This window comes from Vibrio sp. PID17_43, from assembly GCF_002608565.1.
In the GTDB taxonomy this organism is placed as follows: Bacteria; Pseudomonadota; Gammaproteobacteria; order Enterobacterales; family Vibrionaceae; genus Vibrio.
In genome coordinates, this window is the sequence record NZ_LIXM01000023.1 from 1 (window position 1) to 56,870 (window position 56,870).

Annotated in this window: 58 protein-coding genes, 2 pseudogenes, 1 riboswitch and 1 other annotated feature (1 of these 62 running past the window's edge); of the genes and pseudogenes, 38 read left to right on the forward strand and 22 right to left on the reverse strand. The window is 45.0% G+C overall.

Annotated features, from left to right (window positions below; translation table 11 throughout):
• A partial coding sequence (locus AK965_RS20550) for a hypothetical protein (protein ID WP_216360619.1) occupies window positions 1–202 on the forward strand: 202 nt, incomplete at its 5' end.
• A gap of 82 nt (window positions 203–284) precedes the next feature.
• Window positions 285–649 (forward strand): annotated as a pseudogene (locus tag AK965_RS15855) (winged helix-turn-helix transcriptional regulator).
• Window positions 650–731: 82 nt separating this feature from the next.
• On the opposite strand, the gene AK965_RS15860 reads toward AK965_RS15855, so the two are convergent.
• The 4 genes and pseudogenes from AK965_RS15860 to AK965_RS15875 all read right to left on the reverse strand — a co-directional run bounded on the left by AK965_RS15860 (window position 732) and on the right by AK965_RS15875 (window position 3,552).
• Entirely contained in the window at window positions 732–1,271 is a 540-nt protein-coding gene (locus AK965_RS15860; protein WP_099080521.1) for a redoxin domain-containing protein, read from the reverse strand.
• A gap of 413 nt (window positions 1,272–1,684) precedes the next feature.
• Window positions 1,685–1,825: pseudogene (locus tag AK965_RS20745) on the reverse strand (IS6 family transposase); the annotation flags it as partial.
• A gap of 69 nt (window positions 1,826–1,894) precedes the next feature.
• A complete protein-coding gene (locus AK965_RS15870) occupies window positions 1,895–2,665 on the reverse strand; it encodes a tRNA isopentenyl-2-thiomethyl-A-37 hydroxylase MiaE (protein WP_099080523.1) in 771 nt (256 codons plus the stop codon).
• 122 nt (window positions 2,666–2,787) lie between these two features.
• Entirely contained in the window at window positions 2,788–3,552 is a 765-nt protein-coding gene (locus AK965_RS15875) for a DNA repair protein (RefSeq protein ID WP_099080524.1), read from the reverse strand.
• Window positions 3,553–3,896: 344 nt separating this feature from the next.
• On the opposite strand from AK965_RS15875, the gene cysB reads away from it, so the two are divergent.
• Together cysB and AK965_RS15885 are read left to right on the forward strand one after the other, a co-directional pair.
• Window positions 3,897–4,871, forward strand: coding sequence for an HTH-type transcriptional regulator CysB (gene cysB, locus AK965_RS15880; RefSeq protein WP_099080525.1), 975 nt, complete (start codon window positions 3,897–3,899; stop codon window positions 4,869–4,871).
• Between the two features lie 57 nt (window positions 4,872–4,928).
• Window positions 4,929–6,131 carry a methyltransferase gene (locus AK965_RS15885; protein WP_099080526.1) on the forward strand — a complete coding sequence of 401 codons (1,203 nt, stop codon included), beginning with the start codon at window positions 4,929–4,931 and terminating at the stop codon, window positions 6,129–6,131.
• A gap of 86 nt (window positions 6,132–6,217) precedes the next feature.
• Here the strand turns inward: AK965_RS15885 and ald are convergent, their stop codons facing one another.
• The gene (gene ald, locus AK965_RS15890; RefSeq protein WP_099080527.1) at window positions 6,218–7,342 is read right to left on the reverse strand and encodes an alanine dehydrogenase; all 1,125 of its coding nucleotides are present in this window, start codon (window positions 7,340–7,342) and stop codon (window positions 6,218–6,220) included.
• 156 nt (window positions 7,343–7,498) lie between these two features.
• Between ald and lrp the strand changes: the two genes are divergently transcribed.
• The 6 genes from lrp to AK965_RS15920 all read left to right on the forward strand — a co-directional run bounded on the left by lrp (window position 7,499) and on the right by AK965_RS15920 (window position 15,200).
• Window positions 7,499–7,993, forward strand: coding sequence for a leucine-responsive transcriptional regulator Lrp (gene lrp, locus AK965_RS15895; RefSeq protein ID WP_099080528.1), 495 nt, complete (start codon window positions 7,499–7,501; stop codon window positions 7,991–7,993).
• A 153-nt stretch (window positions 7,994–8,146) separates the two neighbouring features.
• A complete protein-coding gene (locus AK965_RS15900; protein WP_099080529.1) occupies window positions 8,147–11,278 on the forward strand; it encodes a DNA translocase FtsK 4TM domain-containing protein in 3,132 nt (1,043 codons plus the stop codon).
• A gap of 75 nt (window positions 11,279–11,353) precedes the next feature.
• Window positions 11,354–11,980, forward strand: coding sequence for an outer membrane lipoprotein chaperone LolA (gene lolA / locus AK965_RS15905; protein ID WP_099080530.1), 627 nt, complete (start codon window positions 11,354–11,356; stop codon window positions 11,978–11,980).
• Window positions 11,981–13,336, forward strand: a complete 1,356-nt coding sequence (locus tag AK965_RS15910; RefSeq protein WP_301182230.1) for a replication-associated recombination protein A — start codon at window positions 11,981–11,983, stop codon at window positions 13,334–13,336.
• 90 nt (window positions 13,337–13,426) lie between these two features.
• Window positions 13,427–14,734, forward strand: coding sequence for a serine--tRNA ligase (serS, locus tag AK965_RS15915; protein ID WP_099080531.1), 1,308 nt, complete (start codon window positions 13,427–13,429; stop codon window positions 14,732–14,734).
• Between the two features lie 199 nt (window positions 14,735–14,933).
• Complete coding sequence (locus AK965_RS15920; protein WP_099080532.1) at window positions 14,934–15,200, forward strand: DksA/TraR family C4-type zinc finger protein; 267 nt, start codon at window positions 14,934–14,936, stop codon at window positions 15,198–15,200.
• 124 nt (window positions 15,201–15,324) lie between these two features.
• Here AK965_RS15920 and bioA read toward each other — a convergent pair whose 3' ends face one another.
• Entirely contained in the window at window positions 15,325–16,602 is a 1,278-nt protein-coding gene (bioA, locus tag AK965_RS15925; RefSeq protein WP_099080533.1) for an adenosylmethionine--8-amino-7-oxononanoate transaminase, read from the reverse strand.
• 128 nt (window positions 16,603–16,730) lie between these two features.
• Here bioA and bioB point away from each other — a divergent pair, with 128 nt between their 5' ends.
• Genes bioB through bioD form a run of 4 tightly spaced genes read left to right on the forward strand, consistent with a single transcriptional unit; the run spans window position 16,731 to window position 20,407 of the window.
• Window positions 16,731–17,783 (forward strand): biotin synthase BioB, encoded by a 1,053-nt coding sequence (gene bioB, locus AK965_RS15930; RefSeq protein ID WP_099080534.1) that lies wholly within the window; start codon window positions 16,731–16,733, stop codon window positions 17,781–17,783.
• On the forward strand, window positions 17,770–18,921 hold the full coding sequence (gene bioF, locus AK965_RS15935; protein ID WP_099080535.1) for an 8-amino-7-oxononanoate synthase: 1,152 nt from the start codon (window positions 17,770–17,772) through the stop codon (window positions 18,919–18,921). Before bioB ends, bioF begins: the two co-directional genes overlap by 14 nt.
• The gene (bioC, locus tag AK965_RS15940) at window positions 18,921–19,727 is read left to right on the forward strand and encodes a malonyl-ACP O-methyltransferase BioC (protein ID WP_099080536.1); all 807 of its coding nucleotides are present in this window, start codon (window positions 18,921–18,923) and stop codon (window positions 19,725–19,727) included. Before bioF ends, bioC begins: the two co-directional genes overlap by 1 nt.
• Window positions 19,724–20,407 carry a dethiobiotin synthase gene (bioD, locus tag AK965_RS15945; protein WP_172438173.1) on the forward strand — a complete coding sequence of 228 codons (684 nt, stop codon included), beginning with the start codon at window positions 19,724–19,726 and terminating at the stop codon, window positions 20,405–20,407. Before bioC ends, bioD begins: the two co-directional genes overlap by 4 nt.
• A 96-nt stretch (window positions 20,408–20,503) precedes the next feature.
• On the opposite strand, the gene AK965_RS15950 is transcribed toward bioD, so the two are convergent.
• The gene (locus AK965_RS15950; protein WP_099080538.1) at window positions 20,504–20,671 is read right to left on the reverse strand and encodes a hypothetical protein; all 168 of its coding nucleotides are present in this window, start codon (window positions 20,669–20,671) and stop codon (window positions 20,504–20,506) included.
• A gap of 305 nt (window positions 20,672–20,976) precedes the next feature.
• Here AK965_RS15950 and htpX point away from each other — a divergent pair, with 305 nt between their 5' ends.
• The 9 genes from htpX to AK965_RS15995 all read left to right on the forward strand — a co-directional run bounded on the left by htpX (window position 20,977) and on the right by AK965_RS15995 (window position 28,141).
• A complete protein-coding gene (gene htpX / locus AK965_RS15955) occupies window positions 20,977–21,846 on the forward strand; it encodes a protease HtpX (RefSeq protein ID WP_099080539.1) in 870 nt (289 codons plus the stop codon).
• A gap of 152 nt (window positions 21,847–21,998) precedes the next feature.
• Window positions 21,999–22,418, forward strand: coding sequence for a nuclear transport factor 2 family protein (locus AK965_RS15960; protein WP_099080540.1), 420 nt, complete (start codon window positions 21,999–22,001; stop codon window positions 22,416–22,418).
• Window positions 22,415–23,140 (forward strand): SDR family oxidoreductase, encoded by a 726-nt coding sequence (locus AK965_RS15965; RefSeq protein WP_099080541.1) that lies wholly within the window; start codon window positions 22,415–22,417, stop codon window positions 23,138–23,140. The genes AK965_RS15960 and AK965_RS15965 overlap by 4 nt, the downstream gene beginning before the upstream one ends.
• 12 nt (window positions 23,141–23,152) lie before the next feature.
• Complete coding sequence (locus AK965_RS15970; protein ID WP_099080542.1) at window positions 23,153–24,463, forward strand: NAD(P)/FAD-dependent oxidoreductase; 1,311 nt, start codon at window positions 23,153–23,155, stop codon at window positions 24,461–24,463.
• Window position 24,464: 1 nt separating this feature from the next.
• Window positions 24,465–25,283, forward strand: a complete 819-nt coding sequence (locus AK965_RS15975; RefSeq protein WP_172438174.1) for a DUF1365 domain-containing protein — start codon at window positions 24,465–24,467, stop codon at window positions 25,281–25,283.
• Window positions 25,277–26,533: a cyclopropane-fatty-acyl-phospholipid synthase family protein gene (locus AK965_RS15980; RefSeq protein ID WP_099080544.1), complete on the forward strand. Its 1,257-nt coding sequence runs from the start codon at window positions 25,277–25,279 to the stop codon at window positions 26,531–26,533. The genes AK965_RS15975 and AK965_RS15980 overlap by 7 nt, the downstream gene beginning before the upstream one ends.
• Window positions 26,534–26,539: 6 nt before the next feature.
• A complete protein-coding gene (locus AK965_RS15985) occupies window positions 26,540–27,055 on the forward strand; it encodes a DUF2878 domain-containing protein (protein ID WP_099080545.1) in 516 nt (171 codons plus the stop codon).
• A complete protein-coding gene (locus AK965_RS15990; protein ID WP_172438175.1) occupies window positions 27,012–27,605 on the forward strand; it encodes a chalcone isomerase family protein in 594 nt (197 codons plus the stop codon). The genes AK965_RS15985 and AK965_RS15990 overlap by 44 nt, the downstream gene beginning before the upstream one ends.
• Before the next feature lie 17 nt (window positions 27,606–27,622).
• Window positions 27,623–28,141 (forward strand): DUF3833 domain-containing protein, encoded by a 519-nt coding sequence (locus AK965_RS15995; protein ID WP_099080592.1) that lies wholly within the window; start codon window positions 27,623–27,625, stop codon window positions 28,139–28,141.
• Window positions 28,142–28,388: 247 nt separating this feature from the next.
• Here the strand turns inward: AK965_RS15995 and purB are convergent, their stop codons facing one another.
• The 3 genes from purB to mnmA form a co-directional block, all read right to left on the reverse strand.
• Entirely contained in the window at window positions 28,389–29,759 is a 1,371-nt protein-coding gene (gene purB / locus AK965_RS16000) for an adenylosuccinate lyase (RefSeq protein WP_099080546.1), read from the reverse strand.
• A gap of 154 nt (window positions 29,760–29,913) precedes the next feature.
• Window positions 29,914–30,531 carry a high frequency lysogenization protein HflD gene (gene hflD / locus AK965_RS16005; RefSeq protein ID WP_099080547.1) on the reverse strand — a complete coding sequence of 206 codons (618 nt, stop codon included), beginning with the start codon at window positions 30,529–30,531 and terminating at the stop codon, window positions 29,914–29,916.
• Window positions 30,532–30,541: 10 nt separating this feature from the next.
• Entirely contained in the window at window positions 30,542–31,666 is a 1,125-nt protein-coding gene (mnmA, locus tag AK965_RS16010; protein WP_099080548.1) for a tRNA 2-thiouridine(34) synthase MnmA, read from the reverse strand.
• A 188-nt stretch (window positions 31,667–31,854) separates the two neighbouring features.
• On the opposite strand from mnmA, the gene AK965_RS16015 reads away from it, so the two are divergent.
• Window positions 31,855–32,124 (forward strand): hypothetical protein, encoded by a 270-nt coding sequence (locus AK965_RS16015; RefSeq protein ID WP_099080549.1) that lies wholly within the window; start codon window positions 31,855–31,857, stop codon window positions 32,122–32,124.
• Between the two features lie 117 nt (window positions 32,125–32,241).
• Window positions 32,242–33,546 (forward strand): inosine/guanosine kinase, encoded by a 1,305-nt coding sequence (locus AK965_RS16020; RefSeq protein WP_099080550.1) that lies wholly within the window; start codon window positions 32,242–32,244, stop codon window positions 33,544–33,546.
• 151 nt (window positions 33,547–33,697) lie between these two features.
• On the opposite strand, the gene AK965_RS16025 is transcribed toward AK965_RS16020, so the two are convergent.
• Complete coding sequence (locus AK965_RS16025; protein WP_099080551.1) at window positions 33,698–34,105, reverse strand: H-NS family nucleoid-associated regulatory protein; 408 nt, start codon at window positions 34,103–34,105, stop codon at window positions 33,698–33,700.
• Window positions 34,106–34,699: 594 nt separating this feature from the next.
• A riboswitch (Lysine riboswitch) is annotated at window positions 34,700–34,880 on the forward strand.
• Between the two features lie 109 nt (window positions 34,881–34,989).
• Here AK965_RS16025 and tet(35) point away from each other — a divergent pair.
• Window positions 34,990–36,591: a tetracycline efflux Na+/H+ antiporter family transporter Tet(35) gene (gene tet(35), locus AK965_RS16035; RefSeq protein ID WP_099080553.1), complete on the forward strand. Its 1,602-nt coding sequence runs from the start codon at window positions 34,990–34,992 to the stop codon at window positions 36,589–36,591.
• A 197-nt stretch (window positions 36,592–36,788) separates the two neighbouring features.
• Here tet(35) and AK965_RS16040 read toward each other — a convergent pair whose 3' ends face one another.
• Window positions 36,789–37,742 (reverse strand): sigma-54-dependent Fis family transcriptional regulator, encoded by a 954-nt coding sequence (locus AK965_RS16040; protein ID WP_099080554.1) that lies wholly within the window; start codon window positions 37,740–37,742, stop codon window positions 36,789–36,791.
• 360 nt (window positions 37,743–38,102) lie between these two features.
• Window positions 38,103–38,241 (forward strand) — a sequence feature (His leader region).
• A 51-nt stretch (window positions 38,242–38,292) separates the two neighbouring features.
• Here AK965_RS16040 and hisG point away from each other — a divergent pair.
• From hisG to hisIE, 8 genes are all read left to right on the forward strand, one after another.
• Entirely contained in the window at window positions 38,293–39,189 is an 897-nt protein-coding gene (gene hisG, locus AK965_RS16045; protein WP_099080555.1) for an ATP phosphoribosyltransferase, read from the forward strand.
• Window positions 39,190–39,194: 5 nt separating this feature from the next.
• Complete coding sequence (hisD, locus tag AK965_RS16050; protein WP_099080556.1) at window positions 39,195–40,505, forward strand: histidinol dehydrogenase; 1,311 nt, start codon at window positions 39,195–39,197, stop codon at window positions 40,503–40,505.
• Window positions 40,506–40,517: 12 nt separating this feature from the next.
• Window positions 40,518–41,558 carry a histidinol-phosphate transaminase gene (hisC, locus tag AK965_RS16055; RefSeq protein WP_099080557.1) on the forward strand — a complete coding sequence of 347 codons (1,041 nt, stop codon included), beginning with the start codon at window positions 40,518–40,520 and terminating at the stop codon, window positions 41,556–41,558.
• A 67-nt stretch (window positions 41,559–41,625) separates the two neighbouring features.
• Entirely contained in the window at window positions 41,626–42,699 is a 1,074-nt protein-coding gene (gene hisB / locus AK965_RS16060; RefSeq protein ID WP_099080558.1) for a bifunctional histidinol-phosphatase/imidazoleglycerol-phosphate dehydratase HisB, read from the forward strand.
• 26 nt (window positions 42,700–42,725) lie between these two features.
• Window positions 42,726–43,340 carry an imidazole glycerol phosphate synthase subunit HisH gene (hisH, locus tag AK965_RS16065; protein WP_099080559.1) on the forward strand — a complete coding sequence of 205 codons (615 nt, stop codon included), beginning with the start codon at window positions 42,726–42,728 and terminating at the stop codon, window positions 43,338–43,340.
• Between the two features lie 12 nt (window positions 43,341–43,352).
• A complete protein-coding gene (hisA, locus tag AK965_RS16070; RefSeq protein ID WP_099080560.1) occupies window positions 43,353–44,090 on the forward strand; it encodes a 1-(5-phosphoribosyl)-5-[(5-phosphoribosylamino)methylideneamino]imidazole-4-carboxamide isomerase in 738 nt (245 codons plus the stop codon).
• Entirely contained in the window at window positions 44,072–44,845 is a 774-nt protein-coding gene (gene hisF / locus AK965_RS16075; RefSeq protein WP_099080561.1) for an imidazole glycerol phosphate synthase subunit HisF, read from the forward strand. The genes hisA and hisF overlap by 19 nt, the downstream gene beginning before the upstream one ends.
• Window positions 44,842–45,477: a bifunctional phosphoribosyl-AMP cyclohydrolase/phosphoribosyl-ATP diphosphatase HisIE gene (gene hisIE / locus AK965_RS16080; RefSeq protein WP_099080562.1), complete on the forward strand. Its 636-nt coding sequence runs from the start codon at window positions 44,842–44,844 to the stop codon at window positions 45,475–45,477. Before hisF ends, hisIE begins: the two co-directional genes overlap by 4 nt.
• A 367-nt stretch (window positions 45,478–45,844) precedes the next feature.
• Here hisIE and AK965_RS16085 read toward each other — a convergent pair whose 3' ends face one another.
• From AK965_RS16085 to AK965_RS16100, 4 genes are all read right to left on the reverse strand, one after another.
• The gene (locus tag AK965_RS16085) at window positions 45,845–46,348 is read right to left on the reverse strand and encodes a YchJ family protein (RefSeq protein ID WP_099080563.1); all 504 of its coding nucleotides are present in this window, start codon (window positions 46,346–46,348) and stop codon (window positions 45,845–45,847) included.
• 87 nt (window positions 46,349–46,435) lie between these two features.
• Window positions 46,436–47,650: an EAL and HDOD domain-containing protein gene (locus AK965_RS16090; protein ID WP_099080564.1), complete on the reverse strand. Its 1,215-nt coding sequence runs from the start codon at window positions 47,648–47,650 to the stop codon at window positions 46,436–46,438.
• Window positions 47,651–47,749: 99 nt separating this feature from the next.
• Complete coding sequence (gene lpxH, locus AK965_RS16095) at window positions 47,750–48,487, reverse strand: UDP-2,3-diacylglucosamine diphosphatase (RefSeq protein WP_099080565.1); 738 nt, start codon at window positions 48,485–48,487, stop codon at window positions 47,750–47,752.
• A gap of 60 nt (window positions 48,488–48,547) precedes the next feature.
• The gene (locus tag AK965_RS16100; RefSeq protein WP_099080566.1) at window positions 48,548–49,042 is read right to left on the reverse strand and encodes a peptidylprolyl isomerase; all 495 of its coding nucleotides are present in this window, start codon (window positions 49,040–49,042) and stop codon (window positions 48,548–48,550) included.
• Between the two features lie 204 nt (window positions 49,043–49,246).
• Here AK965_RS16100 and cysS point away from each other — a divergent pair, with 204 nt between their 5' ends.
• Together cysS and AK965_RS16110 are read left to right on the forward strand one after the other, a co-directional pair.
• Window positions 49,247–50,629 (forward strand): cysteine--tRNA ligase, encoded by a 1,383-nt coding sequence (gene cysS / locus AK965_RS16105; RefSeq protein WP_099080567.1) that lies wholly within the window; start codon window positions 49,247–49,249, stop codon window positions 50,627–50,629.
• Between the two features lie 87 nt (window positions 50,630–50,716).
• On the forward strand, window positions 50,717–51,295 hold the full coding sequence (locus tag AK965_RS16110; RefSeq protein WP_099080568.1) for a thymidine kinase: 579 nt from the start codon (window positions 50,717–50,719) through the stop codon (window positions 51,293–51,295).
• A gap of 74 nt (window positions 51,296–51,369) precedes the next feature.
• On the opposite strand, the gene AK965_RS16115 is transcribed toward AK965_RS16110, so the two are convergent.
• From AK965_RS16115 to AK965_RS16125, 3 genes are read right to left on the reverse strand one after another with little or no spacing between them, the layout of a single operon-like run.
• Entirely contained in the window at window positions 51,370–52,008 is a 639-nt protein-coding gene (locus tag AK965_RS16115) for a YdcF family protein (protein WP_099080569.1), read from the reverse strand.
• Entirely contained in the window at window positions 52,005–52,832 is an 828-nt protein-coding gene (locus tag AK965_RS16120; RefSeq protein ID WP_099080570.1) for an NAD(P)H-binding protein, read from the reverse strand. Before AK965_RS16120 ends, AK965_RS16115 begins: the two co-directional genes overlap by 4 nt.
• A 22-nt stretch (window positions 52,833–52,854) precedes the next feature.
• Window positions 52,855–53,733 carry a LysR family transcriptional regulator gene (locus AK965_RS16125; RefSeq protein ID WP_099080571.1) on the reverse strand — a complete coding sequence of 293 codons (879 nt, stop codon included), beginning with the start codon at window positions 53,731–53,733 and terminating at the stop codon, window positions 52,855–52,857.
• An 89-nt stretch (window positions 53,734–53,822) separates the two neighbouring features.
• Here AK965_RS16125 and AK965_RS16130 point away from each other — a divergent pair, with 89 nt between their 5' ends.
• Entirely contained in the window at window positions 53,823–54,245 is a 423-nt protein-coding gene (locus tag AK965_RS16130) for a PACE efflux transporter (RefSeq protein ID WP_099080572.1), read from the forward strand.
• Window positions 54,246–54,320: 75 nt separating this feature from the next.
• Here the strand turns inward: AK965_RS16130 and AK965_RS16135 are convergent, their stop codons facing one another.
• The gene (locus AK965_RS16135; protein ID WP_099080573.1) at window positions 54,321–54,554 is read right to left on the reverse strand and encodes a TIGR02647 family protein; all 234 of its coding nucleotides are present in this window, start codon (window positions 54,552–54,554) and stop codon (window positions 54,321–54,323) included.
• A 298-nt stretch (window positions 54,555–54,852) separates the two neighbouring features.
• On the opposite strand from AK965_RS16135, the gene focA reads away from it, so the two are divergent.
• Window positions 54,853–55,713, forward strand: coding sequence for a formate transporter FocA (gene focA / locus AK965_RS16140; RefSeq protein WP_099080593.1), 861 nt, complete (start codon window positions 54,853–54,855; stop codon window positions 55,711–55,713).
• A 45-nt stretch (window positions 55,714–55,758) separates the two neighbouring features.
• On the opposite strand, the gene AK965_RS20515 is transcribed toward focA, so the two are convergent.
• Both AK965_RS20515 and AK965_RS16150 read right to left on the reverse strand, forming a co-directional pair.
• A complete protein-coding gene (locus AK965_RS20515; protein WP_099080574.1) occupies window positions 55,759–55,896 on the reverse strand; it encodes a hypothetical protein in 138 nt (45 codons plus the stop codon).
• A gap of 255 nt (window positions 55,897–56,151) precedes the next feature.
• Window positions 56,152–56,870: the 3' portion of an ABC transporter permease gene (locus AK965_RS16150; RefSeq protein WP_099080575.1), read on the reverse strand. Its footprint extends 76 nt past the window's final position; 719 of the gene's 795 nt are visible here — the last part of the coding sequence; its start codon lies off the right edge, out of view; its stop codon occupies window positions 56,152–56,154.

Sequence of the window (56,870 nt, forward strand, 5' to 3'; positions counted from 1 at the left end):
CAGCGGTTCTAGAAAGTCTATCTGGAAACAAGAGTTAATAACGTGGGTGGGTCAGTTTTACTTCGGCGATAACGTCGATAAGTGGATCAAATTTAAACTGGCGTTGACATCTTTAGCTAGAAGGTATGATTTTTCTGGATTTAAACAACAAGCGATTAAGCCACCTAGCAAGTTCAACATGAACCCATGTAAGCTACGATGACGTAGAGCGTAAATTTAATAGCGGTGGTTCAATGACACTAAATGAAACCGAAGCGACCTAGTTTCCTAATTGGCGAGGTTGTATGAAAGCAAAAATTGAAGTTGACCTAAAAGGGCGCAAGAGCGTAGTTGATGCCTGTACCGAGCCTTGTGCGATAGAAAAAGGTATGAGGATTTTGGGTTCAAAATGGAAGGGCTCAATTATCTATCATCTGAAAGATGGTCCAGTGAGATTCAATGACCTTTCAAGAATGTTGGGCGGTGCAAGCAAGAAGATGGCGACCAGCGTTTAAAAGAACTAGAAAGTGAAAAAATGGTAATACATTGTGTGCTCAATGGAAAACCACTGGTAGTCAGTAACGACCTCACCGAGTTTGGGCACAGTGCGTTAACGATTCTTGATGAGTTGAGAAAATGGTCTGAAAGCAACAATGTCCAGCTTAAATAGTGTGAGCAACATCCATCAATTCCCCTCTGTAACGTAACAAGGCAACCAAAACGGTTGCCTTGTTGTCTTTCGAACTGGAGGTTCAGTAGTCTAGCGTGCCACGGATAGGGTAGTGGTTCTCTGGGTTACGAATCCATGCCAAACCTCGGGTCAGTGCACCGAGTTCTGGTCTTACAAATGGGTTATTGGATAGGTCAACCACGTGTAAGTTGCCGTGTTCATTGACGACAAACAACCCCGGCTCTGCAAAGTTATGGTCGGTTTCGGCTTCAGAGCGTGGTAGAGAAATATAAAGCCCTAACGTCTTCATTTGTTGCTCAGTAAGACCATAGGCGATTGGAAAGCTGATATCGAGTTTTTCCAGATGCTGCTCTAATTGCTGTTTTGAATCGCCAGAGACCGCCAAAATATCAACGCCTGAATCACTAAATGCTTGTTTATAGTTCTCAACTTCATTCAGGTATTTAGTGCAGAGTGGGCAATGCTTACCACGATAGACAAACACCGCTTGCCATGTTGCATCACCTTGAGGCTGGCCTAGCTTGACTTTGGTTCCATCCAGCTTTGTTGCCTCTAATGTAGGGAACGTATCACCCGCTTTGAGTTTTTGTGAGTATGTCATCTCGGCTCCTAGGATTGAAGTCACAACTGATTAGAAAAAAGATAGGATACTAAAAAACAAGTTGCAACCAGTATGCTTTTAGTAACCTAGCTTTGTAATCAAATACTTTTTCACTGAGAGAGAAGAAGGGTTTTGCACAATTTAAAGGTGCTTTGAACAAGCTTAACCAAGGCATCTCGGCATTGAATTTGGCATCGCTCTTGGTCATGCGTTCAAGCCGCTTATCCAGTCTACTTGTGATAAATAGTGTGAAACCGTTACATGATTAGAACAAAAGCCAAAACCTACTAGTCTTCATTCGCCTGAGCCATTAAATCAGTTAAGATCAGTTGGTAACCTTCTACTGGATGTCCGCCAGAAACATAATGTTCTCTGTTGAACATCACCGTTGGCACACTAGATACGCCCATTAATTTAGTAACCCACCAGTTAATGGTGGTATGGCCCACCATCACTCCGTGCTCAAGTTGTATCTCTTCAATCTCTCGATATCTGAGCTTGTAAGCGAGATAGTAACGAATAGCTTCAGAGGGAAAATGGCAGCCTTTAAACATTAAAATACAGAGTGTTAGTGAGTTTTGGACGAAATCCAACCTAAATCACCGTTATTTTCGATAGTTCCCTTAAATCGGAATGCCGCTATGGAACTTGAAATCATGGTCTGGCGTGGCGATCAGATCCGCCTCTATGCGGCCAAAATAAGCCACCCGTTCGCTGATGTCTTTCCCTGCGATTTGCTCTGCCAGAATCAAGTAGTCTTGGTAGTGACGGGCTTCTGAACGCAGCAACGAAACATAGAACTTGGCGATGTCTTCATCCATATGTGGTGCAAGCTTCGCAAAGCGCTCACAAGAACGCGCTTCAATATACGCACCGATGATGAGCTTATCGATTAAGGTGTCTGGCTCATGGGTTTTCATGTGCGAGATTAATCCCTTCGCATAGCGACTTGCTGGGATGTTTTTGTATTCTACGCCGCGACTATCCATGATTTCTAATACTTGATAAAAATGGTGCAACTCTTCTTTTATCAGCAATACCATTTTATCAATCAGATCTTGGCTGTATGGTGAATCTGATTTGGCGATGATGGCCTTGGAAATATTGCTCTTACCTTTTAATGTCTCTAGCGATCCTGTTTTACGGTAAGCAAAGTCTTCGTATGGTTTGAACCAATCGAGTAGGGTGTGTGAGCTGGCTTTGTCGACTGCGTACTTACGGATTAAGAACATGGCGGACTGGCCCGCTTTGAGTTCACACAGTAGGTGGTCTAATAAAATGGTTTGAAGGTTTTCAGGCTTCTTTGCTTCCTCAACCCATTCATCTGGGGTGCTGCATTGCAAAAATCGGTTAATTGGAGCAAGAAGATCCTGATAGGCATCGAGATTAATCATTTTTATTTCTGGTACTTTACATTATAAATGGGTTTATCCAACTCAGGTCTTAGATTGAAAGAAAAGTAGGATAGAAAAAAGGCTGCAAAAGCAGCCTTTTCATCGGAAACTAGTGGAGGATATTACCACTTTTTCTTTTCGCCGAAGAGCACATCCATATCATTGTCACGTTCTTTATCGACAATCTGCTGCTTTTCCGCGTTGCTTTTATCTTGGCGTTTTTTGTCTAAATCGCCTAGCAGTTCTTCAAGCTTTTGTTTTGCTTTAATTGAGTAAGCGTCACTCTTGGTGCTTAGCGCATCAATCCCTTTTCGGAGCAATTGCAGAGCCGTACCAGGTTGGCCGCGAGCGATTGAGTCATTAGCCCGCTTAATCACGTTCTCAATGTTGATGCGAATTTGTATGGTTTCTAGGCGTGCATTTTCAGTAACGTAAGTCTGCGTATCAAGGCGACCTTTATTGTGTTCATTACGGATAGTGTCTCGCAAGCGCTTAACCAACTTAAGCATTACGATGGCTTGTTTATCACTACTTGGTAATTTGAAAGTGGTACTTTCACCGCCTTGGTCATTATCCTGAAGTTGCTCAATTTGTTGTTTCATATTGCTCACGCGCTGAACCAATTGTTTATTCCTTGGGTCGAGATCTCGCATGTTTTCTAGCGCGTCTAAAATGCGGTTATTGAGACACAGCAGTAGCTCCTTGCTAAAAGGAATATGGTGGGCGTGACTAATAAGTTCTTCAGTACCGTCAATCAGTGCTACATAGCGAGCGGATTCCTGTCGTTTCGCGGTCTCTACTTTTACCTTGTGCTGCAACATAATATTATAGCCAAGGATCAAAACCAATAGGATGGCTACCAAAGCGATTATTAAACCAATATTCATATCTTTGTGTCTGCTTGTTACTTTACGGCTAGCGTTGAAGAATACATGATTCTTATCATGCTCGGCACCATATTTATTTGATTATTTAGTCTTAAACACGTTTTGTTGCGCAAAGAGCGAAAAAAGGTCACCAGATTGATGCAAACGGATGACCAAAAGGCGCGTATGTGGTTAATGAGCTCGTCCAATAGCATTGAGCTATAAGTTAGAAATTACTGTTCATTTAGTTTCGAAAACGTTATAACTTATCATTATATCGGTGAGTGTTTTGATGTGTGTTGTTGTACACCTAACTTCACGGTAAATATGACGTTTTATCTCGACAACATGAGTAAGGGATTACGATGAAGCTGCAACAACTGAAGTATATCGTTGAGGTTGTAAATCATAACTTGAATGTATCGGCCACGGCAGAAAGTCTTTATACGTCCCAACCAGGGATCAGTAAGCAAGTTCGCTTGCTAGAAGATGAGTTAGGCATTCAAGTTTTTGAGCGAAGTGGCAAGCACTTAACTCAGGTAACGCCTGCAGGTGAAGAGATTATCCGAATCTCTCAAGAGGTCCTGGCACGAGTGGAAAGCATTAAAGCAGTAGCGGGAGAGCATACTCATCCAGAGATGGGGACGCTGAATATTTCTACCACGCATACTCAAGCGCGTTATGCTCTGCCAGATGTGATTAAGGGTTTTACAGCGCGTTACCCGAAAGTGTCTCTGCATATGCATCAAGGTACACCATCACAAATGTCTGAAGCGATTGCAAAGGGCACGGCCAATTTTGCCATTGCGACAGAAGCTCTCCACCTTTATCAAGATGCAATCATGCTGCCTTGTTATCACTGGAATCGTTCCATCGTGGTACCAAAAGATCATCCGTTAGCGAAAAAGGATACGATAACGATTCATGATTTGGCGGGCTATTCGTTAGTGACATATGTCTTCGGTTTTACTGGCCGATCTGAGCTAGATACGGCGTTTAATCGTGAAGGGCTAACACCACGCGTGGTATTCACGGCGACCGATGCTGATGTGATAAAAACATACGTTCGTATGGGTATTGGTGTTGGCGTGATTGCGAGCATGGCGGTCGATGAAGAGCAAGATAGCGATTTGGTTGCAATCGATGCAAGCCACTTGTTCGGTGCAAGTACAACCAGTATTGGCTTCCGCCGAGGCACTTTCCTTCGCTCTTACATGTTCGATTTTATGGAACGTTTTGCGCCGCACCTAACTCGTCCTGTGGTAGAGCAAGCGATCTCGTTAAAGTCCAACTCTGAAATTGAAGAGATGTTTAAAGACATCGAGCTTCCAGTCAGATAACGCTTCATTCATGTATTGATTCCCTCTACAATCCGGTTCTCAGTGTAGGGGGGAACTATGAAAACGCAATTTCAATTCATTAATAACTGCTTAATCGAAAACCAATCGTTATGGCGATTTGAGCCGTTTAAATGTAGTTTGCGTTCATCATTACCTTGGCAAGAAAAGCACCCAGAGCTTTGCCAATGGTTGGACTGTCTTTCCCCTTCTCAAATTGAACAGCTTAAAGCTGAACCAGAACAGGTTTTCGCTGAGATCAGTGCGTTTCTGCCCGGTATCCAGTCGCTTTCTAAATACGCCAATCTTGAAGTGATGTCTTTAAACGGGCTCGAACTTCAGCGGGGGCTAGAGAGTGGGATCCCAGGCCGTAAGTTGGAGCAAATCAGCGCGATGGGTGAGGCGGCGATTCAACACCATCACGGTGAAGAGTGGTTGGAATGGTGCTCCGGTAAAGGCTATTTAGGCCGAATCTTAACAACACAAACTAACCAGCCGGTGACAAGTTTTGAGTTTCAACAAGCGCTCTGTGAATCTGGGCAGCAAGCCGCCGATGAGCAGCAATGGAAGATGACCTTTATTCAAGGTGATGCGTTTGATGCCAAAGCAAAAGCAGTGTTCAAGCCCACCCAACACGCAGTCGCTTTGCATGCCTGTGGTGATCTTCATGTCCGTTTAATGCAATACGGCTGCGAACGCGGTGTGGCAGCAATGACGATTTCACCGTGTTGCTATCATCTGATTCAAGAAGCGCAATACCAGCCGTTATCAGAGCTGGGTAAAGCATCTTCACTTACGCTTTCTAAGCAAGAACTACGTATTCCTTTACAACAAACAGTAACGGGTGGTGAACGCGTGCGTCGTCATCGCCAGCAGGAAATGGTGTTTAGACTTGGTTTTGATTTAATTACTCGTCAATGGCTTGGCTTAGAGGGCTACCAACCAGTGCCGAGTATTCGTAAGTCTCAGTTAAGTGATGGTTTCGAATCTTTATGTCGTTGGGCTGCGAAGCAAAAAGGGATCGAGTTCAATCAAGCAATCGATTTTGAGGAGGTTGAAAAGCTAGCTGAACAACGCTTCTGGCAGATGGAGCGAATGAGTTTGGTTCAGTTAGTGTTTCAACGACCGCTAGAAGTTTGGCTTGCTTTGGACAAAGCACTTTATCTTGAAGAACGTGGTTATCGTGTCAGGTTGGCAGAATTTTGCGCTAAATCGATCACGCCTCGAAATATTTTAATTTCATCTTATAAGGTTTTTGCATAACTAATAGCTAAATGCTCTATATAAAAAACCCATCCTAAGATGGGCTTTTGTAAACAAAACGTGACATTTTATGAGCTATTTTGTCATTAGTTGAACATTGCAATCCCTAGTGCAGGCTCAACGTATTCTAGATCGAAGCTCTCAGCCACTTCTTTACAAGTCACTTTACCGTGGATAACGTTTAAACCTTCCAAGAAGCCTTTGTCGTCAAGGAGGGCTTCACGGTAACCCTTATTCGCTAGCTTCACGATGTAAGGCAGTGTTGCATTATTCAGGGCGAATGTTGAAGTGCGAGCAACCGCACCTGGCATGTTCGCCACACAGTAGTGTACTACTTCGTCAACCACGTAAGTTGGTTCTGCGTGAGTGGTTGCATGTGACGTTTCGAAACAACCACCTTGGTCGATTGCGACGTCAACCACTGCTGCGCCTGGCTTCATTTTCGCGATGTGCGCTTTTGTTACCAGTTTAGGTGCTGCGGCGCCAGGGATAAGGACTGCGCCAATCACGAGATCGGCTTCCAGAACGTGCTTCTCGATCGCGTCTTCAGTAGAATAAACCACTTTAGCTCGGCCTTGGAATTCCTCGTCAAGTTTACGTAGCGTATCAACGTTTCGGTCTAGGATGGTAACATCTGCACGAAGGCCGACTGCCATACGAGCGGCGTTCGCGCCAACGACGCCTCCGCCAATAACAACGACTTTCGCAGGCTCAACACCAGGGACGCCACCTAATAGTAAACCACGGCCACCGTGTGATTTTTCTAATGTTTGCGCGCCAGCTTGGATAGACATCCGACCTGCCACTTCTGACATTGGTGCCAACAGTGGCAAACGACCCATATTATCTGTTACAGTCTCATATGCTATACAGACAGCTTTGCTCTTGATTAGCTCATCAGTTTGTGGAAAATCTGGTGCAAGGTGTAAATAAGTAAATAAAATCTGTCCTTCGCGGAGCATTGCTCTTTCGACAGCTTGAGGTTCTTTTACTTTTACGATCATGTCTGCTTGCGCGAAGACGTCAGCAGCAGTAGGGAGAATGGATGCACCTACAGCGATGTAATCATCGTCTGAAAAACCGATGCCGGCACCAGCATTGGTCTCAACAAAAACTTGGTGACCATGTGAGATAAGTTCTCTCACGCTAGCTGGGATCATGCCCACTCGGTATTCGTGGTTTTTGATTTCCTTTGGTACGCCAATGATCATCCTGTATCCTCTTCATAAAATGGTTGTATTAACTGTTTGTAGGGTGTTATTGTCGAATTAACAACTAGTATAGTTGCATATTTGTAAAATTTGGCACCAAATATTAAAAAGTTGTAGTATATTTATTTGCAAGGAAGTAAAAAGGTGGAATAAAAAATGGCAGACAACTATAAAAAGCCGTCCAAGGAACTAGACCGTATCGACCGCAATATCTTAAATGAGTTGCAGAAAGATGGTCGTATTTCAAATGTTGAGCTTTCTAAGCGTGTAGGACTTTCTCCAACGCCGTGTTTGGAGCGTGTGCGTCGCTTAGAGCGTCAAGGCTATATCACAGGGTACACTGCGCTACTTAACCCGCAGTTTCTTGATGCATCACTATTAGTATTCGTAGAGATTACGCTTAACCGTGGTGCGCCAGATGTATTCGAACAGTTTAATGCGGCTGTTCAAAAACTAGACGACATTCAAGAGTGTCATCTTGTGTCAGGTGATTTCGACTATCTTCTTAAAACCCGTGTATCAGATATGGGGGCTTACCGCCGACTATTAGGTGATACGTTGCTGCGTTTACCAGGTGTTAATGACACACGTACTTACGTAGTAATGGAAGAAGTGAAGCAATCTAACCAGCTTGTGATCAAAACTCGTTAATTTATTGCAAAGAAAGCGGAATATCCTTCCGCTTTCGCTATAGAGTAATTGGGTTTTTCTCTTTGATATGGTTAAATCAATTTACCGAGCGGCTTAGTGCCGCTCGGCATGTTTTTATTTATTCCTAATTCATTTCCATACTCAAGTTGATTTATGTTCAAAGAGAACGAAAAGAAAGTCGAAACCATCATCAAAACAAGTGAAGAGCCTCAGACTTCACGTTTAAATGGCTTCCAACGTTTAAAAGAGTGCTGCTTTATCGTTGGCGTTCTTAGCTCGGTATTGCTTGCCGTCGCACTATTCACTTTTAGCCCAGCCGATCCGTCTTGGTCTCAAACTGCTTGGGGCGGTGAAATTGATAACGCTGGTGGTCTGTTCGGCGCTTGGCTTGCCGACACACTCTTTTTTACCTTCGGTTCACTCGCATACCCATTACCTTTTCTGTTAACCGCAGGGGCTTGGGTCATTTGCCGTAAGCGTGGCGAGGACGAACCTATTGACTTAATGCTGTGGGGCACTCGTCTACTAGGTTTAGTTATCCTTATTCTTACCAGTTGTGGTCTTGCTGATATCAACTTTGACGACATTTGGTACTTCTCGTCTGGTGGCGTTGTTGGTGACGTTCTCACCAGTCTAGCGCTACCTACACTGAATGTGCTGGGTACGACGCTTGTGCTTCTTTTCCTATGGGGAGCAGGTTTTACTTTGTTTACAGGTATCTCTTGGTTGAGCATTGTTGAGTGGTTAGGTGACAGTGCACTGGCTTTAGTTGGTGTGGTTGCAAACAAAGTTCGCGGTACAGAGCAAGAGACACTTGAGCCTCAACTGGACTCATTTGCAGAAGATAAAGTCCCAACTCAGCATGTGGCTGAGCCGTCTGAAGATGAGACTTTGCCACATCTGACGGCGTATGACGTTGAAGAAGAGAAAGACGTGGTTCCGACTCATGAGTACCCAATTTATATGCCTCAAGCGATCGCAGAACAAGTGACACCGCAACCTATCAATGCGGTAACTATCGAGAACGTTGACCCAATGGTCGAACGTACTAAGCAGCTTAATGTTACGATTGAAGAGCTAGAAGCTGCAGCTCAGCAAGCAGATGACTGGGCGGAAGATGGTCAGCCAGTCACTGTGCCTCAAGAGCTCGTCGCTAAACCGGTTGAAATCCCAACACCAGAATTTGTTGCGTCTGCTTTAGCTCAAGATGATAACGCTGTGCAAGCGCAGCAAACTGTTCAGCAAGATCCGGTCTCTCAACCAGAGCCGTTCGCTCAACCAGAATATTCGGAGGTAGGACAGTTTGATAACGAACCGAACTACGCTGAGTACTCGCAATTTGAAGCTGAACAAGCACAGCAGCCTCAAGTTGGTCAAATTTATGCGGAACAACGTCAGCATGAAGAACCTGTGATTGATTCGGATACGCTAGACAATATCATCGAGCAAACTGAACCGAGCCAGCATATTGAGCCAATCATCTCCAATTTTGATGTTGTGGATGAAGAAGATGAGTATGTGGTGCCACAAGTGGTTCAACAACTTCAACCGGCTCAAGTTGAACCTCAGCCTCAATATCAGCATGCGGAATCAATACAGGCTGCTCCTTCATCGCAAGTTACGGCGACATTTGAACCGGCACCGGTGGCGAGTGATACGGAAATAGAAGCAGCGGAAGAAGGCGATCAAGACGCTGTGGCTTTCCAGAATTTGGTCGCTAGCGCACAAGCAAAAGTGGTCGCACAGCAAAACCCATTCTTAGTGCAGCAAGAACATAACTTGCCTGTGCCGACTGAGCCTCTCCCAACGCTGGAGCTTTTGTATCATCCTGAAAAGCGTGAGAATTTCATTGACCGCGAAGCGCTCGAGCAAGTCGCTCGTTTAGTGGAAACTAAGCTAGCAGATTACAAAATTAAAGCCGATGTGGTGGGTATCTATCCCGGACCAGTGATCACTCGATTCGAGCTTGATTTGGCTCCGGGCGTAAAAGTAAGTCGCATTTCTGGTCTGTCTATGGACTTGGCACGTGCGTTGTCTGCCATGGCAGTACGTGTTGTAGAAGTGATTCCCGGTAAACCTTATGTTGGCCTAGAGTTGCCAAACATGAGCCGTCAAACGGTTTACCTGTCAGACGTAATCAGCAGCCCGCAGTTTGAACAAGCGACGTCACCTACGACAGTGGTGCTAGGTCAAGACATCGCAGGTGAAGCGGTGATCGCCGATATTGCTAAAATGCCGCACGTGCTGGTGGCCGGTACAACGGGCTCCGGTAAGTCTGTGGGTGTAAACGTGATGATCTTGAGTATGCTTTATAAGGCATCACCGGAAGATCTCCGTTTTATCATGATTGACCCGAAAATGTTGGAACTTTCGATTTACGAAGGTATTCCTCATCTTCTGGCTGAAGTCGTTACCGACATGAAAGATGCGTCCAATGCTCTACGCTGGTGTGTGGGTGAGATGGAACGTCGTTACAAACTGATGTCGGCACTTGGCGTACGTAACGTGAAAGGCTTCAACGAGAAACTGAAAATGGCAGCAGAAGCGGGTCACCCAATCCATGACCCATTCTGGCAAGAAGGCGACAGCATGGACACTGAGCCCCCGTTGCTAGAAAAACTGCCATACATTGTCGTAGTTGTCGATGAATTTGCTGACCTAATGATGGTCGTGGGTAAGAAGGTTGAAGAACTGATCGCGCGCTTGGCTCAAAAAGCGCGTGCGGCAGGTATTCACCTGATCCTTGCGACGCAGCGCCCATCGGTTGATGTTATTACCGGCTTGATCAAAGCGAACATCCCAACACGTGTGGCATTCACCGTCTCTACTAAGACGGACTCGCGTACTATCCTTGACCAAGGTGGTGCAGAATCGCTATTGGGGATGGGTGATATGCTTTATCTGCCACCGGGTTCAAGTCATACCACACGTGTTCATGGTGCGTTTGCATCAGATGATGATGTTCATGCGGTGGTCAATAACTGGAAAGCACGTGGTAAGCCAAACTATATCGATGAGATCATCAGCGGCGATCAAGGTCCTGAAGCGTTGCTCCCTGGTGAACAGATGGAATCAGACGAAGAAGTGGACCCGCTGTTCGATCAAGTTGTCGAGCATGTGGTGCAGTCTCGTCGTGGTTCGGTATCGGGCGTACAACGTCGATTCAAGATTGGTTACAACCGAGCGGCACGTATTGTCGAGCAGCTTGAAGCGCAAGGTATTGTAAGTGCGCCTGGTCACAATGGTAACCGCGAGGTCTTAGCACCGGCGCCACCAAAAGATTAATGAACTTGTTTTACTCACCTCAGTCCAATTGAGGTGAGTCACTTTAGGTCTTTGACCCATTTGATAGGTATCTGAATGAAAAAACAACTTTCAGCGAAAATGTTCTCAGCACTTGTTTTTAGCTTTTCTCTCTTTACTACTGCATACGCCGCATCTCCAAAAGACGAATTGAGCAAACGCCTTGCGATGAATGAAGGGTTCAAAGCCGATTTTTCACAACAAGTGATCAGCCCAGACGGTGAAACGATAATGGAAGGGGAAGGAACCGTTGAAATTTCTCGTCCGAGCCTGTTCCGTTGGAGTACGACATTTCCGGATGAGAACTTGTTGGTTTCTGATGGTAAAACGCTTTGGTACTACAGTCCTTTCATTGAGCAAGTCAGTATTTATGATCAAGAGCAAGCCACCGAACAAACCCCGTTTGTGCTGTTAACCCGTAATCGTGCAAGTGATTGGGGTAATTATAAAATTTTTCAGAAGGGCGATCAGTTTACGCTTATTCCTACCGCAATCGACTCTACTCAGGGCCAATTCCAGATTAATATTGATATTAAAGGTGTGGTAAAAGGCTTTAATGTGATTGAGCAAGATGGTCAAAAAGGCTTGTTTGAGTTTAACAATGTGAAGCTGGGTAAACCAAAAGCAAACAGATTTACATTCACGATTCCAGAGGGTGTGGAAGTGGATGACCAAAGGAATTAATTGGTAGTGAGCAATTACACATTAGATTTCTCGGGGGACGAAGATTTTCGTCCCCTTGCTGCTCGTATGAGACCGGAAACCATTGATCAGTACATCGGTCAGCAGCATATTTTAGGTCCTGGGAAGCCACTGCGCCGTGCGCTAGAGGCCGGCCATATTCACTCAATGATTCTTTGGGGGCCTCCGGGTACCGGGAAAACGACGTTAGCAGAAGTGGCTGCAAACTATGCCAATGCTGAGGTCGAGCGTGTTTCTGCGGTGACATCGGGGGTGAAAGAGATCCGTGCCGCTATCGAGAAAGCGCGTGAGAATAAAATGGCGGGGCGTCGCACTATCTTGTTTGTGGATGAGGTACATCGCTTCAACAAGTCTCAGCAAGACGCTTTCTTACCGCATATTGAGGACGGTACGGTTACCTTTATTGGCGCGACAACAGAGAACCCATCTTTTGAGTTGAATAACGCATTGCTGTCACGAGCACGTGTGTACAAGTTAACTTCTCTCGACAAAGGTGAAATCTCACTCGCTTTGAATCAAGCGATCAACGACAAAGACCGTGGTCTAGGTAAAACGCCCGCACACTTTGCCGATAATGTATTAGATCGCTTAGCCGAGTTGGTAAACGGTGATGCACGTATGTCACTTAACTACCTTGAGCTACTCTACGATATGGCAGAGGATAACGATCAAGGTGAAAAAGCGATCACTCTCAAGCTGCTTGCAGAAGTAGCAGGGGAGAAGGTTTCTCGCTTCGACAACAAAGGTGATATTTGGTACGACTTAATCTCTGCTGTGCACAAATCGATCCGTGGCTCTAACCCAGATGCGGCACTGTATTGGTCTGCACGCATGATAGCAGCTGGCTGTGACCCGCTTTACATCGCAAGGCGCTTGCTTGCCATCGCATCGGAAGATGTGGGCAATGCAGATCCACGCGCAATGCAAGTGGCGCTATCCGCTTGGGATTGCTTCACTCGCGTTGGCCCAGCAGAGGGTGAACGTGCGATTGCTCAAGCGATTGTCTACCTAGCGTGCGCACCTAAGAGTAATGCGGTGTACGTGGCGTGGAAACAAGCGCTCACTGATGCTCACAATTTACCGGAATATGAAGTACCGCATCACCTGAGAAATGCACCAACGAGCTTGATGAAAGATATGGGCTATGGAGCAGAATATCGTTATGCACATGATGAGCCAGGTGCGTATGCAGCTGGAGAGCAATATCTGCCGCCTGAAATGGGCGATCGTAAGTACTATCAGCCGACAAATCGTGGTCTAGAGACCAAAATTGGCGAAAAGTTGGATTACTTGGCTACTTTAGACGCAAATAGCCTACAAAAGCGCTATGAAAAGTAGGCTTTTTTGGATACATTTATTCGATAGATTTTAAAACGTGTCTGTTCGGAAACGGCGCGTGATTTCACAACAAAAAGCATAGGATTAACAATGCTGGATTCTAAATTACTTCGTACAGAGCTGGATGAAACAGCTGCTAAACTGGCGCGTCGCGGCTTTAAGCTAGACGTAGATACTATTCGTAAACTTGAAGAACAACGTAAGTCCATTCAAGTAGAAGTAGAAAATTTACAATCCACGCGTAACTCCATCTCCAAGCAAATCGGCCAAAAAATGGCGGCTGGCGACAAAGAAGGCGCAGAAGAGATCAAGAAACAAATCGGTACGCTAGGTAGCGATCTTGATGCGAAGAAAGTGGAACTTGAGCAAGTGATGGCTCAACTAGACGATTTCACGCTTTCTGTTCCAAACATTCCAGCGGATGAAGTGCCGGATGGTAAAGATGAGAACGACAACGTAGAAATCTCTCGTTGGGGTGAACCTAAATCTTACGACTTCGAACTGAAAGACCACGTTGACCTAGGCGAAATGGGTGACGGTCTAGACTTCGCAAGCGCAGTTAAGATCACCGGTGCACGTTTCATCGTGATGAAAGGCCAATTCGCGCGTCTACACCGTGCAATCGCTCAATTCATGCTAGATCTTCACACCGAAGAACACGGTTACACAGAAATGTACGTACCTTACCTAGTCAACTCTGACAGCCTATTCGGTACTGGTCAGCTTCCTAAGTTCGGTAAAGACCTTTTCCACACAGAACCTCTAGCGGAAAAAGTAAACGACGAAGAGCCACGTAAACTGTCTCTTATCCCTACGGCAGAAGTGCCAGTAACGAACCTAGTTCGTGACACGATTTCTGACGAAGCGGATCTACCACTTAAGATGACTGCTCACACACCATGTTTCCGTTCAGAAGCTGGTTCTTACGGTCGTGATACTCGTGGCCTGATTCGTATGCACCAATTCGACAAAGTTGAACTAGTACAAATCACTAAGCCAGAAGATTCAATGAACGCGCTAGAAGAGCTAACAGGTCACGCTGAGAAAGTTCTACAACTTCTAGAGCTTCCTTACCGTAAAGTGGTTCTATGTACAGGTGACATGGGCTTCGGCGCACGTAAAACTTACGACCTAGAAGTGTGGGTTCCTGCTCAAGAAACTTACCGCGAAATCTCTTCATGTTCTAACATGTGGGACTTCCAAGCTCGTCGCATGCAAGCGCGTTTCCGTCGTAAAGGCGAGAAGAAACCTGAGCTTGTACACACGCTAAACGGTTCTGGTCTAGCAGTAGGTCGTACCATGGTTGCTATTCTAGAAAACAACCAAGAAGCAGACGGCCGCATTGCAATCCCTACAGTACTTCAGAAGTACATGGGCGGCGCAACGCACATCGGTTAATTCATTAACCACTAAAACACCAAAACCCAGCTTTTTAAGCTGGGTTTTTTGTTATCTCCATGGCGTGAAAGTTCTAACTTTTACCCAGGCGTAATAGTGTTTTTAAATTCGTGTGGATTATCGACTCATCTGTAAGCGATATAATCATCCACCTTACCACGGTAAGTAGATTTTCTCATTCAAGTAACGAGGAGGGCTTATGGCCGTAGGGTGGGCAAATGACGACAGTGTCAGCCAACAAATTCAAAACACAATAGACGACGAAATATCGAGAGTGCGTGGCAATATCACTCATGGTGAAAGCGCACATTATTGCGATGAGTGTGGGAATGAGATTCCTGACGCTCGTCGCATTGCAATGAAAGGTGTTCGTTTGTGTATTGAGTGTCAATCAACACTAGAGTTATTGTCACAACGCCAATCGCTGTTCAATCGGCGTGCGAGTAAAGATAGCCAATTACGTTAATCTTATTTCGCTTTGGCATTGCTCTTGTGAGCACAATGCTTATTAAAAAAAGCGGTTTGAGTGGCATGCCCAAACCGTTCTTGCTTTCTCTTTTACAACAGTGCTTGAATTTACTAAGAACGTGTTAAGCGAAGCAATCTTCACGTTGCAGCGCGCCATCAATCGCCTTAACTAACTTTTCAATATCTTCTGGCTTGCTAATAAATGGCGGCATCATATAAATCAACTTGCCAAATGGACGAATCCACACGCCTTGCTCAACAAACAGAGCTTGGATTATTTCCATATTCACTGGGCGATGAGTTTCAACCACACCAATTGCACCGAGCCAGCGCGTATTCTTAACTAAATCGTATTGTTCTAACTTCGGTAATAACTCAGAAAACAGCATTTCAATTTGTTTTGTTTGGTGTTTCCATTCGCCTTGTTCTATGAGCTCTAAACTTGCTGTCGCTACGGCGCAAGCGAGTGGGTTACCCATAAAGGTTGGACCATGCATGAAGCAACCAGCCTTGCCACCGCAAACGGTATCTGCGACGTGTTTACTTGTTAGGGTAGCAGAGAGGGTCATGTAGCCGCCTGTTAGTGCTTTACCGACACACAGAATGTCTGGTTGAATGTCAGCGTGCTCACAAGCAAACAACAGACCTGTACGGCCAAACCCAGTGGCGATTTCATCAGCAATCAGCAGGAGATTGTATTTATCACAAAGTGTACGCACGCCTTTTAAGAACTCTGGGTGATAGATGCGCATTCCGCCAGCGCCTTGCACGATAGGCTCAAGGATCACCGCTGCGAGCTCTTGATGGTGCTGTGAGATCTTTTGTTCAAAATCGGCCAAGTCTTCCGGCTTCCACTCATCCCAATAACCGCATGTTGGTGACTCTGCAAAAATATGCTCTGGCAAAAAGCCCTTGTAGAGGGAATGCATCGAGTTATCTGGATCGGTGACCGACATCGCAGCAAAGGTATCGCCGTGATAACCGTGTCGCAAAGTCAGAAACTTCGGCCTGCGTTCGCCTTTAGCATGCCAGTATTGCAGCGCCATTTTCAAGCTTACCTCTACCGCAACAGAGCCAGAGTCAGCAAGAAAGACATGCTCAAGATTACTTGGTGAAAGGGCCAATAGCTTCTTACACAAACTGATAGCTGGCTGGTGGGTAATCCCGCCAAACATTACATGCGACACCTGGTCGATTTGCTGGTGCGCGGCTTGATTTAAGTGCGGGTGGTTATAGCCGTGGATCGTCGACCACCAAGAAGACATGCCATCGACAAGCTCTGTTCCATCTTCCAATTTAATGTGTACACCATTTGCTGATGCTACTGGGTAGCAGGTCAGAGGTGTCAGTGTAGAAGTATAAGGATGCCAGATATGCTGGCGGTCGAAGGCGAGGTCCATGTGCAATTCCAATAATGTTTAGTTTAAATTATAAACAGATGTAAACTATGTTGTTTTGTGTTGTGTTGACAGTTTATCGAGACTCAGTAGACTGTCAACACAACAACAAAGCGATTAAAGGAATACACGTGGAAGTTCGTCATAACTGGACACATGCTGAAGTGCGCGACCTCATGGAAAAACCATTCATGGATCTTCTTTTCGAAGCTCAGCTTGTTCACCGTCAATACCAACAAACTAACCATGTTCAGGTCAGCACATTGCTGTCAATTAAGACGGGGGCGTGCCCAGAAGATTGTAAGTACTGTCCTCAAAGTGCTAGATATGCTACGGACATTGAAAAAGAGCGATTGATGGAAGTCGAGCGTGTACTTGATGCCGCACAAAAAGCGAAAAATGCGGGCTCAACGCGATTCTGCATGGGCGCAGCGTGGAAGAACCCGAAAGAGCGCGACATGCCTCATTTGACCGACATGATCAAAGGTGTGAAAGGCATGGGGCTAGAAACGTGTATGACTTTGGGTATGTTGACACCTGAGCAAGCAAAGCTACTGGCGAATGCGGGTTTGGACTACTACAACCATAACCTTGATACCTCTCCTGAGTTTTACGGCAATATCATTACCACACGTACTTACCAAGACCGTTTAGATACCTTGTCTCATGTTCGTGATGCTGGCATGAAGATCTGTTCCGGTGGCATCATTGGCATGGGTGAAAGCGCCAATGACCGTGCGGGTTTGTTGGTTGAATTGGCTAACTTACCAGTACACCCTGAAAGTGTGCCAATCAACATGCTGGTCAAGGTTAAGGGCACACCACTGGAAGAAGTGGACGATGTCGAGCCATTCGATTTTATTCGCTTGATTGCGATTGCGCGAATCATGATGCCTCAATCGGCGGTTCGTTTATCGGCCGGGCGTGAAAACATGAACGAGCAGATGCAAGCGCTGTGCTTTATGGCAGGGGCAAACTCGGTGTTCTACGGTTGCAAATTGTTAACCACACCAAACCCTTCTGAAGACAAAGATATGATGCTGTTTAATAAGCTGGGCATTAATCGTCAAGAAGTGTCGCAGAAACCGGATGAAATCGAAGAAAATGAACTGCTTGATCGCGTGGTAGAGCGTGTTGCAGCTCGTCCGACGAAAGATGACCTTTTCTACGATGCCAGTGTTTAAGTCTCGTATCAAATTAGCCCTAACTCAACGCAAGGAGCAGGGGCTCAATCGCTCAATGAACGTCGTTTTTGCCGGTAACCAATCTATTTTGGAGCACGAAGGTAAGCGTTATATCAACTTCTCAAGTAACGATTATCTGGGTTTGGCCAATGACCAAGCGCTTGTTCGTGCGTGGCAACAAGGCTTGAGCGTATACGGTAGCGGCAGTGGTGCGTCTCCGATGGTCACGGGTTTTAGTGCGGCGCACAGTAATTTAGAAGCTGCGTTGACTGAGTGGTTGGGCTACGAGAGAGCAATCCTATTTGGCTCTGGGTTCAGTGCCAACCAAGCGCTGCTGTTCACCCTGCTAGAAAAATCAGACGTATTAATTCAAGACCGTTTGAACCATGCTTCTTTGATGGAAGCGGGGGCGTTATCCTCAGCCAAAATGAAACGCTTTAAGCACAACGATATCGAACACCTGAAATCGCTTATCAATAGAGAAGATAATCATCTTGTCGTGACGGAAGGGGTGTTCAGTATGGATGGTGACTGTTCACCGCTTAAAGATATTGAGGCGATAACCCGAGCTAATCACGCTTGGTTAGCGGTCGATGATGCCCATGGTATCGGTGTTCTTGGTGAATCTGGTGGGGGGGCCTGTGAGCTTAGCCAAGTTAAACCGGAGTTATTGGTGATCACTTTTGGTAAGGCATTTGGCATGTCTGGTGCCGCTATTTTATGTGATCAAGCCACTGGCGATTACCTCACACAGTTTGCAAAACATCATGTCTACTCGACGGCGATGCCTCCCGCTCAAGCTTATGCACTAACGCATGCGGTTTCTATCGTTCAAGAGCAATCTTGGCGACGTGAAAAACTCGCAGAGCTAAGTGAAGTTTATCGAGATAGTCTCAAAAATCTCGCTGGTTTCGTAGAAACACAAACCTCGATAAAGCCGTTTGTGCTTGGTGGTTCAGAGTTGGCTTTGCGGGTAGCAAGCGATTGTCGTCAAAACGGCATTTGGGTTACGGCAATTCGTCCACCAACCGTACCAAAAGGGACGTCTCGTCTTCGTATTACGCTCACTGCCAATCACACCAATGAGCAAGTTAAAACGCTTTCAATGGCATTGAAGCAAGCATTAGGAGCACAGTAATGGAGTATGCGGAAAACATCGTATTGGATTGTGCTTTTCAAGATAAAGATGCGATTGCTTCATCTTTTGGCAAAGCAGCCAGTACCTACGATAAGCACGCTGCATTTCAGCGAGATGTAGGCCATCGCTTATTGGAGAAGCTGCCACTTGATCTTGCGAATAAGCGTATTTTGGATCTTGGATGTGGTACCGGCTATTTTTCCGAATTACTTCAGCAGCGTGGTGCAGAAGTCGTCTGTGCGGATATCTCTCAAGCTATGTTGCATAAAGCTCATGAGCGGTGTGGCGATAAACGCATGAGTTACGTTTTGGCGGATGCAGAGCATCTTCCTTTTGATGATAGTAGCTTTGATTATGTTTTTTCTAGTTTGGCGCTGCAGTGGTGTTCAGACTTGAGCGACCCATTAAGCGAAATTCGTCGTGTAGTAAAAGCGGGCGGGAAAGGGTGTTTCTCCACCTTGGTTGATGGCTCACTTGATGAATTGCGCCAATCGTGGTCAAAAATTGACACATATCAACACGTGAATCAGTTTATTACCCTCAATCAGGTAAAAGTTGCGTTAGCGCAATCTTGTTGTCACAGCCATCAACTAAACTTGACCTCTATCACAGTTTGGTACGATTCGGCATTTTCTGTCATGCGTGATCTCAAAGGTATTGGTGCAAATCATGTTAGCGGTCGCTCACATGGCCTAACGAGCCGTCGCACTCTATTGCAAGTTGAGCGTGCGTACCAAGCATTCAAAAACGATCACGGTCTTCTACCTGCAAGTTATCAGGTTTGTTTTGGAGTCATACATATATGATTGATGCATTTTTTATTGCTGGTACGGATACGGATGTAGGCAAAACGGTAGCGTCAAAAGCGATTCTGCAAGCATTGGCGGCAAAAGAGCTTAACACCATTGGTTATAAACCAGTGGCATCAGGAAGCGATAAAACAGAGCAAGGGTTACGCAATTCAGATGCACTGCATTTGCAAAAAGCAGCCACGTTAGATATTGCTTACGAAGATGTAAACCCTTACGCCTTAGAGTTGCCAGCGTCTCCGCACATCGCTGCAAAGCATGAAAATGTTGTGATTGAATACCAAGTGCTCAGTGAAAAGCTTGCTCAACACAAAGAACAATCAGACATTGTGTTAGTTGAGGGGGCAGGTGGCTGGCGTGTTCCTGTCTCGGACACAGACAGTTTGTCTACCTGGGTACAACAAGAGCAACTGCCAGTCGTACTTGTTGTGGGCATTAAGCTTGGCTGTCTGAGCCATGCACTGTTGACGGCTGAAATTATAAAAGCAGATGGCCTCAACTTAGTTGGCTGGGTAGCTAACCGAGTAAACCCAGGCACGGAACACTACGCTGAAATCATCGACATGCTTGAAGACCGTTTGGATGCACCTAAGCTAGGTGAAATCCCATACATTCCAAGTGCAAAGCGCCAAGATCTTGGTAAGTATATCAACGTTGAACCTTTGCTTAACGCGTAAGTTTGAGACTCGATTCATCCAAATCAGAAAGCTAAACCAAAAGGGCTGCACTATGCAGCCCTTTTTTCATGTAAAACTTTGTGTCTAAAAACGTGGCTATTTTTCTTGGCTAAGGCCCATTAATGCTTGTTGAGTTTCCGCAACACGATTTGTCATTTGCACATCGGTTGAAATGCCAAGTTGTTGTTTAGCCTCATCTTCTGAGATACCCAGATGACAGCGCAATAAATCAATAGCCATTTGATAGTTGTTAGTTTCTACCATGATTTTTCCCTCAAGACATGGAAGTGTAGAGCTGCGTGAATGTCAGTAAAGCAGGCTCCGTTTCGTTCATCTATCCTGAATCTAGCACGATAGAGCTAACGCACAATAAGACTAAAGTCTAAACTTTGGTTAAGGCGCTGTTTTTAGGCTGATTAAATTTTAAGATTAGTTCATTCTAGAAAACAAATGTTGCAATTTATTGCTTAACCTTGTTTTTATCGCGGATAGACTATATCTATAACGCAACGAAGCTCAAACCCAGTGGATTTGGCTTTTACGACTATAAGCTTCCTTGGAGAAAAGTAATGAAGCGAATTATGTTATTCCTAGCAACTAACCTAGCGGTCGTGCTAGTACTTAGTGTTGTTCTGAATATTGTTTACGCTGTAACTGGAATGCAGCCGGGCAGCTTGTCTGGTCTACTTATCATGGCCGCTGTATTTGGTTTTGGTGGCGCACTAATTTCATTGATGATGTCTAAGGGCATGGCGCTACGTTCCGTCGGTGGAATGGTTATCGAAAGCCCACGAAATGAGACGGAGCATTGGTTACTGGAAACGGTTGGCCGTCAGTCACAGCAAGCGGGTATTGGTATGCCAACTGTTGCAATCTACGATTCGCCAGACATTAACGCATTCGCAACGGGCGCAAAACGTGATGATTCTTTAGTTGCAGTGTCTACCGGTCTTCTACATAACATGACTCGTGATGAAGCAGAAGCGGTACTGGCGCATGAGGTCAGCCATATTGCGAATGGTGATATGGTAACCATGACTCTGATGCAAGGTGTTGTGAACACCTTCGTGATCTTTTTATCTCGCTTTATCGCAAACATTGTTGCATCAAATGATGATGAAGAAGGTCAAGGTACAAACATGATGGTGTACTTTGGTGTGTCTATGGTGCTTGAGTTGGTATTCGGCTTCTTGGCGAGCTTTATTACCATGTGGTACAGCCGTCATCGTGAATTTCACGCAGATGCAGGCGCAGCGAGCCTCGTTGGTAAAGAGAAAATGATCGCGGCTCTAGAGCGTTTGAAAATGAGTCAAGAGTCGAAGCTAGATGGCTCTATGATGGCGTTTGGTATTAATGGTAAGCAATCTCTTACTGAATTACTAATGAGCCACCCACCGCTTGATAAACGTATCACAGCGTTACGCAGCCAACAGTACTAATTATTAATCTTCTGAAAAGGCTTGGTTTTTAACCAAGCTTTTTTTTTGTCTTTTGATCGACAAGACATTTAACAGCGTACAACTTTGCGTTAATCAACCACCTTGTACATATTATATTTTGTACAGCTGTTGAGATGAAAGGGAGTCATGAAATGGATATTCAGTCAGTTGGCAACATTTATCAGAAATTGAGCAAAGCAAATTTGTATTTGCTTGAAGGGGTTTACCACCAGGACGTGGTTTTTGAAGACGCCGCTCATCGATTAGAAGGTTGGCCTGCGTTATCTGATTACTTCCAATCTTTGTATTCCAATGTCATTCGTTGTGATTTTGTTGTTCACGACCACCAACAAGTCGGGGAAACGGGTTTCCTCACATGGACGATGGACTTACAACACCCAAAACTTCAAAAAGGTGCGCCTATTTCGGTGAATGGCGTCTCACACCTTAAATTCTGTGAAGGGCGGGTTATTTACCACCGAGATTATTTCGACTTGGGTGAGATGTTGTATGAAAATTTACCGTTACTTGGAGCGGTGATTAAAACTATTAAACAGAGGTTGGGGCAATGACGAGAACAGTACTGATTACTGGAGCCACATCAGGCATTGGCAAGCAACTTGCTATCGATTATGCCCAGACTGGGTGGCAGGTCATTGCTTGCGGTAGAAATCAATCAGTTCTATCAGAGCTCGAAGCTACATCTCAAAACATTGCTACTCTGAAGTTCGATGTGACGGACTATGAACAAACTCAACTAGCTTTTCGCTCACTGCCGTTTACTCCAGATACTTGGATATTCAACGCAGGTGATTGTGAGTATATGAACGACGGTGTCGTAGATGCGAAACTCATGGCGCGTATCATGAGCGTTAATGTCGTAGGTGTTGCCAACTGTGTTGAGGCGTGCCAGTCGCAGTTCGAACGAGGGCACCGTGTCGTTATGGTGGGCTCCATTGCCTCTGAAGTCGCATTACCAAGAGCAGAAGCCTATGGTGCATCAAAAGCGGCTGTCAGTTATTTCGCGCGTACTCTAGCCGTTGATTTGAAGCCGAAAGGTATCAAAGTTGTCACTGTGTTTCCCGGCTTCGTCGAGACCCCTCTTACTGATAAAAATACGTTTGATATGCCTATGATCGTTTCGGTTAATCGGGCGTCTGACGCTATCCGAAAACAACTGGATGCGGGCAAAAGTCATATTTATTTTCCAGCGAGATTCACCGGCATTTTGCGCTTTATCTCGTTGTTTCCCTATAGCTGGCAAGCTAGGCTCACAGCAAAACTCGTATCATAAGAAGGAAGAGGCATGAACACTGTAGGAAGAAAGAAAATCGCCATCATTGGGACTGGGATCTCTGGTCTCACTTGCGGCTATTACTTGCACAAAGAGCATGACGTTACGTTGTTTGAATGCACCGATTACATCGGTGGACATACCGCGACCGTCGATGTCAGCCTGGATGATAGAGATTACGCCATTGATACGGGTTTTATCGTTTATAACGACCGCACTTATCCAAACTTCATCAAGATGATGAACGAACTCGGTGTTGAAGGTATTCCAACCCAAATGAGCTTCAGCGTCAGAAATAATGGTAATGGTCTGGAATATAACGGTCACACTCTATCAACTTTATTTGCGCAAAAGCGTAACTGGCTGAACCCCAAATTCTATCGCTTTATATTCGAGATCCTCCGCTTCAACAAATTGGCGAAAAGCTTCGCGTACGAGCAATCAACAAATTTACAAACACTTGGAGAGTTTCTTGACGAGCACAACTTTAGTGCGTTCTTTACCGATAACTACATTCTGCCGATGGGCGCAGCAATTTGGTCTTCAACGTTGGCCGATATGCGAGCGTTTCCGCTCATGTTCTTCTTACGTTTCTTCCTAAACCACGGTTTGTTAGATATCACTAACCGCCCACAGTGGTATGTGATCAAAGGTGGTTCACGATCTTACATAACACCATTAACAGCGGGTTTTGCCGATAGCATTCATCTGAATAGCCCTGTTGATAAAGTCGTTCGCAGTGAAAACGGCGTCGGTGTTCAGGTTCATGGTGAAATGCATTGGTTTGATGATGTTATCTTCGCTTGTCACAGTGACCAAGCAATGCGAATACTTGATGACATTTCTTCAGCAGAACAAGACATTTTGGGGGATATGACGTACCAAGCGAACGAAGTGGTTTTACATACCGACACTAATTTGTTGCCAAAACATCGGGCTGCATGGGCGTCATGGAACTATTTGCTAGATGGTAGTGAGGACGACCAGCAGCGATTACCTTCTTTGACCTATAACATGAATATTCTGCAACACGTTAAATCTGAGCATACTTTTTGTGTCACCTTGAATAGCACTGAACAGATAGATCCAAACAAGGTTTTGCGGGCATTCACTTACCATCATCCAGTGTTTACTACAGAGTCGATTGCGGCCCAACAACGAAAAAACGAAGTGCAAGGCGTTAAGAACACTTGGTTTTGTGGCGCTTATTGGTACAACGGATTTCATGAAGACGGCGTGCGTAGTGCAATTGATGCGGTAGAGAGTATAGAAGCAAAATATCGTGATCAAAACATGATTCCATTTGAGAAAGGTGCGGCGTGATATGGATAGCGAGATGAACAGTAGGCTGTTTATTGGCAATGTTCGTCATCGCCGATTTGTACCTGTCAACCATGAGCTGAACTATTCTCTATTTATGCCAGCGATTGATGTTGATGAGCTGGAAGACTTAGAAAAAAAGGTTTGGGGTTTTGGTTCCCGTTGGTGGCACTGGGCGCGTTTCAAGCGTAGTGATTACATTGGTGAAGGTAGTATTAAAGCAGCGGTACAAAACAAGGTAGAAGAACTGACTGGCATCCGTTGCTCTGGCAAAGTTGTGGCCGTTTGCCACTTGCGTTATTTCGGGCTCTATTTCAGCCCGGTGAATTTCTACTACGTTTATGATGAGCAAGGCGAATGGCAATATCTATTAGCCGAGGTGAGTAATACACCTTGGAATGAATGCCATTATTACGCAGTCGCGGCGGATGAAAATGACGAACAGTATGGTTGGAAACAAGATAAAGCTTTTCATGTGTCGCCATTTAATCCAATTGACCAGCGCTACCATTGGAAGATCAAGCCCTTGACCGACAAACTTAATATTCATCTGGAGTGTCACAAAGGTGAAAAGCATTTCGATGCGACGATGGCAATGAAAGCCAAGCCGCTTTCCAGCAAAAGCTTACTTAAATGCTTGATCGTCACACCGAGCCAAACGGTAAAAGTCATGGTTGGTATTTATTGGCACGCTCTAAAGCTTTGGATTAAAGGTGCGCCGTTTTACTCACACCCTAAATACGCTCAACCTAAAAAAAACGAACCTGAGCACGTGAGTGAACACAAAAAAAATAATAAACACAAGGAGAACTCAGCATGTTAAACACTACTTCAATGGCAATGCCTCGTGAATTGTCGACGACCCAGAAAGCGGCGCGTGGAGTTCTTTTTCAGTGTCTACAGAAAATGGAAATCGGCTGCTTAACCGTAATTGAAAGCTTCAAGACAGAAACCACTGAGCGCAGTGAGCGATTTGCCACTTCAAATGTTGATGATAAAGGTAAGCCAGTCGTTGCGACGATTGAGGTGAAGCATCCAGGCTTTTATTCACGTATTTTGCAAGGCGGCAGCATCGCAGCAGGTGAAGCTTACATGGATGGCTGGTGGGATAGCCCAGATTTGACAGCACTTATGAAGTTAATGGCGCTGAATCTACGTGCGTTAGACAAACTTGAAGAGCAGGGCAGTTGGCTGACGAGGCTATTGTATAAGTTCAGTCACTGGGGAAATCGTAACTCTCAAGAGAATTCGCGTAAGAATATCCATGCCCATTATGATTTAGGAAATAATCTTTATGAAGCATTTCTTGATACCAACATGTTGTATTCATCAGCGCTGTATAACCAAGAGAATGATTCTTTAGAACAGGCACAAGTTAACAAAATGGATCGTCTGTGTCAGCAACTCGAACTCAAACCTAGCGATCACGTTATCGAGATTGGCACCGGCTGGGGTGCTATGGCAATTTATATGGCCGAGCAGTACGGTTGTCATGTTACTACGACCACGATATCAGAAGAGCAGCACGCTTACGCTGAACAGAAGATCAGAGAGCGTGGCTTAGAAGATAAAGTCACTTTGCTTAAAGAGGACTATCGCAATTTAACGGGAACCTATGACAAGCTGGTTTCTATTGAGATGATAGAAGCGGTGGGCAAACAATTCCTGCCTTCGTACATTAAGGTGTGTGAGTCTTTGTTGAAGTCCGGTGGTTTGATGGCGATTCAAGCGATTACCATTGCGGATCAGCGTTACGAGTATTACAGCAACAATGTCGACTTTATTCAGAAGTATATTTTCCCGGGAGGTTTCTTACCTTCAGTTACATCGCTGACTCAAGCAACGACGAAGTACAGTGACTTGGTCACGCGAGATCTGTTTGATATCGGGCTTGATTACGCTAAAACGCTTAATGAGTGGCATCATCGTTTTAATCAAGCTGAGAGTGAGGTGCGCTCGTTCGGTTACGATGATCGCTTTGTGCGCATGTGGCGTTACTACTTGAGCTACTGTGAGGGTGGCTTCTTAGCTCGCACGATCAGTGCCGTACACATGACGTTTCAGCGTCCGTAGCTCGTTATGAGAGTGTTTCTTGCATCGACATGGTTCCAACTCTGCTGGTTCGCAGCTGTGCTTGGAACCTATCAATGGCAGTGGCTGACCTTAGTTCTCACGTTACTTACCCTTGTATATTGCTGGAGAGTGGATCCTTCTGCGCTCAAAAATATCACTTTCATTGTATCCATTGGTTTGGTGCTAGATACCCTCAATCAGCAATTTTCCGTCTTTATATTCCCAACCACTTGGTTGCCGATATGGCTTGTTTGCTTGTGGGTTTTATTTTCTTGGTATGCCTACCAACTCAAGTCAATCTTGTACCGTTTCCCAAAAACCTACGTATCAATAGTAGGCGGTATCGGAGGAACAGCGAGCTACTTTGCTGGCTACAAACTCCAAGCCGTTGAATTTGGATTTAGCGTTGGTGTCACCCTCACGATCTTGTTCGTCGAATGGTGTGCAATGATGCTTTTGATACTCAAGGTGTACGGAAATGAAAAGCTTGAAAAAAAATTGGAAACAAAAGCTGACCAGTAATGTAATGGCCGCGTCCTTGTTCTGTGCGGTGCCTTTGCAAGCTCAAAATGTGGTGGGTTCAAGTGAGACAATGACCACAAGCAACTGGCAACAATGGCAAACGGTCGGCGAAGCTCAACTCACTTGGTTTGTTTTTGATATCTACAAGTCTCGCCTTAAAGCGCCCGATGGACAGTACTTGGTGTCTAGTGACGTTTCCCCCCATCCCTTTGCTCTAGAGATTAACTATCAGCGTGATATTAGTAAAGAGCAACTGCTCGATGTGACTGATGAGCAGTGGCAAAAGCTAGGCTTTACGGAGTCTTACCGCCAACAGTGGATTTCTGAGCTGAACATTATGTTCCCCAACATTAAGAAGGGGGATGAGCTCACCTACCTTACTGATGGTAAAAATGGACAACTTATCTATCGAAAAGCGGGGAGCGAGCCTTATCAAATCGTCGGATATGTGAAGGATGAGCGACTTAATGATGCGTTTCTTTCCATTTGGTTATCACCGAAAACAGAGTTTCCTAAACTTCGTAAACAACTGATAGGGCAGGTAAGATAGTGAAATTATTAAAACGTATGCTCAGAGCTCCAGTGATTGCTGCGGTTACGCTACTTAGCGCATGCTCTGCTGACATTGATAACTATCAAGCTGCATCGCCAGCCTTTGACCTGTTTGGTTATTTCGAAGGTGACGTCAAGGCATGGGGGATGGTGCAGGACTACACCGAGAAACAAACTCGTCGATTTGAAGTCGACATCGTTGGGACGGTTGAAGGCAATGAACTAACGCTGGTGGAAGACTTTGTCTTTGATGATGGAGAGCACGACCAGCGTACATGGGTAATTACTCAACTCGAAGACGGTACTTATCAAGGCAAAGCGGATGACATTATTGGCGTTGCTACGGGTAAAGAGATGGGTAATGTGTTGCAATGGCAATACGATTTCGAGCTAAAGATGGATGATTCAACCATCACAGTATCGTTCGATGACTGGCTTTACCGCCAAGATGACATGCACGTGTTTAACCTCACCAAGATTAAGAAGTTTGGTGTCGAGGTAGGGACGATTACGCTTTTCTTTCAGAGGCAATAAAAGAGTCGGGAATCGTCCACGCTTCGCTTTAGGGATCGAAATGGGGGCGCTAGAAGTTTAGTGAAGGGAAGTTGAATTTAGAATGTGTCGACAGGACTTGCCATCCTAGAAGGATATAGTCGACCCTTATCCCTTATCTCGTAGCGAAACATTCCATAGGGCGAAGCCCGTTCCCGCTTCCAGCTCAAAAAAAGAAAGGGTTGACGCTCTCACGTCAACCCTCAAAATTATCCGATACACGATTCTCTTACAGCTTATCTGTCAGCTCGATTGCTTGACCGATGTAGTTCGCTGGCGTCATCTCTTTCAGACGTGCTTTCTCGTGCTCAGGAAGCTCAAGACTGTCGATGAAGTTACGCATTGCTTCGCCGTCTACACGCTTACCACGAGTTAGCTCTTTTAGCTTCTCGTAAGGCTTCTCGATGCCGTAACGACGCATAACCGTTTGTACTGGCTCAGCGAGTACTTCCCAGTTCTTGTCTAGTTCAGCAAGAAGTGCTTCGCGGTTAACTTCAAGCTTGCTGATGCCTTTAAGTGTAGACGTGTAAGCGATGATAGCGTAGCCAACACCAACGCCGAGGTTACGTAGAACCGTTGAGTCGGTTAGGTCACGCTGCCAACGAGAGATAGGCAGTTTCTGGGCTAGGTGGCCGAACACAGCGTTCGCAAGGCCTAGGTTACCTTCAGAGTTTTCAAAATCGATTGGGTTAACTTTGTGTGGCATTGTTGAAGAGCCAATCTCACCCGCAATGGTTTTTTGCTTAAAGTGGCCTAGAGCAATGTAACCCCAAACGTCACGGTCGAAATCAATCAGGATAGTATTGAAACGTGCAACAGCGTCGAACAGTTCAGCGATGTAATCGTGCGGCTCGATCTGAGTTGTGTAAGGGTTCCAAGTAACGCCCAAAGACTCAGTGATGAAATCTTCGCTGAATTTGTGCCAATCTAGCTCTGGGTAAGCAGACAGGTGTGCGTTATAGTTACCGACTGCGCCGTTGATTTTCGCTAGGATCTCAACGTTTTCTATTTGCTTGAATTGACGCTCCATACGGTACGCCACATTGGCCATTTCTTTACCCATTGTTGATGGGGACGCTGGCTGACCGTGTGTACGAGATAGAAGAGGGATGTCGCGGTATTCAACAGCAAGTGCTTTAATCGCGTCGATTAAGTTGCGAATTTCTGGAAGAATCACGGTCTCACGCGCTTCTTTCAGCATAAGAGCGTGTGAAGTGTTGTTGATGTCTTCAGAAGTACATGCAAAGTGGAAGAACTCGTTTACTGCGTGAAGCTCAGGAACGTCAGCGACTTTTTCTTTTAAGAAGTACTCAACCGCTTTAACATCGTGGTTTGTTGTACGCTCGATCTCTTTGATGCGTAGCGCGTCTTCTTCAGAGAAGTTTGCAGCAAGGTCGTCTAGGAATTGATTTGCTTCTGCGCTAAACGCTGGCACTTCTGCAATTTCAGCAGTAGCAGCAAGCTTTTGAAGCCAGCGGATCTCAACGATAGTACGGTACTTCAATAAACCGTATTCACTGAAAATTTCGCGTAACGCAATGGTCTTGCTTCCGTAACGGCCGTCTACTGGTGAAACAGCAGTCAATGCTGACAGTTCCATGATGTTCTCCTGAATTGGGTTTCTAAATTTCGTGAGCTTTATACCAAACACTATGGCAATTGTCACGAATATTGCGCAATCGTTTGCGCGAGATTTGTTTTAGTCAAAAAATGAGCTCGCGATTATCGCGAGCTGCTGCTTATTCGGAACCATCTTACATTCGAGCAAGAAGTATCTGAGCCTGCTCGACCATCTTTTTGCGGCCGAAAATTAAGTGGCGACGTTTGCCACCCACTTGGCGCCAAAGTACGGCACTGCGAATACCTGATAACAACAACGCACGGACTTTGTGCTGATTAGAGGTTTGCTGCAGCACGGATGGAGTACCAGTTACTTGAATGCGAGGGCCGATAGGGCTCACCACATCCAAGTAAATGCTTGCTAGGTTGCTGATCATCTGGTCGTCGAGTAAGTCAAAATGCTCCGTTTGACGCTGAGCCATCTGGATGCGGTCGCCAAGTTGTGACATGGCGTCGTTGCGACCTGTTAACTTACGCTCTAATGCCATGAGACTGATAATATAGCGAGTGACTTCACTTCCCGATGGCGTGCTATCAATTCCTTTTACCAAGCATTCGAGCCCTAGTTTGAGGTTGGCTTCACGACCGAATACACCGACAGTGTTTGCCGGGCTCGTATTTAATATGGCATTGATTGACGTTTCAAAGGCATCTTGATCACAATGTCCGTCTCGCGCAACTTGTTGAACCAATGCAACTGCTTGGCAGATGCCAGCGAAAGCAATAGTACGGTCATAAAGTGTATTCGCCACGTAGCGACTCCTAAGCTTGAGAATATTTAATGCGTTGCTCGATGATGCCGCCACCTAGGCACACGTCATCTTTGTAGAACACAGCTGATTGACCTGGAGTGACAGCAACTTGTGGCTCGTCAAAGATCACTTTAATGTTCTCATCATCGATAGGGATGATTGTACAAGGAATATCTTCCTGACGGTAACGTGTTTTCACTGTGCACTTCATAACATCGCGAATTGGCTCACGATCTACCCAGTGAAGTTGTGATGCAAGTAGACCTTCTGACTTCAGCATTGGGTGATCTTTACCTTGTACCGCAATCAAAACGTTACGTTTCAAATCCTTCTCGCCAACGAACCATGGGTCTTCATTGCCACCGCCGCCTTTACGGCCACCAATGTGAAGCCCTTTACGCTGACCAAGCGTGTGGTACATCAAACCTTGGTGCTGACCGATCACTTCACCTTCTGGTGTTTCAATATTACCAGGTTGCGCTGGAAGGTATTTGCCAAGGAACTCTGTGAACTTACGCTCACCGATGAAACAAATGCCCGTTGAGTCTTTCTTTTTCGCTGTGATCAGGTCTTGCTCTTCTGCGATGCGTCGTACTTCTGGTTTTTCCAAATCACCGACAGGGAATAGGCTACGTGCAACTTGCTCGTGACTTAGTGTGTACAGGAAGTAGCTCTGGTCTTTGTTGCCGTCTAGACCACGTAGCATCTGAGGCTTTTCACCGTTCTCAGGGAAAGAACGACGTACGTAGTGACCCATTGCGATGTAGTCGGCATCCAGAACTTCATCAGCGAACTCCAGGAATGCTTTAAATTTAATTTCTTTGTTACAAAGAATATCTGGGTTTGGTGTACGGCCCGCTTTGTATTCAGCAAGGAAGTACTCAAATACATTGTCCCAGTATTCTGCAGCAAAGTTGATGGTGTGTAGATGGATGCCCAGCTTGTCACATACTGCTTGAGCATCGGCAAGATCTTCTGCTGCTGTGCAATATTCTTCGTTGTCATCTTCTTCCCAGTTCTTCATGAACAGGCCTTCCACTTGGTAGCCTTGTTGCTTCAGAAGATACGCAGAAACAGATGAATCAACGCCGCCGGACATTCCGACGATGACTTTCTTTTGGCTGTTATCAGACATTACTAAACACCACTTAAATAAACGGGACGCAGATTCTAACAGAATCCACAGACCGGTGACAGATCCGAGATCGAAATCACACTTCGTTTTGCTGCATTTTTCTGCTACAGCATCACCAATTCGCAATTTCACGAGTATAGAAGTGCTATATATGGCATAGTTGCCAAAAATCCAAGAGGAAAAGTTAAATGACCGAAGAAAACCAGTTTATGCAAGAAGGCGAGTTGATTGAAATCATCGAAAATCAACTAGAAGATGGTAACCCAATAAAAGTAAAAGAAACCCTAATGCGCTTAATGATGACAGGTACGCCCCGGGAGGACGCGATAGCGATGATGGCGTGTGCGATGTCGATTGAAGTTTTTGATGTGATGAAAAACGACGGTGAATTTAATCTAAAGCGCTACACAGAGCATCTTAATCAGCTTCCTGACCTGAGTTTCATGGAAGGCGAATAGCGCTCAAGAAAGAAAAAAATAGGCGGCAAACGTTTGCTATAATTGCTTTTATTGCTGCTTTATTGTTAGCGGTATAGAATCCGTTCTCCTTTTCATCCCCTTACTCAGACTAACAATATGAAATTTCCTGGACAACGCAAATCGAAGCACTATTTTCCTGTTCATGCTCGTGATCCATTGGTGAGCCAAGCACAAGAAAGCAAGAAGATGACGCGCACCCACATCATCGGTATTGATCAGACTCTGGTTGATATTGAAGCTAAAGTTACAACGGATGTGATTGAAAAGTACGGTTTGAGTAAAGGACACTCGTTGGTTATTGATGACGCAACCGCGGAAGCGCTATACCAACAGCTAAAAGAAGAGAACCTCATTACTAATGAGTATGCGGGTGGCACAATTGGCAACACACTACATAATTACTCTGTGCTTGCGGATGACCGTTCGACTCTTCTAGGCGTAATGAGCCAGGACATTAAGATCGGCAGCTATGGTTACCGTTACTTATGTAACACCTCTAGCCGTATGGATCTGAACTATCTACAAGGGGTACAAGGGGCAATCGGTCGTTGTTTTGCTCTGATTACTGAAGACGGTGAACGTACTTTCGCAATCAGCGAAGGTCAAATGAACCAACTTCATCCAGATAACATCCCAGAGAAAATCTTCAAAAGTGCATCAGCGCTTGTCCTGACGGCGTATCTCGTTCGTTGTAAAGAAGGCGATCCAATGCCGGAAGCAACCATGCGTGCGATTGAATACGCGAAGAAATACGATGTACCAGTGGTGTTAACGCTTGGAACTAAGTTTGTAATTCAAGATGATCCGATTTTTTGGCAAGCATTTATTCGTGACCATGTTTCTGTTGTCGCGATGAATGAAGACGAAGCTGAAGCGCTAACGGGTGAGTCTGATCCTCTAGCGGCATCTGACAAGACGTTAGATTGGGCTGACATGGTACTTTGTACCGCTGGCCCTGTTGGCTTGTTCATGGCAGGCTACACCGAAGATAGTGCAAAGCGCGAAACTTCACTGCCACTTCTTCCAGGTTCTATCGCAGAGTTCAATCGTTACGAATTTAGTCGACCAGCGAAGAAAGAATCGTGTGAGAATGCAATTAAAGTTTATTCACACATTTCGCCTTACATGGGTGGTCCAGAGAAAATTAAGAATACCAATGGTGCAGGTGATGCGGCACTGTCCGCAGTTTTGCATGATATGGCTGCAAATAAGTATCATAAAGAAAATGTGCCTAACTCAAGCAAGCACAGTAATGAGTATTTAACCTATTCTTCATTCTCTCAAGTATGTAAATACGCGAATCGTGCAAGTTATGAAGTGTTAGTACAGCATTCCCCACGTCTATCTCGTGGTTTGCCTGAGCGTGAAGATAGTTTAGAAGAAGCATACTGGGAGCGTTAATTCGATTCCTAGAGTGAGAACTTCATATATCAAAAAAAATGGCGCATGTTGAATGCGCCATTTTTTTATCTGCTTATAGTGATAAGCAAACAAAAAGGCTTCCATTTGAAGCCTTTAAACATTCACTTGACCCGCCCTAAATAAGGTTGAGTTAGATTAAGAAGTCGTCTAGAGATTTGCCGGCATCAAGTAGCTCTTGAATTGCAGAAGGCGTACGGCCTTGGCCTGTCCAAGTTTTCTCTTCACCGTTAGTATCGGTGTATTTGTACTTAGCTGGGCGTGGAGCACGCTTAGCTTTCATCTTAGTTTTAGTCTCACCCGCTAGTGCACTAATAAGTGCTTCAACATCGATACCGTCTTTCGCGATTTGCTCTGCGATAGCTGCCATTTTTGCTTCTTGCTCAGCTTGTGCTGCGCGGTCAGCTTCTTCAGCTTCTTGACGCTCTTGGACAACGATAGTGAGTTTATCTAGAGCTTCTTCCAATTGTTCTAGAGTCAGCTCACGAGAAAATGCACGAAGGCTACGGATATTTAGAAGTGTTTTAGTCAGCTCTGACATAACGATTCCTATTAATAGGTTGAGAGGTTCGACATTCGTTATCAAAATGATAAATTAAATGTCAAACTGGAAATATAGCATAGAGTTCTTATATTTAACTTTATCTTTTCAATATGTGCAAATATTAATTTATTATTTTGATGAAATTTTTAATCGTTTCATTATAGATGAGAAATTAAATAGACTAAAGCTTATCTTAATACAGGTTGAAGTCCGATTTTTTGTTATAGATACGATAAGCTTTTAGGTTTGTAGATACTCTATTTGTCGCTTGAATTGAAATTGCCATTAATATTTTTGATGGTGAGGAGGCAACTAATTAGATGGTATCGGTTTTTTATTTTTGGCTTAACTTCATAGCAACTCAGACGAAAGTTAGTAGTCAAGTTTCATAATTATCATCCTTGAAGTGCTTGCAGTGCACATTGATCCTTTGTTGGTTCCTGATTTATAAACGGTTACGACAACTTTTTATCCACTAAATTTAGTTTGATGTGTTGCATTGGAGGGCTTCATGAGTACAATGGACGTTACCTGATGCAATATTGCAGATAATTTGTTGTCGATTTGTGTAATTGATGGTTAACTGTCTGTTATTGCCGTAGAGGTGCAGTCTCGAAGAGTAGCTATTATTGGGGTGATGCCAATGAATAATAGTGGAAGGCGAAGATTGCCGAAGTAAGTAGCCTATCAAAACTGCTTGCTGGGGTTGTATCTGAAAGGAACAACACTGCCATAGTATATTTACATTAAACTATGGAGCGCTACTGTAGGGTTGGGTGAAGTGTTCGCTTCCCTGTCGCTAAGTTCAACATGAGCACGTGTCATATACAACGTGTCTTGTCTGCAGTAGATCTCTAGCCAAACTTTGGTTTTTGAAGATCATGAATTTAATAGATTTTGCACATTCTCCCGTTTCGTTATTACCGCCTGTTGTTGCACTGACGCTGGCAATTTTGACTCGACGCGTTTTAGTTTCTCTCGGTGTAGGTATCGTACTTGGTGCGGTTCTACTTAACGACTGGTCTATCGGCTCTACCGCTGGCTACGTCAGTGCCCAAGTTTCTTCTGTTTTTATTGAAGACGGTGGTATCAATACTTGGAATATGAGTATTGTTGGCTTCCTAATCTTGTTAGGTATGACAACGGCGTTGTTGACCCTGTCTGGTGGTACTCGCGCTTTCGCTGAATGGGCGCAAACTCGAGTAAAAAGTAAACGTGGCTCTAAACTTCTTGCTGCCTTTCTAGGCGTATTCATTTTTGTCGACGATTACTTTAACAGTCTCGCTGTTGGTGCGATCTCTCGTCCAGTTACAGACCGCTTCTATGTTTCACGCGCTAAACTCGCGTACATCCTAGACTCAACGGCTGCACCTATGTGTGTGATCATGCCAGCTTCAAGTTGGGGGGCTTATATCATCACGATCATCGGTGGTATTTTAGTATCGCACGGCGTAACGGAGTACTCAGCACTTGGTGCGTACGTTCGTCTTATCCCAATGAACTTTTACGCTGTATTTGCACTGCTCATGGTATTTGCAGTGGCGTGGTTTGGTCTAGATATCGGCAAAATGCGTGAGCATGAAATTGCAGCGTCTCAAGGTCGTGGTTTTGATAAAGATAAAGAGAACGATATTCAAGAAGCGCACGATCTTAATGAAGAGCTAGATATTCACGAAAGTGAAAGAGGTAAGGTATCTGACCTAGTACTTCCTATCGTGACGCTTATTGTGGCGACGATCGCTTCAATGCTTTACACCGGTGGTCAAGCGCTGGCAGCAGATGGAAAACAATTTGCGCTGTTAGGTGCGTTTGAGAACACTGATGTAGGTATGTCTCTTATTTACGGTAGTTTACTTGGTCTTGCAGTCGCTCTATTTACTGTATTGAAACAAGGCTTACCAATGGTTGAGATTACTCGTACGCTTTGGATTGGTGCTAAGTCAATGTTCGGCGCGATTCTCATCCTTATCTTCGCTTGGACGATCGGCTTGGTTATCAGCGATATGAATACCGGATCTTACTTGTCAACGATGGCACAGGGTAATATTGATCCTCATTGGCTACCGGTTATCTTGTTCTTGCTGTCAGGCCTAATGGCTTTCTCTACAGGTACGTCGTGGGGTACCTTTGGCATCATGCTGCCTATCGCAGGTGACATGGCGGGCGCGACTGACATCGCACTTATGCTACCTATGTTGAGTTCGGTACTCGCTGGTGCGGTATTTGGTGACCATTGTTCGCCAATTTCTGATACGACCATTCTGTCTTCTACAGGTGCACGTTGTAATCACATTGATCACGTGGCGACACAGTTACCTTATGCTCTGTCAGTTGCTCTTGTTGCCTGTGTAGGCTTTATTACGCTTGGTATGACGGCTTCTACCGTAATTTCTTTCATTGCAGCATCGATCACGTTCGTTATCGTTTGTGTGATTTTATCCTGGCTGTCTAAGTCAAAAATGACATCATGTCAGAATGCTTAGATTGTTTGATATAGCGAACTAAAATAAAAACTCCGCTCAATTGGCGGAGTTTTTTTATGCAATATCAAGATAGGTTGAAAGTGATACGTGCAGCCCATTGAAAGCACCTTTTGTATCGCATTAAACGTGTCGGTATGCATAATATCCGAACGGGACGAATGGGTATTACAGTAGCAATCAGACTCGATTTAAAAGGATCAGACGTTGAGATTGTATTTTTTGATTAAGCGATACAAGGTTGTTCGGGATATCCCTAAATCCCGCGCAGCTGCACTTATATTGTGTTTGTTTTCCTCTATTACATGGAGCAAATATTCGAGGTCGACTTGCTCTACAGAGGGGAGTAATTGCCGCTCGCAACTGTCTAGTCCTAAGTCTGTGACTAGGAGAGTATTATCTTCGCACATCACGATTGCCCTTTGAATTACGTTACGGAGTTCGCGTACGTTACCAGGCCATCGGTGTTTTTGTAGTTTTGCTTTAACTTCATTGGACATGTTGTTGATCTGTCCTTTTGATAGGTCTTTCAAAAAATACTCGGCTAAGATCAGAATGTCGTTGCCGCGTTCTCTTAACGGTGGAATTGTTAGCGGTAAAATATTGAGCCTATAAAATAGGTCTTCTCGAAATTGGCCTTGAACCACCTCATTTTTCAGGTCTACGTGACTCGCGACTATCACTCGGCAATCCACATGGATATTCTTATCAGCTCCCACTTTGTGGATCAGTTTATTCTCAAGAAAGTGCAGAAGATGAATTTGAAGTTGAGGAGGCATGTCTCCAATCTCATCTAAAAATAGCGTTCCCTTGTGCGCCATTTGAATATACCCAACATGTTCTGATATGGCACCTGTAAATGCCCCTTTCTCGTGCCCAAATAGCTCCGAGGCGATAAGACCGCTGGGTATCGCCCCACAGTTTACCTCCACAAAAGGTGATGAGCGTCGACTTGATAGTTGGTGGATGATTCTCGCGCACAGCCCTTTACCCACACCGGTCTCACCTTGGATAAGAACCTCTGCATCACACTGCGCATACTTCCTTAATATATTACTTAGCTCGTTGATACAGGCACTATTTCCAATCAAGGTGAATGGATTGGCATCAATGTTTTGCGTAATTATTTTGGTTCGACTCTTATGTAGTTTCATGATTAGCCACTTTTTTGGTTCTAATCAAAGCGTAGTTGCGAAATGGTTGTCTCAAAAGTGAGTAGCTGTATCATATTTGAGAATTTATCAAGTTAACATACGCTTGGGCGCTAACCGGTTGTTCTAGAATCAATTAATGGATTTGTTTTTTTTTAACATGCTCTCGTTGCAAATGCGCTCAGTTGTTTAGAGTCTGGGTTAATATGTCGCTCCAATGGTCGTAAAATTAGTGGTTTAGCAAATTATTTGAGAAAAGTTTGAATTCAGTATTGAAAAAATTAACAAGCTTAGTTAGTGTGGTCATTAACGAAGCAACTCAATCGAGCCTTAAATAAGTATGCGTAATTTTGCAATGAATATTCATCACCATCATCACCCAGCCTAGTCTTTCGGGAGATGCACGCATACCCGGGAGGCAGGAAACTCCCGGAGGTTAAAATCAAAGTACATACAGATTTCAAACCCTCGGGAGACCCAACTCTCCCGAGGGTTTTTTAGTTTGCTGATTTATAAAATATTTTAAATATCGAATTTGCACAGGGATAAAGCAATGCAAACACAACGCTTAAGAATTGCCATTCAGAAAAAAGGCCGCCTTAGTAAAGAGAGCCAAGCTCTATTGAAAAAATGTGGTGTTAAATTCAATGTCATGGGTGAGCGATTGGTCGTTCATTCAGAAAATATGCCAATTGATTTGCTTTTGGTACGCGATGATGACATCCCTGGTTTAATTATGGATGGTGTGGTTGACCTAGGCTTCATTGGTGAAAATGAACTTGAAGAAGTTCGTCTGGACCGTAAAGCATTAGGCGAGCCTAGCGAGTTTGTGCAACTTCGTCGTCTTGATTTTGGTGGCTGCCGTTTGTCTATCGCTATCGACAAAGATGAAGAATACAACGGCCCGCAAGATTTAGCAGGGAAACGTATCGCAACGACTTACCCACAATTGCTAAAAGCTTACATGGATGAAGTTGGTGTATCGTTCTCAACATGTATGTTGACCGGTTCTGTGGAAGTTGCTCCTCGCGCTGGCCTAGCAGACGCGATTGCAGATTTAGTGTCGACCGGTGCAACGCTTGAAGCAAACGGTTTAAAAGAAGCTGAAATTATCTTCAAATCAAAAGCGACACTGATTCAACGTACTGGCGAATTCGATGCAGATAAAGTGGCACTGATCGAAAAATTACTGACTCGTATGCAAGGCGTACAGCAAGCGAAGGAGTCGAAGTACATCATGCTACACGCTCCTGCTGATAAATTAGACCAAATTAAGACACTGTTACCAGGAGCCGAAGACCCGACTGTTTTACCACTCTCTGCAGACAAGCAAAAAGTGGCGGTTCACTTGGTCAGTACTGAAAACTTGTTCTGGGAAACGATGGAACAGCTCAAAGAATTGGGTGCGAGCTCAATCCTAGTACTACCAATTGAAAAAATGATGGAGTAATCGTGATGAGAACAGTTGTATGGCAATCGCTGAGCGAAACACAGCAGGATTCGATTCTGGAGCGTCCAGCAATTACAGAGGGCGCAAATATTACTGCCGCAGTTTCTGAAATCATCGCGAAAGTTCGTAATGAAGGTGATGCTGCATTAGTAGAGTTGACTGAGAAGTTTGACCGCGTTAAGCCGGAGTCTATTCGTTTATCGGCTCAAGACATTGATAAAGCTTCAGCGCGTCTTCCTGAAAAAATGAAGAATGCGCTTGAGCAAGCCTATGAAAATATCTCGAAGTTTCACAAAGCACAGAAGCCACAGCCTATCAAAGTAGAAACTCAACCAGGTGTACTTTGTGAGCAGGTCACGCGCCCAATTCAAAAAGTGGGTTTGTACATTCCTGGCGGTAGCGCACCATTACCATCGACGGTTTTGATGCTGGGTGTTCCTGCAAACATAGCAGGTTGTCGAAAAGTGGTGCTTTGCTCTCCACCACCAATTGCCGACGAGATCCTTTATGTAGCGAAACTGTGTGGCATCGATGAAGTGTATAACGTCGGTGGCGGTCAAGCGGTGGCGGCGATGGCTTACGGCACAGAGACGGTATCGAAAGTTGATAAGATCTTTGGTCCGGGTAACGCCTACGTGACAGAAGCAAAACGTCAGGTGAGTAATGATTTCCGCGGCGCAGCGATTGATATGCCTGCAGGTCCATCAGAAGTGCTTGTGATTGCGGATGAAACGGCCGACCCAGACTTCATTGCCGCGGATCTGCTGAGCCAAGCGGAGCACGGTCCTGATTCCCAAGTGGTACTTGTGACGCCTTCACCAGTGATTGCAGATCAAGTGACGGATGCGGTTCAACGCCAACTTAAAGCACTCTCTCGTGCCGATATCGCACAGCAGGCGCTGGCTTCCAGCCTAATCATCATTGCGGAGTCTCTGACTCAAGCTGTTGCAATCTCAAATTACTACGGCCCTGAGCACTTGATTGTTCAGACCAAGACCCCTCGCGAGCTTCTACCTCTATTAGATAACGCAGGTTCAATCTTCCTAGGCGATTGGTCTCCTGAATCAGCAGGTGATTACGCGTCAGGTACTAACCACGTGCTTCCTACTTATGGTTACACGCGTACCTACTCAAGCTTAGGTTTGGCGGATTTCTCTAAACGTATGACGGTTCAAGAACTGTCTGCTGATGGTCTAAAGAACCTTGCGCCAACGGTGGTAACCATGGCTGAGGCGGAAGGTCTTGATGCGCACAAGCGTGCGGTGACTATCCGTACTGAAAAATTAATCCGCGTAGTAAATAAGGCAAGTAAGTAAGAGGACAATAAGATGGAAAAACTAGCGCGTAAACAAGTCCAACAGCTAACGCCTTATTTATCGGCTCGCCGAATTGGTGGAACGGGTGACGTATGGCTCAATGCGAACGAATCACCTTTCAACAATGAGTACAAAACAGATTTTGCTCGTCTTAATCGTTACTGCGAATGCCAACCTAAAGAATTGATTTCCGCTTACGCAGCGTATGCGGGTGTGAAACCAGAGCAGACGCTAACTTCTCGTGGTGCGGATGAGGGCATTGAACTCTTAGTTCGTGCATTCTGTGAGCCAGGGGAAGATGCGATTTTATACTGCCCACCGACTTACGGCATGTATGCAATTAGTGCTGAAACCATTGGTGTAGAGCGTAAAACCGTACCGCTAACGTCAGATTGGCAACTGGATCTAGTCGGTATTGAAGCCAACCTAGATAAGGTCAAACTGGTTTTCGTCTGTTCGCCAAACAACCCAACGGGTAACCTCGTGAAACGTGAAGATATTGTGTCTCTGCTTGAGATGACAAAAGATCGTGCAATCGTGGTGATGGACGAAGCGTACATCGATTTTTGCCCAGAAGCGTCAACGGTGGATTTGCTCGCGCAATACCCGAACTTAGCGATTCTGCGTACTCTGTCGAAAGCGTTTGCGCTTGCTGGCTTACGTTGTGGATTTACGCTTGCGAACGAAGAGTTGATCAATGTACTTCTTAAAGTTATCGCGCCATACCCGGTACCAGTTCCCGTAGCTGAAATTGCGATTCAAGCATTGTCAGAAGCGGGCTTAGCCCGAACGAAATTCCAAGTTCTTGACCTCAACGCAAACCGTGCTTACTTGCATGTTGGTTTATCGATGTTTCCAGATTTGGAAGTGTTTGAAGGCTGGGGTAACTACCTATTGGTGAAATTCCCAAATGGCGATGATCTTTTCAAAGCCGCTTGGGACACCGGAATTATCTTGCGTAATTCGCCCATCGAAAACTGTGTGCGTATCAGCGTAGGTAACCGTGACGAGTGCGAAAAAACACTCGGATTTATTAGAAACTACTACTCATAAGTAGCGACAGAATGAATCGCTCTCGCTAAACAGTGAGGCGCAAAAGAATAGTAATAAGGAAGTTCGAGTGAGCAAACAACAAAAAATCCTATTTATCGACCGTGACGGCACCTTGATTGTTGAGCCGCCGATTGATTTTCAAGTCGACCGCCTAGACAAACTAAAACTAGAGCCATTTGTTATCCCGAGCCTGTTGTCGTTGCAAGCTGCGGGTTACCGTCTAGTGATGGTAACGAACCAAGATGGTTTGGGGACAGATAGCTACCCACAAGAAGACTTTGATGCGCCACACACTATGATGATGGAGATCTTCGAATCTCAAGGTGTGAAGTTTGATGACATTCTGATTTGCCCTCACTTTGAAGAAGAGAACTGCGCTTGCCGTAAACCTAAATTGGGTATGGTGAAAGAGTACCTTCAAGGTGGCAAAGTTGATTTCCAAAACTCAGTCGTGATTGGCGATCGACAAACCGATCTTCAACTTGCAGAAAATATGGCGATTCGCGGTATTCAATACAACCCAGAAACCATGGGCTGGAAGCAGATCCTTAAAGATCTGACGGTTAAAGCGCGCGTTGCTGAAGTGATTCGTACCACGAAAGAAACGGACATCAAAGTTGCGGTTAATCTTGATCAGCAAGGTGGAAACGATATCTCTACCGGCCTTGGCTTCTTCGACCACATGCTGGATCAAATTGCCACGCACGGCGGATTCCAAATGGTGTGCAAAGTGGAAGGTGACCTACACATTGATGATCACCACACGGTAGAAGATACCGCTCTTGCGCTGGGTCAAGCGTTGAAAGAGGCTCTGGGTGACAAGCGCGGTATTGGCCGCTTTGGCTTTAGCCTGCCGATGGATGAGTGTTTGGCACAATGTGCACTAGACCTGTCTGGTCGCCCTTATCTCAAGTTCGATGCACAGTTTAGTCGTGAGCAGGTCGGTGGTCTATCAACAGAGATGGTTGTGCACTTCTTCCGCTCTTTGACTGACACCCTAGCGTGTACTCTGCACCTTTCTTCGGCTGGCGATAATGATCATCACATCATTGAGAGCCTATTTAAAGCGTTTGGCCGAACTCTACGTCAAGCGATCAAAGTAGAAGGTAGCGAGCTACCAAGCAGCAAAGGCGTGCTGTAAGGCTAACGTTAGCAAGGAGAAAAACAGTGATAGAACAGAAAGTTGTCATTATCGATACTGGCTGTGCCAATGTTTCTTCGGTGAAGTTTGCCATTGAACGCTTAGGCTATGACGTAACCATTTCTAAAGATCCGCAAATCGTATTGTCGGCTGACAAGCTATTTCTACCGGGAGTGGGAACCGCCAGTGAAGCGATGAAGAACTTAGAAGAGCGCGAACTTATCAGCTTGGTGAAACAAGTAGAAATGCCGCTGCTAGGCATCTGCTTAGGCATGCAACTGTTGGGTAAAGTTTCTCAAGAGAAAGGGCAGAATGCGGACGAGTCGGTTGAGTGCCTTGGACTTTGCGATAGCGAAGTGAAGCTACTTCAAACTGGTGATTTACCGCTGCCGCATATGGGGTGGAACACCGTCTCTGCAAAAGCAGGTAATCCGCTGTTCAATGGTATCGAAGAAGGTGAGTACTTCTACTTTGTACACAGCTTTGCTATGCCAGTTGGTGATTACACCATTGCAGAATGTGAATACGGCAATCCGTTCACCGCAGCAGTACAAAGTGGCAACTATTATGGTGTGCAATTCCACCCTGAGCGTTCTTCCAAAGCGGGTGCGAAGCTTATTCAAAACTTCTTAGAATTATAAAAGGAATTTAGTGTGATTATTCCAGCTCTTGATTTAATTGAAGGACAGGTGGTTCGCCTTTATCAAGGTGATTATGGTCAAGTAACCGAATACAAAGTCGACCCAGCAGAGCAGTTCAACTTGTACCACCAAGCCGGTGCGAACTGGCTGCACTTGGTGGATCTGACGGGTGCGAAAGATACAACGGCGCGTCAACTTGATTTGATTACAAAACTACTGGCGAGCACACCGGCGAACATTCAAATCGGTGGCGGTGTGCGAACAGAGCAAGACGTTGTGGATCTACTTGAAGCAGGCGCACAGCGCGTAGTTGTGGGCTCTACAGCAGTCAAACAGCCAGAACTTGTGAAAGGTTGGATTGAAAAGTATGGTGCGGATAAAATCGTTCTAGCGCTAGACATCAACATCGACCAAGGCGGCACACGCAAAGTGGCGATTTCAGGCTGGCAAGAAGATTCAGGCGTGACTATCGAAGCACTGATCAATGATTACCTAACGGTAGGTCTACAGCACGTGCTTTGCACGGACATTTCTCGTGACGGTACGCTAGAAGGTTCAAACGTTGAGCTTTACGTCGACCTATGTAAACAATACCCACAGGTGCAATTCCAATCTTCAGGTGGCATCGGCTCGTTAGCAGATATCGAAGCGCTAAAAGGCAGCGGTGTAGAAGGTGTGATTGTCGGTCGTGCGCTGTTAGATGGTCAGTTCACAGCAGAGGAGGCATTTGCATGTTGGCAAAGCGAATAATTCCATGTCTTGATGTTCGTGATGGGCAAGTGGTGAAGGGCGTTCAATTCCGTAACCACGAAATCATCGGCGACATTGTTCCTCTAGCACAGCGTTATGCGGAAGAAGGCGCTGACGAACTGGTTTTCTACGATATTACCGCCTCAAGCGATGGTCGTGTCGTCGATAAAAGTTGGGTTGCTCGCGTTGCAGAGGTGATTGATATTCCGTTCTGTGTTGCTGGTGGTATTAAATCAGCGGAAGACGCAGCTCGTATTCTTGAGTTTGGTGCAGACAAGGTGTCTATCAACTCACCAGCATTGGCGAACCCACAGCTGATTACTGACCTTGCCGACAAGTTTGGTGTGCAGTGTATCGTCGTTGGTATCGATTCATACTACGACAAAGAGACGGGCAAGTATCAGGTTTACCAGTTTACTGGTGATGAAGAACGCACCAAAGCGACCCAATGGGAAACGCGTGACTGGGTGCAAGAAGTGCAAAAGCGCGGTGCTGGTGAAATCGTATTGAATATGATGAATCAAGATGGTGTGCGTAACGGTTACGACATTGAACAACTGAATATGGTGCGTGAGGTATGTAACGTACCGTTGATTGCCTCGGGTGGTGCAGGTGCGATGGATCACTTTGCAGAAGCATACCAAAAAGCAAACGTGGATGGTGCGCTTGCCGCATCGGTATTCCACAAACAAGTCATCAATATTGGTGAACTGAAGCAGTATTTGAAACAACAAGGCATTGAGGTACGACTATGAATGTGAAAGCCGCCGAAGTAAGTTCGCTAGCTGAGCGAATCAACTGGGAAAAGGTGGATGGCCTAGTACCTGCCATCATACAAGATTTCCAATCAAGCCAGGTGCTGATGATGGGTTACATGAACCAAGATGCGCTGGTAAAAACGGGCGAAACAGGTCAAGTGACGTTTTTCTCTCGCACCAAAGAGCGTCTTTGGACCAAAGGTGAGACCTCAGGCAATGTACTGCAATTGGTGAACTTGCAGCTCGATTGCGACAACGATACGCTACTGGTGAAAGTGAATCCCATTGGTCCTACGTGTCACTTGGGCAACACTACTTGCTGGGATGTGGCCCCTCAAGAGGAGTCACAAATGGTGTGGCTTCATCAACTTGAGCAGCTACTGGCTGCCCGCAAGAGCGCCGACCCAGATTCCTCTTATACTGCCAGTCTTTATGCCCGTGGCACCAAGCGTATTTCGCAAAAAGTGGGCGAAGAAGGCGTTGAAGTCGCGCTTGCGGCGACGTCGGGCGATAAGGCGGAGCTAGTGTGTGAATCTGCTGACTTGATTTACCACTTAATGGTTCTGCTTCAAGACCAAGGCTTGTCGATGAATGACGTAGTGAACAAACTGAAAGAGCGTCACAAATAAAGAGAAAAAAGGTCCTAGCACCTAGGGCCTATATGGTGAGTGCAGGTTGTTTTGTTAGTTTCTGAGAAAGTTATTGGAATACAGAATACGGAGCGCTTCGCTTACAGGAGCACATTAACCAAACCTAATAGCGTCATTCCGGACGAGCTCAAGCGAGCATCCCGAATCTACTATTAGTGGGCTATTTAGTTGCGGTATATTGCCTTAGAGATGTCAAACTCGGACAGTAGATTCTGAATCACGTTCGTTCCTCACTGTTCAGAATGACAAGTATTTTCCTTATAACTCAAAGACAACGTTTGCGCGTAATACGAGGTTTTAGGCCCTAGGATCCTAGGGCCTGTCTTTTGAATCTAGGACCTTTCGATCACCCACAACACTTCTTAAATTTCTTACCGCTTCCGCAGATACATGGATCGTTGCGACCTACTTTTAAGCTGCTCACTGGTTGGCTCAGACGCGGATCTTGTTCCGGCTCTTCTTTTGGGAATGTGCCATCAATGTAGTACCAAAGCCCGTCTTCTTTCACAAAGCGTGAGCGCTCTGTCATGCAGTAGCGTTTGCCGTCTTCATTAAAATAAGCGTTGAACTCAACAAACCCTTCATTTTCATTACTGCCGGTTTCTGTTTTTATCACTTCAAGCTTGCACCAGTTGCTGTCGATAGACTGGGCAATGCCTTCACGCTGTTCTTCTGCGTTGCAGCTTGGGTGATACGTGTTCACGACATAATCCACCAAACCTAACACATGCGCGCTGTAACGTGAGCGCATTAATTGCTCTGGTGTCGTGACATCGGCGTGGTGGCTGTGAGCAATTTCACAACACTGTTTGTAGGTGCGGTTTGAGCCGCAAGGACAAGAAGAAGCCATAAAGGGAAACTCGTTTAATTAAACAGTAAAAATAAGCAACCTCACAAAAGTGAGGTTGGCGGGTATTTGAGGGGCTATTATAGCGTCTTAAGTTGGTTGAGAAAGCAGTTCTTGAGACCACGCAGTGGACTGGCTAAACGCTTTGGCTAATTGCGGCTCAGTCAGTTTGAGAGCACTACAGTACTTTACCGTTGTTTCCCAATCGGCTTTCTCATAGGCGATGATCATCGAGAGCAGATAGCCTAATACGCCTTTGCGACTTGTGAGCGCTTGCTTGATTTCCTCATCAACCGGAATGTCACTTATCACATCGCAAAGCGGTTGGTCTAATAGTGAATCTAATAGTGAGAACATTCCCGTTAAAAACGCTTGGCCTGGGTCGTGCTTAGTGCTCATCTGGCTGAGCAAAATTTCACACATACGCGCGCGCTGAATCGCCAAAGAGTACAAAAAGTCCGGTTTGTCTTCGTGCACTGAAGCTATCGCGACAAGAGAAATAAAGCGTCTTAAACGTTCTTCACCAAGATAAACCAGCGCCTGACGGAAAGACTTAATCTTAGTGGTGAGCGTGTAACCCGAGTTTACATAAGTCATTAGCTTATAAGACAAGGTCACATCGATAGAAAACAGGCGTTCGACTTCATTAAAATTGATGGGTTTGTCTGCAATCTCTTTACACAGCTGAATAACCGTCAAAAACGCCGGGCTAAGGCGCTTCTTCTGAATCATCTCAGGCTTACTGAAGAAGTAACCTTGGAAGAAGTTAAAGCCAGCGTCCATCGCTTGTTCAAACTCTTCATAGGTTTCAACCTTCTCGGCTAAAAACTTGATGTCAAAGTGGCCAAGTGATTGAATGTAAATCGCTGCCTTCTCGATAGGGACTAAGCGAATATCGAACTTGATGATCGCAACATAAGGTAAAAAACGCTTCCAAGCTTTAGTCGGAACAAAGTCATCTAACGCAACGCGATAGCCAGAAGCATGTAGATGTTTGATTGCATGAAGTAACTCATCTGTTGGCTCGCAATCTTCCAACACTTCAACCACGAGGGATTCATTAGGAAACAGAGTAGGGACTAGGTTAACCAAGCTTTGATAAGGGAAGTTTACAAAGCCGAGCTTATCACCCAGAGTACTATAGTGCGTGGTTAGGAAATGGTCAGAAAGAAGTCGACTAGTCGCTAGCTCAGGTTCTACTTCTGGAAAGGTATTTTTCGGACCGTCACGGAAGAGAAGCTCATACCCGATGGTACGCTTTTCTCTATCCAGTATCGGTTGGCGAGCTACGTATGAATACTTCAATGCGGTGATATGTTCTGACTTAACTAAGTTATATGATAATAACGATTTTTGGCAAAATATCTATGCCCTATACGGTATTCTGTTAATTGTACACTTGCTCTAGTTTGAATCTTTCTTAAAAGGTCGCGTTTGAAGGTCAAATTCATTGGCATGGGCTTTTAGTACAGAGCCCTGCGTGTACCAGTCACCCAAAACAATTCTCGTATATTCAACACCATTTTTGTCAAAATAATGTCTATTTGGGCGGTGAGTATGACCGTGAATCATCAGGTTGACGCCGTTTTGAGACATAACGCGCTCCACTTCGTCTTGGTTAACGTCCATGATGTCGAGAGACTTGGTTTTTTTGTCGTCTCGAATGTCTGATTGAACCTTAGCGACAATTCTTTTCTTAACGAACCAAGGAATACGATTAAACAGCCATTGTAGCCATGGCTTATGAACGGTTTTACGAAACTCTTGATATTTTACGTCGTCGATACAAAGCGTATCCCCATGAAGGATTACCACCTTTCGTCCATAGAGATCAATCGTACAAACGTCACTTAACAAGGTGATACCCGTTTCTTCACAAAAACGTTTGCCTAACAGAAAATCACGATTGCCTTGGATGAAAAAAACGGAAACACCAGAACGGGTTAATGCTTTGAATTCAGAGCGGATTTGGTCGGCAAAAGACGTTCTATCATCGTCGCCAACCCAAAATTCGAATAAATCGCCTAATACATACAGTGCGTCAGCATGGATCGCTTCCGATCTCATAAACGTGACGAAGCACTCCGTAATGTCCGGACGAGCAGGCGTGAGGTGTAGATCTGATATAAATAATGTCGTCATAAAAATAAGGGGAGGCGATGCCTCCCCACAAACTTATTTGTTAGTTCGAATCCGAGCGAATTACTCTTCGATTGTTGTACCAGTGATTACCACATCTTCTAGTGGTACGTCTTGGTGCATGCCGTAAGAGCCAGTGCTAACGCCTTTGATCTTGTTTACGATGTCCATGCCTTCAACAACTTCACCGAATACACAGTAACCCCAACCGTCTAGGCTTTCACTGCGGAAGTCTAGGAAAGTGTTGTTGTTCACGTTGATGAAGAACTGAGAGCTCGCGGAGTGCGGTTCCATAGTACGTGCCATTGCAAGTGTACCCACTTTATTGCTTAGGCCATTGTTTGCTTCGTTCTTGATTGGTGCACGAGAAGTTTTTTCACGTAGACCAGACTCCATACCACCACCTTGGATCATGAAGCCGTCAATAACACGGTGGAAAAGAGTGTTGTCGTAGAAACCGTCGCGGCAGTACTGAAGGAAGTTTGCGCTTGTCTCTGGCGCTTTCTCGTCGTTTAGTTGAATCTTGATGTCACCAAAATTAGTGTGAAGGGTGATCATGCTATTTTCCTTTACTGTGTTGTATTGAAGTTGGGATTCTAGCCTAAGTTATAACGCATGCAAAACTCAGGATCATGAAAATAAACGTTTTGTGCTTGAAGTTTAGCCGATTATCGTTTTATCCGTGAATTGCTATTACCTAATAAGGTTGGAGTTGATATACTCGGCTTAATTGTCATTCATTCACAATCATAGATAGAGATCATGTTAAAGATATATAACACACTCACAAGACAGAAAGAGGAATTCAAACCAATTACAGCTGGCAAAGTTGGCATGTATGTCTGTGGAGTTACCATCTACGATCTCTGTCATATCGGTCACGGTCGTACGTTTGTTTCTTTTGACGTCGTTTCTCGCTACCTACGTTACCTAGGTTATGATCTAACGTTTGTACGTAACATTACCGACATTGATGACAAAATCATCAAGCGTGCAGCAGAAAACGGAGAGTCTTGCGATTCACTGACTGAGCGTCTGATTGGCGAAATGCACGCTGACTTTGATGCGCTAAACATGAAGCGTCCTGACGTTGAGCCTCGTGCTACTCAGTTTATCGCTGAAATCATCGAGTTGGTTGAGAAGCTAATTGAACGTGGTTTTGCCTACGTTGCAGATAACGGCGATGTAATGTTTGAAGTAGGCAAATTTGATGAGTACGGCAAGCTTTCTAAGCAAGACCTAGAGCAACTTCAAGCGGGTGCACGTGTTGATATCGAAACAGCAAAACGCAGCCCTCTAGATTTCGTACTTTGGAAGATGTCTAAGCCAGGTGAACCAACGTGGGAATCGCCATGGGGAGCAGGTCGTCCAGGTTGGCATATTGAGTGTTCTGCAATGAACTCTTCAATTCTAGGTAACCACTTCGATATTCACGGCGGCGGCTCAGATCTTCAGTTCCCACACCACGAGAACGAAATTGCGCAATCATGCTGTGCACACGACACGCAATACGTGAACACATGGATGCACAGCGGCATGGTGATGGTAGACCGTGAGAAAATGTCTAAGTCTCTAGGTAACTTCTTCACTATCCGTGACGTTCTTGGTCACTACGATGCTGAGACGGTTCGCTACTTCCTAATGTCTGGTCACTACCGTAGCCAGCTGAATTACAGCGAAGATAACCTACATCAAGCTCGCGCTGCTCTGGAGCGTCTGTACACGTCTCTACGTGGTCTCGATTTAAACGCAGCACCAGCGGGTGGTGAAGAATACGTGACTCGTTTTACTGCCGCGATGAACGACGACTTCAATACGCCAGAAGCGTACTCAGTACTGTTCGACATGGCACGTGAAGTAAACCGTCTGAAGACAGAAAACGTAGAGAAAGCAAGCGAACTAGGTGCGCTGATGCGTGAATTGGCTGAAGTGATCGGTATTCTTCATCAAGATCCAGAAGCGTTCCTAAAAGGCGACGCAGGTAACGACGATGAAGTGGCTGAAATCGAAGCGCTAATCAAACTACGTAACGATTCTCGTGCATCAAAAGATTGGGCAAACGCAGACATGGCGCGTGATAAACTGACTGAAATGGGCATCGTTCTAGAAGACGGGGCGGAAGGCACAACGTGGCGTCGTAAATAACGATTCAATCTTAAAAAGGGGCTGATGATTCAGCCCTTTTCTTTACAAGCTTTTATAAATTCTAAACTTTAACGAAGGTAGTGCTCTGTGGCTCAGATGTATTTCTATTACTCGGCAATGAACGCGGGTAAATCGACAACTCTTCTTCAATCTTCTTTTAACTATCAAGAACGCGGTATGACGCCAGTGATTTTTACTGCTGCACTAGACGATCGCTACGGTATAGGAAAAGTGAGCTCTCGTATCGGTTTGCAATCAGACGCGCATTTGTTTCGTCCAGATACTAACTTGTATCAAGAGATTGCTACGTTACACGGAGTCGAAAAGCGTCACTGTATTCTTATTGATGAGTGTCAGTTCTTATCGAAAGAGCAGGTTTACCAGCTAACAGAAGTGGTTGATAAACTGCATATCCCTGTACTTTGCTATGGTCTTCGTACCGATTTTCTTGGTGAACTTTTTGAAGGCAGTAAGTACCTGCTGTCTTGGGCTGACAAGTTGGTTGAGCTAAAAACCATCTGTCACTGCGGCCGCAAAGCGAACATGGTTATCCGTACTGATGAACACGGCGTTGCTATTAAAGAAGGTGATCAAGTCGCAATCGGTGGTAACGACCGTTACGTATCCGTTTGTCGCCAGCACTACAAAGAAGCGCTTGGTAAGTAAGCGAATCTAGATAAGAGAAAACCACCGAATTCGGTGGTTTTCTCTTATCTGGTTGTTGGCGATTGAGCGAAGGATTACGCTCGCCCAAACTCAAACTTTTCTCGAAGTGCTTGGTAAGAGTATTCAACATGATCAGGAATTTCTTGCTCGGTTTGAAAACCTTTTTCTGGGTAGGTTTTTATGCGAGAAAAATCTTCCATCAAAGCTTCAAGCACCATCATCAATGGCATCTCTTCATTGATGTACTCAAAGAAAGGATGTGCGGTGGAAGTGACTTGAAGTTGTGAGTAAGACGACTGCCACTGTTTTTCAAAGGTTGCGATGGCACGTCTTTCCATAAATGGCTTTTGAACCAAAATCAGAGACTCACATTGAATCCCTTTTTCTTTCAATAGCTGCTCAGTGAAGCGGACGTTCTCTCCACTGTTACTGGATTGTGTCTCGACTAAAATCGCTTCACTTGGTACGCCAGCCAGCTTAGCGACTTCAGCTAAGGTTTCGGCTTCACTCTTCTCAAACAAGCCATCGGTAAAGCGACCTTCGCCACCAGAAAAGACAATCAATGGCGCAAGGTTTTGCTGATAAAGCTTGGCAGCATACTCGGCAACGCGTAGGTCATTGCTACACATAACAAACAAGCAATCGGCAGGTTTTACGTCATGCTTAAGCTGCATGTAATCCCACAAAATTTCGATGTGTTGATAAAGCTTCATAGTGCATCCAATGTTGATTTAAACTGAAATTGGTAACCAAGCTCGATGAGCTTGTCTGCGAGAATGCGCTTATCTGGCGTGTCTGTGATTGGCGGTAGGGCAATATCTAAATCATTTTTTGAAATTGCCGCTTGGTAAAATTCGGCTTTGCTGACGGTAGTAGGTGTCGTGGCATTCACGACGTCATTGTCGATGTTATTGAGAGCGAAAACCGTTGCTGCCACTGCGTCGTCTTGATGCAACATATTAGCTGGAGCATTGCTGCTGACTTGTTTAAGGCGCATGGCAAAGCGAGAAGGGTGGCGATCGGAACCAATCAGACCACTGCAACGAACGATGACATAGTCGATACCGGAATCAATCACGTATTGTTCGGCTTGCAGCATGATGCGTGCGTTGTCAGAAAAATGCGCATTGTTTTTTGCTAAGGCTAATGTCGCGTCTTCTTCTTTCATATCGACGGCAAGATTTGGATACACAGTGGTGGAACTGACCATTAAGACTTTGCCAACGCCATTTTCTTTTGCTGCCGAAACCAAGCGTTCCCATTGTAGAGCGTATTCATCCCCATTGCCTTGACGAAAGCCGGGAGGAAAGGTGCCGACAATGCACTCGATCTGGTATTGCGCGATGAGTTCTGAGAGCTGCTGTGCCGAATCTGATTCGTTGAGATCTAGCAGTGCAGTGCTGACGCAAGAAATGGGAAATTCGTCCAGTTTTGCTTGGCTACGGCGCGTCACCGTAACTTGATGCCCTTGATCCACTAATGTTTGTGCAATTGGCGTTCCTAGCCAACCTGCGCCTAAGATTAAAGTATTTGCCATCGGTTGTTCCTACTTTTGACCCTTATTGCGACTCAAACAGGGTTTGTAATTCTAATCTGGCTTGTTGGTGTAGGGGATCGGAGTGCCATTTCTGGTGTTGTATCAAATCGATGTTGACTTGCCATGCCAGTTTAGTGAATTGCTCACCAATTTTGATTAATGTATTGGGTGAATGCGATACCAAATGATTTGGAAGGAAGCACCAGCCCAACCCCTTATTTGCCAATTCTAATAAGATGTAATAATTATCAGCGTACCAGATTTCAGGGCTCAGCGCCTGATTGACGCCACTAGTATCAGAACTTTTTGAACGAATAACCAATTGCCTATGCTGCTTTAACTCGTCGATATGGCGAATCTTCTGCGTCGCTAAAGGGTGTTCTGTAGAGATAAATACGTCAAACCCAATATTGCCGAGATTTGAGAAGTCAATATTTTGTGGCATTTGCAGGTCGCTGAGAATGATGCCCGTCGTTGCACGGCCAGATTTTACGAGCTCGATGATGTCAGGGCTGGAGCCTGTCAAGCATTCAACTTGGATATACGGAAATTGTTGTTCCAAATTTTTGAGTGCTTGAGGAAGGTTAGTGAGCGGGATACCCTCATCAACGGCGAGGATGAACTGAGTCGCTTGTGGTGAAAACAATTGAGCGGCCTTGTTATTCAGTCGGTCGAGTTGGCTAATGGTCGCTAATGCGTAAGGCAATAGTTCATGACCTTTTGCAGTGAGCTTGGGGTAGCGCCCTGTTCGGTCAAATAAATCAACGCCACAGTCGAGTTCCATGTTCATAATATGTTGGCTCACGACAGATTGAGCTCGTCCGAGCTTACGTGCCGCTGCAGAAAAAGAGCCAACTTCAGAGGTCGCAACAAATGCTTGCAGTTGTTCAATGGTAAACATATCGTCTTTACCGATAGTATCTAACTATTACTTATCTTAATTGTAGATAAACTACGCGTCATTGAGTAGGACTATTTAGGTAAAACATCATGGCTCGTAACGAACGTATCTTTCACGCTGTATTATTTGAACTGATTGCTTTGGCGATCATTGTTCCGGTTACATCTTTAATTACAGGGAAAGGATCGAGTGATTTGGCGATGGTGGGTATAGGTTTGAGTTTATACACCGTTGTTTGGAATTACATTTACAATTTGTACTTTGATAAATGGTTTGGTTCTAACCGTGAAGAAAGAAGCTTGGCGATGCGTATTGGTCACACGATTGGCTTCGAGGGGGGCTTAATCTTCATTACTATTCCAGTGATTGCATGGTTCTTGAAAATCACGCTATTGCAGGCGTTGGCGCTGGAAGCAGGCTTCCTGATTTTCTTCTTGTTTTATACAACAGGCTTTAATTGGGCATATGACAAGCTCCAACCATATGGAACAATGAAAAAGATCATGGCGTAATATACGCACAATTCGATAGCGGAAAATAAAAATGCCACCGAATCCGGTGGCATTTTAGCGATTAGATGACAACGTTTATGCCGAGAGTACGCGGATAATTTTGTCTGCGTGTTCCGCGACTTCGATACCTTCATCAGTAAGGTAGCCACCATCAGGTTGCGTACATAACTGTTTAGCGTATAGACGTGCGACAGCCGCCTGCGCTTCTTCAGATGCATCTTTATGAACTTTAATGCCTGTTGCTGCACTGCTTAAGTCGAATTGAAGAAGTAGGTTCAACTCTGTAATGTGGTCAGCTGAATATTTCATAGGTAATTCCTTTGCTCTTTTTTATCCAAGCTAGACGGAAAAACAAAGATGAGCAACAGAAAAGCATGAGAAGTGTTAACTACCGCGCTATCGACACCATAGACAGCAGAAACTTTATTCGGTGGTAAACGTTTTAACTAAATACTGGTGATGATTAAGATAATAACCCATGGTTTAGTTTTATCTATTGCACTTACATCAACAACATTTTTCGTAAACATGAAAATAGCCCTTGAAAAAGTCTAGAAATGGAGCGATTATCCGCGCCTTGTTAATTGTTGCGAAATGTTACACTTTTATGAACTTCAATCAGTTTGATTCTCTATTACCACCACAGGCAGCTGAACGTGCGGCCGAAGTGGGGGTGGGCAAAGCGACTAAAGCTCCAATGAAGTCTTTTCTGCTGGCTATTTCTGCTGGTATCCATATTGGTATCGCTTTCATTTTCTTTACCACGGTAACAACAGGAGCCGGTGATTTACCATGGGGCATCACCCGCCTAATTGGTGGTCTGGCTTTTAGTCTTGGTCTTATTCTGGTCGTTGTAACAGGCGGCGAGCTGTTCACAAGTTCAGTTTTAACTCTGGTCGCCCGCGCCAGTGGCAAAATTTCATGGCAAACGTTGGTTAAGAACTGGTTTGTTGTTTACTTTGGTAACATGGTCGGTGCGATTTTACTTGTAGTGTGTATGTTGCTAACCAAGCAATACATGTTCGATAACGGGCAAGTAGGCTTAAATGCAATGGCGATTTCTCAGCACAAATTGCATCATGGTTTTATTCAAGCGGTTGCATTGGGTATAATGTGTAACGTTTTGGTTTGTATTGCCGTTTGGATGACATTCAGTGGTCGTACGCTAACCGACAAGATTGCAGTAATGATTCTGCCAGTTGCAATGTTTGTATCAGCAGGTTTTGAACACTGTATTGCGAACATGTTCCAGGTTCCGATGGCGATTGGTATTAAATACTTTGCACCAGAAGCGTTCTGGACAATCACTGGTGCAGATATTGCGAATTACGCGGATTTGAACATGACAGGTTTCCTATTGAATAACCTGTTGCCAGTAACACTGGGTAATATCATCGGTGGTGGTGTTTTTGTTGGCATGTGGTACTGGATGATCTACCTGCGTGATGAAGACAAATACCTGAAATAATTTTCAACAAAGGCAAGCCAATGAGCTTGCCTTTGTTTTATTCCGTCACTCCAATTCTTCATTGACACCAACATCTCTTGGAATCCAAAGGTGAGTAACCTCATCGGACTCTTGTATTCGCCAGTCTAATAGTGAATTCTCTGAGGCTTTTGAGCTCATTTCTACGCTAAGTATATTATTCATAACTGAGTGCTCCCTATGTGCTTAACATAGAGACTAGAGCATAAAAATGGCGAGTAAATGTTCAATTCATGACGGATTGATGTCTAAAAATTACGCACCAAATTGAACCACTATGATTTTGGTTGCCTCTCTCTTCTTATGGTTATCCACATTTTCTGTGGATAACCTGTCTCAAAGATCGTGAGTATCTTTTTCAACAGAGAAAATTTCATAAAATAAGTGACTTATGTGTTCAGTTCTTGTTCAGCTTAGAAGCTAATTTTTGTTGATAAACGTCACTTTTATTCGACCTTCTTTGGTCTGCACATAATGCAGCGTCATCTCGAGGCAAATCACAACTGAAACGCAAAGCATGACGAAAATGGCTAACATGATGATCAGTTGATATTTGATGGCAATCATAGGATTTGATCCAGCAAGAATTTGTCCGGTCATCATTCCGGGAAGGGTGACTAAGCCCGTTGTTGCCATGGAGGCGAGTATTGGTGCAAGAGACTTTCTTATTGCCTCTTGAACAAAGGGAAAGGAAGCATACTTAGGTGTCGCACCAAGGGAAATGGCAGCTTCGTATTCACTTTTACGTTGTTCAAAAGCACTGAAGAGGTTTTGTAGAGCAACAATATTGCTGCTTAAGCTATTGCCTAGCAGCATGCCAGCAAGGGGGATAATGTATTGGGCATTGTAAAAGGGCTCAGGTCTAATTAACCCTATGGTGGTTATCATTAGTAGTGGCAGAAGACTTAGCGTTAAAGCCGTAATTAGAGGAAGCATTAACGGATATTTGGGTAAGTTTGTTTTGTCGATAATTGAGCTTGCACCGACCACGATCATGACCGCAAGCCATAATGTGTTAATAAGAAGACTGTTAAGCTGAAATAGATATTCTAAGTACATGCCAACAAGTACGAGCTGTAAGGTCATGCGAATCACACTGATGGCCGTTGTTTTCGCAATCCCGAGTTTATAGCGAACGT

What these genes read in the sequence shown, in the direction of transcription:
- AK965_RS15860 (WP_099080521.1), bottom strand. Translation starts at nt 1,271, where the DNA reads ATGACATACTCACAAAAACTCAAAGCGGGTGATACGTTCCCTACATTA.
- AK965_RS15870 (WP_099080523.1), bottom strand. Translation starts at nt 2,665, where the DNA reads ATGATTAATCTCGATGCCTATCAGGATCTTCTTGCTCCAATTAACCGA.
- AK965_RS15875 (WP_099080524.1), bottom strand. Translation starts at nt 3,552, where the DNA reads ATGAATATTGGTTTAATAATCGCTTTGGTAGCCATCCTATTGGTTTTG.
- cysB (WP_099080525.1), top strand. Translation starts at nt 3,897, where the DNA reads ATGAAGCTGCAACAACTGAAGTATATCGTTGAGGTTGTAAATCATAAC.
- AK965_RS15885 (WP_099080526.1), top strand. Translation starts at nt 4,929, where the DNA reads ATGAAAACGCAATTTCAATTCATTAATAACTGCTTAATCGAAAACCAA.
- ald (WP_099080527.1), bottom strand. Translation starts at nt 7,342, where the DNA reads ATGATCATTGGCGTACCAAAGGAAATCAAAAACCACGAATACCGAGTG.
- lrp (WP_099080528.1), top strand. Translation starts at nt 7,499, where the DNA reads ATGGCAGACAACTATAAAAAGCCGTCCAAGGAACTAGACCGTATCGAC.
- AK965_RS15900 (WP_099080529.1), top strand. Translation starts at nt 8,147, where the DNA reads ATGTTCAAAGAGAACGAAAAGAAAGTCGAAACCATCATCAAAACAAGT.
- lolA (WP_099080530.1), top strand. Translation starts at nt 11,354, where the DNA reads ATGAAAAAACAACTTTCAGCGAAAATGTTCTCAGCACTTGTTTTTAGC.
- serS (WP_099080531.1), top strand. Translation starts at nt 13,427, where the DNA reads ATGCTGGATTCTAAATTACTTCGTACAGAGCTGGATGAAACAGCTGCT.
- AK965_RS15920 (WP_099080532.1), top strand. Translation starts at nt 14,934, where the DNA reads ATGGCCGTAGGGTGGGCAAATGACGACAGTGTCAGCCAACAAATTCAA.
- bioA (WP_099080533.1), bottom strand. Translation starts at nt 16,602, where the DNA reads ATGGACCTCGCCTTCGACCGCCAGCATATCTGGCATCCTTATACTTCT.
- bioF (WP_099080535.1), top strand. Translation starts at nt 17,770, where the DNA reads ATGCCAGTGTTTAAGTCTCGTATCAAATTAGCCCTAACTCAACGCAAG.
- bioC (WP_099080536.1), top strand. Translation starts at nt 18,921, where the DNA reads ATGGAGTATGCGGAAAACATCGTATTGGATTGTGCTTTTCAAGATAAA.
- bioD (WP_172438173.1), top strand. Translation starts at nt 19,724, where the DNA reads ATGATTGATGCATTTTTTATTGCTGGTACGGATACGGATGTAGGCAAA.
- AK965_RS15950 (WP_099080538.1), bottom strand. Translation starts at nt 20,671, where the DNA reads ATGGTAGAAACTAACAACTATCAAATGGCTATTGATTTATTGCGCTGT.
- htpX (WP_099080539.1), top strand. Translation starts at nt 20,977, where the DNA reads ATGAAGCGAATTATGTTATTCCTAGCAACTAACCTAGCGGTCGTGCTA.
- AK965_RS15960 (WP_099080540.1), top strand. Translation starts at nt 21,999, where the DNA reads ATGGATATTCAGTCAGTTGGCAACATTTATCAGAAATTGAGCAAAGCA.
- AK965_RS15965 (WP_099080541.1), top strand. Translation starts at nt 22,415, where the DNA reads ATGACGAGAACAGTACTGATTACTGGAGCCACATCAGGCATTGGCAAG.
- AK965_RS15970 (WP_099080542.1), top strand. Translation starts at nt 23,153, where the DNA reads ATGAACACTGTAGGAAGAAAGAAAATCGCCATCATTGGGACTGGGATC.
- AK965_RS15975 (WP_172438174.1), top strand. Translation starts at nt 24,465, where the DNA reads ATGGATAGCGAGATGAACAGTAGGCTGTTTATTGGCAATGTTCGTCAT.
- AK965_RS15980 (WP_099080544.1), top strand. Translation starts at nt 25,277, where the DNA reads ATGTTAAACACTACTTCAATGGCAATGCCTCGTGAATTGTCGACGACC.
- AK965_RS15985 (WP_099080545.1), top strand. Translation starts at nt 26,540, where the DNA reads ATGAGAGTGTTTCTTGCATCGACATGGTTCCAACTCTGCTGGTTCGCA.
- AK965_RS15990 (WP_172438175.1), top strand. Translation starts at nt 27,012, where the DNA reads ATGAAAAGCTTGAAAAAAAATTGGAAACAAAAGCTGACCAGTAATGTA.
- AK965_RS15995 (WP_099080592.1), top strand. Translation starts at nt 27,623, where the DNA reads ATGCTCAGAGCTCCAGTGATTGCTGCGGTTACGCTACTTAGCGCATGC.
- purB (WP_099080546.1), bottom strand. Translation starts at nt 29,759, where the DNA reads ATGGAACTGTCAGCATTGACTGCTGTTTCACCAGTAGACGGCCGTTAC.
- mnmA (WP_099080548.1), bottom strand. Translation starts at nt 31,666, where the DNA reads ATGTCTGATAACAGCCAAAAGAAAGTCATCGTCGGAATGTCCGGCGGC.
- AK965_RS16015 (WP_099080549.1), top strand. Translation starts at nt 31,855, where the DNA reads ATGACCGAAGAAAACCAGTTTATGCAAGAAGGCGAGTTGATTGAAATC.
- AK965_RS16020 (WP_099080550.1), top strand. Translation starts at nt 32,242, where the DNA reads ATGAAATTTCCTGGACAACGCAAATCGAAGCACTATTTTCCTGTTCAT.
- AK965_RS16025 (WP_099080551.1), bottom strand. Translation starts at nt 34,105, where the DNA reads ATGTCAGAGCTGACTAAAACACTTCTAAATATCCGTAGCCTTCGTGCA.
- AK965_RS16040 (WP_099080554.1), bottom strand. Translation starts at nt 37,742, where the DNA reads ATGAAACTACATAAGAGTCGAACCAAAATAATTACGCAAAACATTGAT.
- hisG (WP_099080555.1), top strand. Translation starts at nt 38,293, where the DNA reads ATGCAAACACAACGCTTAAGAATTGCCATTCAGAAAAAAGGCCGCCTT.
- hisD (WP_099080556.1), top strand. Translation starts at nt 39,195, where the DNA reads ATGAGAACAGTTGTATGGCAATCGCTGAGCGAAACACAGCAGGATTCG.
- hisC (WP_099080557.1), top strand. Translation starts at nt 40,518, where the DNA reads ATGGAAAAACTAGCGCGTAAACAAGTCCAACAGCTAACGCCTTATTTA.
- hisF (WP_099080561.1), top strand. Translation starts at nt 44,072, where the DNA reads ATGTTGGCAAAGCGAATAATTCCATGTCTTGATGTTCGTGATGGGCAA.
- hisIE (WP_099080562.1), top strand. Translation starts at nt 44,842, where the DNA reads ATGAATGTGAAAGCCGCCGAAGTAAGTTCGCTAGCTGAGCGAATCAAC.
- AK965_RS16085 (WP_099080563.1), bottom strand. Translation starts at nt 46,348, where the DNA reads ATGGCTTCTTCTTGTCCTTGCGGCTCAAACCGCACCTACAAACAGTGT.
- lpxH (WP_099080565.1), bottom strand. Translation starts at nt 48,487, where the DNA reads ATGACGACATTATTTATATCAGATCTACACCTCACGCCTGCTCGTCCG.
- AK965_RS16100 (WP_099080566.1), bottom strand. Translation starts at nt 49,042, where the DNA reads ATGATCACCCTTCACACTAATTTTGGTGACATCAAGATTCAACTAAAC.
- cysS (WP_099080567.1), top strand. Translation starts at nt 49,247, where the DNA reads ATGTTAAAGATATATAACACACTCACAAGACAGAAAGAGGAATTCAAA.
- AK965_RS16115 (WP_099080569.1), bottom strand. Translation starts at nt 52,008, where the DNA reads ATGAAGCTTTATCAACACATCGAAATTTTGTGGGATTACATGCAGCTT.
- AK965_RS16120 (WP_099080570.1), bottom strand. Translation starts at nt 52,832, where the DNA reads ATGGCAAATACTTTAATCTTAGGCGCAGGTTGGCTAGGAACGCCAATT.
- AK965_RS16125 (WP_099080571.1), bottom strand. Translation starts at nt 53,733, where the DNA reads ATGTTTACCATTGAACAACTGCAAGCATTTGTTGCGACCTCTGAAGTT.
- AK965_RS16130 (WP_099080572.1), top strand. Translation starts at nt 53,823, where the DNA reads ATGGCTCGTAACGAACGTATCTTTCACGCTGTATTATTTGAACTGATT.
- AK965_RS16135 (WP_099080573.1), bottom strand. Translation starts at nt 54,554, where the DNA reads ATGAAATATTCAGCTGACCACATTACAGAGTTGAACCTACTTCTTCAA.
- focA (WP_099080593.1), top strand. Translation starts at nt 54,853, where the DNA reads ATGAACTTCAATCAGTTTGATTCTCTATTACCACCACAGGCAGCTGAA.
- AK965_RS20515 (WP_099080574.1), bottom strand. Translation starts at nt 55,896, where the DNA reads ATGAATAATATACTTAGCGTAGAAATGAGCTCAAAAGCCTCAGAGAAT.